The sequence below is a fragment of the Streptomyces sp. TBY4 genome, assembly GCF_024213195.1.
GTDB lineage: Bacteria > Actinomycetota > Actinomycetes > Streptomycetales > Streptomycetaceae > Streptomyces.
Genome location: NZ_JANAVF010000006.1, coordinates 455,331 through 500,037 on the forward strand (window position 1 = coordinate 455,331; position 44,707 = coordinate 500,037).

Below are 44,707 nucleotides of genomic sequence, written 5' to 3' on the forward strand. Positions count from 1 at the left end.
TTCATACCGCTGAATCCTCTGTCGTTCTCGGGACCGGGCCGGTCAGACCGCGGCGGCCGGAGCCGCGGGGGTCGTCGCCGCGGCCGGGATGGTGGCCTTCAGTTCCTCGTCCGTCACCGCGGCGGTGCTGCCGGCGGCGGCCGTGGTCGCGGGGACGGCGACGGCCGCGATGGCCGTGGTGACGACACCCGGCTCCTCGGAGCCGGCCGGGGCGACCTCGTTGACGTTGGTGTGGTCGACGACCTGGCGGCGGGAGATCAGCCAGATGGCGACGCAGGAGCCGACCAGGAAGACCGTGACGCCGGCGACGCCGATGTCCCCGGTGCGCATGACCAGCTCAGCACCGGCGGCGACCAGGGCCGCGGCCGGGAGGGTCAGGCCCCAGGCGATGAACATGCGGGTGGCGGTGGACCAGCGGACCACGCCGCCCTTGCGTCCCAGACCCGAACCCATGACGGCGCCGGAGCACGCGTGGGTGGTGGAGAGGGAGAAGCCGAGGGAGGAGGAGGCCAGGATGACGCTGGCGGCCGAGGTCTGGGCGGCGAAGCCCTGCTGCGGCTGCAGGTCGGTGAGGCCCTTGCCCATGGTGCGGATGATGCGCCAGCCGCCCAGGTAGGTGCCCATCGCGATGGCCAGACCGGCGGAGACGATGACCCAGACCGGCGGGTTGGAGCCGGGGGCGAGGGCGCCGCCGGCGACGAGCGCCAGGGTGATGATGCCCATCGTCTTCTGCGCGTCGTTGGTGCCGTGCGCCAGCGAGACGAGGCCCGCGGAGGCGATCTGGCCGGCGCGGTAGCCCTTGGCCGAGGTCTTCTCGCCCATGCCGTCGCCGACCTTGTACGTGACCTTCGTGGCCAGGTACGCGGCGAAACCGGCGACCAGCGGAGCGGCGATCGCGGGGATCAGGACCTTGGTGACGACGACGCTGCCGTTGACGGCGCCCATGCCGGCGGAGGCCACGGCCGCACCGATCAGGCCGCCCATCAGGGCGTGCGAGGAGCTGGAGGGCAGTCCGACCAGCCAGGTGACGAGGTTCCAGAGGATCGCGCCGACCAGGGCGGCGAAGATGACCTCCGGCTGGATGCCTTCCTCGTTGACCAGTCCCTTGGAGATCGTCTTGGCGACCTCCACGGACATGAAAGCGCCGACGAGGTTGAGCACGGCGGACATGGCCACCGCGGTCTTGGGCTTGAGGGCGCCGGTCGAGATGGTGGTGGCCATCGCGTTGGCCGTGTCGTGAAAACCGTTCGTGAAATCGAACACGAGAGCGGTGATGATCACGATCCCGAGGAGAAGCGTTATGTGCTCCATTTACCCAGGCTTCTGTTTGACGTCAGTGGTTCGTGGACCGTAGGCAACCTGGATGAACGGAAGGTGAACTGACAGGGTTCGGACGGTGTACCGGTCCGGCACCCGGTGGGGACCTTCGTCCCGGGAAGAGCGTTGATATATCGATTAATGCATGTCACGCCGGGGTGTCCGCACGTTTCGGGAAGGGACTTCCGGTAGCGGCCGCGGTGCGTCCGGGGTCCCCGAAGAGATCTAGATCACCTCGAGCGGAACCCTTTCGTCACCCCTCCGTCGCCCCTCCGGACCCCCGGTCGGAACGATCTCCTCCGGTGGCCCGCCGAACCGTCCGCCCCGACACTGGAGCGGTGCGTACCGCTACAGCGACGGCAGCGGCCGTCACCACGACCCTGCTCGGTGCCGGCGCGGCCGCCGTCACCGCCGCCGCGCTGGCCGGCCGGTACGCCGCCGACGCGGCCCTGCGGACCGAGCCCGGCCGTCCGCTCCCCGGCGGCCCCCGGCTCAGCGTCCACTCCACCGCGGCCGGCCGGGTCGAGCTGACCCGCTCGCTCGCCTCCCTGCGCCCCGGCACCTACGGGCTCACCGCGCCGGGGGTGCACGCCGTCGTCGGGCCCGTCCTCCCGGATGCCCTGCACGGCCCCGACACCGTGGTGCGCAGGCTCGTCGCCGTCACCCACGGCAGCCTCGACCACGGAACCCGCGTCACCCTCACCCCCCAGGTCCACCTGGGCGACCCGGGCACCGCCCTCGGCCTCGACCACGCCGACGTGGACGTCCCCGGGGAGCTCGGCGCACTGCCCGCCTGGTTCCTGCCCGGCGCCCGCGACACCTGGGTGATCACCGTCCACGGGCTCGGCGCCACCCGCGAGCACCCGATGGTGGTGATGCCCTTCCTCCACCGCAACAAGCTCCCCGTCCTGGACCTCGGCTACCGGGGCGACCTCGGCGCCCCCGAGTCGCCGGACGGCCTCGGCCACCTCGGCGAGTCCGAATGGCGCGATCTCGACGCCGCCATCCGCTACGCCCTGCGCTACGGCGCCCGCCGCGTGGTCCTGCACGGCTGGTCGACCGGCGCCACGATGGCCCTGCACGCCCTCGAACGCTCGGCGCTGGCCGACCGGATCTCCGGGCTGGTCCTCGACTCGCCCGTCCTGGACTGGCACGCCACCCTGCGCGCCCTCGCCGCCGCGCGCCGCACCCCGGCCCCCCTGCTCCCGTTCGCCGTCAAGGCCGCCGAGGGCCGGGCCGGCCTGCGCGCCGACCGGCGGGCCCCGGGGTCGGATCCGGCCGCGCTGAGGGTCCCCGTACTGATCTTCCACGGCCCCGACGACACCCTCGCCCCCTGGGAGCCCTCGCGCCGGCTCGCCGCTGCCCGACCCGACCTCGTCACCCTGCACTCCGTTCCCGACGCCTCCCACGGGGCGATGTGGAACGCCGACCCGGCCGCCTACGAAGAGGCGCTGCGCCGCTTCCTGACCCCTTTCATGTGACGGGCCGGTGACGGGCCGGTGGCCGGCCGGGTGACGGACCGTCGGGCGCGCTGTCCGAAGACAGTAGGGGCGGGCGGGGCAGGGAGGGGGAATTGTCCCCTTCTGTCCCTCCGGGGCCTTGTGGCAATGGCTGGTTCCGTTTGGGCTTTCGGCCAGTGACGGGCGAGACTGCTCACGTGACGTCCCGAAAGCCTGATGAGCAGTTGGCTCGCGACTCCAGACTCCGACTCGTCGCCCCGCGGTCCGTGGCCACGGCCCGCAAGGCGGTGACCGACCGGCGCACCCGGACCGCCCCGCGGCCTCCGGCGGGCACTCCCGCCACGGCCGACCTCGCGAACAGGGCCCGCGCCTCCCTCTCCGACGCCGTACGGCTCGCCCGCTGGGCCGAGCTGCACCTCGGCGCGGCGGACGGTGCCGGGCCCGCACCGGCGGGCGCCCTGCCCGCCGCCGACGCCGAACGCGCCGCCGCCCAGCTGAGCCTGACGCCGGGCCAGATCCGGGTCGGCTGGGACCGCGCCCGGCTCGCCGGCCTGATCGAGATGCACGGCGGGCACGCCCGGCCGGGCTGGCGCCTGCGCGCCTGGGACCGGGACGACACCGCCGTCCTGCGCGGCTGGGTCGCCCTCTTCGACGCCTGGTCACTGGTCCACCCGGCACCCGCCGACATCGCCCCCGCGGCCGTCGCCGAGGTGGTCGAGGCCATGCCCCAGCTGCTCTCCCTGCTCCAGCTCTCCGCCGGTCCCGTGACCGTCCCCGATCTGCTGGACCTGCTCGGACAGCGCGTCGACGAACTGCGCGACGAGCGGTGCGAGGTCCCCTACGAGTCCACGGCGCCGGCCGGCACCCCGTCCGAGGGCGCCCCGCCCGTGCCGCTCGCCCGGCTGCTGCGCTGGGCGCTCGGCGGGCTCGCCGCCGTGGACGCCGTCACCCTCGGCCCCGCCCGGGCCACCCTCACCCCGCTCGGGAGCTGGGCCGTCTGGGTCAAGCTGGAGCAGATCTGCGTCGCCGCGCAGAGCCCGGCCGGGAACATCGAGCAGTCCGCCGCGGCCATGCTGCACGGCTGCGCGCGGCTCACCCCCGGCCCGGCCCGCGCCGAGTACCAGGCCTGGCTGGCCGCCCGGCCCGTCGGCCACGCGGTCTCCGAGCTGCTGCACGCGGCCCGGGGCGAGGACGCCCTGCTGCGCGGGCTCGCCTTCGAAGCCCTGCGCGTGGTCGGAGCCCCCGCCGAGCCGGAGGTGCGGGCGGCCTCCCGCGAGGCCGCACTGCGCCCCTACGCCCTGCTGTGGCTCGCCGAGCACGACGGGATCGACCCCGACGAGGCGCAGGACGTGCTCACCGCCGAGGAGCAGACCTGGCTCTGGGTGGACACCGCGGCCGCCATCGCCGACCACGGCGAGGCCGAGCTGCTCGCCCGCCACCTCGACTCCGCGGTACGGACCACGGTCCCGAGGCTGCTGGACGAGGTCCGCGCGGTCGGGCACCCCCGCACCGTGCAGGTGCTGGTCGCGCTGGCCGCCGCCCACCCCGATCCCGCCCTCGCCAAGGCGGTGCGCCGGGCCGCCTTCCAGGTGCACACCGGCGGCGCGTAGCGCCCCGTACGAACGGCGCGTACGCGCCGCCGGTCCCTCAGACCTGCGGCGCGTACGTCCCGAAGCTCCACACGTTGCCCTCGGCGTCACGGGCCATGTAGTCCCGCGAGCCGTAGTCCTGGTCGGTCGGCTCCATCAGGATCTCCACACCGTGCTCGACGGCCCGGCGGTGGTGGGCGTCCACATCGCCGACGACCACGTAGATCCCGGCGGGGCCGGCCGTCGCCATCGACTTGTCGAAGACGCTGCCGGTGCCCTTGCTGCCGAGCATCACCATGCCGTTCCCGTAGGACAGCTCCGCGTGCACCACCGAGCCGTCCTCGCCCTCGTACGCCGCGACCTGGGTGAAGCCGAAGGCCTCGGTGAGCTGCTGGATGGCGGCCTTGGCGTCGGTGTACACCAGTGCCGGACAGATGGACGGAACGCCTGCCATGACGACCACTCCCTCTCATGCCATGGATGGACAGTGACCCACGTCACAGCATGGCAGGCGGCGGTGACAGTCAGCGGAAGGTGTTGCACTGGGCCATGTCGCCCGTGCGGTAGCCCTGGTAGAACCACTGCTGGCGCTGCTCGGCCGAACCGTGCGTCCAGGACTCGGGGGAGACCCGGCCCTGGAACTTCTCCTGGATCCGGTCGTCGCCGACCGCGGCCGCCGCGTCCAGGCCGTCCCGGATGTCCTGGTCGGTGAGGCTCGTGATCAGGGGCTTGCCGGTGGACTCGTCCGGGGTCTTCGTCGCGTTGTGGGCCCAGACCCCGGCGTAGCAGTCGGCCTGCAGCTCGACCCGTACCGCATTGCTGTTCGCGCCCTGCCGGCCGTCCTGGGCCTTCTGCAGGGTGCCGGTCAGGTTCTGGATGTGGTGGCCGTACTCGTGGGCCACCACGTACGCCTGGGCGAAGGGGCCGCCGCTCGCGCCGAACTTGGTGCGGAGCTCGTTGAAGAAGCCCAGGTCCAGATAGACCTGCCGGTCACCGGGGCAGTAGAACGGGCCGACCGCCGAGGTGGCCGCCCCGCAGGCGGTGCCCACCTTGCCGGTGAAGAACACCGTCTGAGCCGGGGTGTACTGGGCGCCGCGCTTGGCGAACTCCTGCTTCCAGAAGTCCTGGGTGCTGTTGATCACCGCCACCAGCCGGCAGTCCTCCTTGGAGTTCGCGTCCGCGCCCGTCTTGCAGCTCTGCTGCACCTGGGCGGCGGACGAGGAGGTGGCCGCGGGCTCGGGGCTTCCGTCGGACAGGCCCAGCTGCTCCGGACCCACCCCGAACAGCAGGCCCATGATCAGGGCGATGATGCCGATGATGCCGCCGCCGACCGTGGCCTTCCCGCCCGGGATGCGGCTGCCGCGTACGTCCTTGACCTCGGAAGTGTCCAGATTGGCGTTGTCGTCGAACTGCATCCCGCACCGCCCTCCATTCCTGACCGGGGGTGGGTGTCATCAGCCCCTGCGGTGAGTATCAACCCGTTCATCCTCATACGCCCCCCGGCCCGGAGGCGTGTTCCCTGGGCCGAACGGGGGACACGGGGGAAGGGCCCGGGGCGGTCCGGCAAGGGGCGGCCGGGCCCGAAAGTAGTTGCGGGCCCCCGGTAGAATGACTCCCATGGCAAATCTCCTCGCGGATTAGCGGCGTAGAAGCATCGCGTCCTGCCCCCCTTCCGCCGTCCCGACCCGCCCTGGAGTATTTCCGTGATCACCGCCACCGGCATCGAGCTGCGCGCCGGCGCCCGCATCCTCATCGAGAACGCTTCCTTCCGCGTCGCCAAGGGCGACCGCATCGGTCTCGTCGGCCGCAACGGAGCCGGCAAGACCACCCTCACCAAGTGCCTCGCGGGCGAGGGCCAGCCCGCCGCCGGCACCATCGCCCGCTCGGGCGAGGTCGGCTACCTCCCGCAGGACCCGCGCACCGGCGACCTCGACGTGCTGGCCAGCGACCGGATCCTGTCCGCGCGCGGACTCGACGTCCTGCTCAAGAAGATGCGGGCGAACGAGGAGCGCATCTCCTCCGGCTCCGGCGCCACCCGCGAGAAGGCCCTGCGCCAGTACGAGCGCCAGGAGACGGAGTTCCTCACCAAGGGCGGTTACGCCGCCGAGTCCGAGGCCGCGACCATCTCCGCGGCCCTCGGCCTGCCGGACCGCGTCCTCGGCCAGCCGCTGCACACCCTCTCCGGTGGTCAGCGCCGCCGCGTCGAGCTCGCCCGGATCCTCTTCTCGGACGCCGACACCCTCCTCCTCGACGAGCCGACCAACCACCTCGACGCCGACTCGATCGTGTGGCTGCGCGACTACCTGAAGACCTACCGCGGCGGCTTCATCGTCATCTCCCACGACGTGGACCTGGTCGAGACGGTCGTCAACAAGGTCTTCTACCTGGACGCCAACCGCTCCCAGATCGACGTCTACAACATGGGCTGGAAGCTCTACCAGCAGCAGCGCGAGGCCGACGAGAAGCGCCGCAAGCGCGAGCGCCAGAACGCCGAGAAGAAGGCCGCGGCGCTGAACTCGCAGGCCGACAAGATGCGCGCCAAGGCCACCAAGACGGTCGCCGCCCAGAACATGGCCAAGCGCGCCGACCGCCTGCTCGCGGGCCTGGAGGCCGTCCGCGCCTCCGACAAGGTCGCCAAGCTGCGCTTCCCGGACCCGGCGCCCTGCGGAAAGACCCCGCTGACCGCCGAGGGCCTGTCGAAGTCCTACGGCTCGCTGGAGATCTTCACCGACGTCGACCTGGCCATCGACAAGGGCTCCCGCGTGGTCATCCTCGGCCTCAACGGCGCCGGCAAGACCACCCTCCTGCGCCTGCTGTCCGGCACCGAGAAGCCCGACACCGGCACCGTCGTCCCCGGCCACGGCCTCAAGCTCGGCTACTACGCCCAGGAGCACGAGACCCTGGACCCGGAGCGCTCCGTCCTGGAGAACATGCGCTCCTCGGCGCCGGACCTGGACCTGGTCTCCGTACGCAAGACGCTGGGCTCCTTCCTCTTCTCCGGCGACGACGTGGACAAGCCCGCGGGCGTCCTGTCCGGTGGCGAGAAGACCCGGCTGGCCCTCGCGACGCTGGTCGTTTCCTCGGCCAACGTCCTGCTCCTCGACGAGCCCACCAACAACCTCGACCCGGCCAGCCGCGAAGAGATCCTGGGCGCCCTGCGCACCTACAAGGGCGCCGTCATCCTCGTCACGCACGACGAGGGCGCGGTCGAGGCGCTGGAGCCGGAGCGGATCATCCTGCTCCCGGACGGTGTCGAGGACCTGTGGGGCCCGGACTACCGGGACCTCGTGGCGCTCGCCTGAGTCGCTTCCGCTTCCGTGATCCTTTGGTTCTGGATCATTCGGCTCAGACGTGATCCATCATCTGAGTGAGACCGTCTCATACCGATCCGTGCTCGACGAAGGCCCCGGCGGCATCTCCCAGGAGATGCCGCCGGGGCCTTCCGTTTCTCCGCTCCCGCCCCTGACCTGGCCATTCACACCGGGGGAGCGGAAATGTGACGGAGGTCATGCGGCGGAAGAGGAGATTCCGTTCTGCTCGGGTGTCCACGGCTGAAGAAATGCCGCCGTACCGACCTTGCTGAATGGGTGGCCAGGAAGGCGGGGAGGGGTGATCATGAGAAGTCCAGAGCGCACTTCCCATGAGGAGGCACGGGTGGCCGAAACTCTGAAGAAGGGCAGCCGGGTGACCGGCGCCGCGCGCGACAAGCTCGCGGCAGACCTGAAGAAGCAGTACGACTCCGGTGCGAGTATCCGGGCGCTGGCCGAATCGACCGGCCGGTCCTACGGATTCGTCCATCGGATGCTCAGCGAGTCCGGAGTCACGCTGCGTGGTCGCGGTGGCGCGACGCGCGGCAAGAAGGCGGCTACGGCCTGACCATTTGGTTCCCCTTGGTTCCAACGGTTTTCCGTATTCAGCTTCACGGTTCCAGATCCAGTTCCAGTTCCACCGTCCTTCGGTGACCCCCGGTCGGCTCCATGGCCGGCTGGGTGGTTACTGTGCAGTCACTTAGGCCGAGATCGCGGCCGAACGACGGCACACCACCGGAGGCACACAGATGGCTCTGCTCGACAAGGACGGCGTACGGCTCACCGTCGACGACACGCTCGCCACGGTGACACTGACCAACCCGGCCAAACGAAACGCTCAATCCCCCGCGCTCTGGCGGGCGTTGACGGAGGCTGGTAGGTCGTTGCCGGGCACCGTCCGGGTCGTCGTGCTGCGCGGCGAAGGGCAGTCCTTCTCCGCAGGGCTCGACCGGCAGGCGTTCACCCCCGAAGGCTTCGAGAGCGAGCCGTCCTTCCTCGACCTGGCGCGCGGTTCGGAGGAGCTGCTCGACTCCACCATCGCCGAGTACCAGGAGGCGTTCACCTGGTGGCGGCGCAACGACATCATCTCCGTCGCCGCCGTTCAGGGGCACGCGATCGGTGCCGGATTCCAGCTTGCCCTCGCGTGCGATCTGCGCGTCGTCGCGGACGACGTGCAGTTCGCCATGCGCGAGACCGGGCTGGGGCTGGTGCCCGACCTCGGCGGCACCCAGCCGCTGACCTCGGCGGTCGGCTATGCCCGCGCGCTCGAAATCTGCGCGACCGGCCGCTTCGTCCACGCCGAGGAGGCGGAACGCATCGGCCTCGCCAACCTGGTCGTCCCCGCGGGCGAGCTCGACGCGGCCGTCCAGGACCTCGCCACCGCCCTGCTGGCCCCGCCGCGCGACGCGGTGACCGAAACGAAGGCGCTGCTCCGCGGCGCGGGTGCCCGGGCGTACGACGACCAGCGGGCGGCGGAGCGTGCCGCGCAAGCCCGCCGCCTCCGCGACCTGGCCGGCCTCTCCGACTAGCCGCGGCGCCGCGGCACGGGGGCCAGCCCCCGGACCCCCGCGCCTCAAACGCCGGCGGGGCTGGATTTTGGCGGGCGTCGGCCCGCACGTGAACGCCGGAGGGGCTGGAAAATCCAGCCCCTCCGGCGTTTGAGGAGCGGGGTCCGGGGCGGAGCCCCGAACGGGTCCGGGCGGAGCCCGGCACCCTTCCCAGCCCGTCCGGCGCTTGAGGACCGGGTCCGGGCGGAGCCCGGGGAACGGTGGAAGGGCGGGTAGGGGACTTCGCCCCGCAGGGCCGCCCTTCCGCGGCGGCGGACCGCCGGGCCGGGTCGGTCCGGGCCCCGCGCCGGGCGCGAAACCCGGCGCAGCCCGCGCGGCGCCCACGCGGGCCGCGGCTTAACGTGGTCGGGAGCCCGCCCGCACGTGCGAAGGGATACGAGATGTCGGAATCCGCCCCAGGGGGCCCCGCCAAGCCCCCCGCCGACCGCGGCCGCACGAGCATCGCCGACGGCGTGGTCGAGAAGATCGCCGGCCTGGCCGCCCGCGAGGTGGCCGGCGTCCACGCCATGGGCACCGGCACCGGCCTCTCCCGCACCTTCGGCGCCGTCCGCGACCGCGTCCCCGGCGGGTCCAAATCCACCGTCGGCCGCGGCGTGAAGGCGGAGGTCGGCGAGGTGCAGACGGCCCTCGACCTGGAGATCGTGGTGGATTACGGCGTGTCGATCCGGGACGTGGCCCGGGCCGTCCGTGAGAACGTCGTCTCGGCGGTGGAGCGCATGACCGGCCTCGAGGTCGTCGAGGTCAACATCGCGGTCAGCGACGTCAAACTGCCGGACGAGGACGACGAGGAGCCGGAGTCCCGACTGCAGTAGAGGAGCCCGCATGAGCTTGGCGGTCGTCGGTCTGCTGGCCGGCATGGCACTGGGGTTCGCCGGGTACTTCGGCGGCTTCGGGGCCTTCCTGCTGGTGGCCGCGCTCGGCGCCATCGGCTTCGTCGTGGGCCGGATCCTCGACGGGGACCTGGAGCCCGGGGACTTCTTCCGCCCCCGGGGCGACGGGGACCGGCTCCGCACGAGGGGCAGCGACCGGGACCGGGACCGGGACCGCGACCGGGACCGCGACCGATGAGCACCCCCCGGCCCACCCCGCCCCGGGTCCCCGCCGCCGAGCGCGGGGCCACCCGGATCGCCGACCGGGTCGTCGCGAAGATCGCGGCCCGGGCCGCCCGGGAGGCGCTGTCCAGGCCCGCTCCCGAAGGCGCGGCCCCGCCGTACGCCACCGTCACCGTGCACCACGACATCGCCCGCGTACGGGTGGTCCTGGAGCTCCCCTACCCCTCCGACCTCGCCGCCCAGTGCGCGGCCGTACGCCGCCAGGTGGCCCTGCGCGTGGAGGAGTACGCGGAGATGGCCGTACCCGAGGTGGACGTGGACGTCGAGCACCTGCGCCCCGCGCGGCCCGCCGCCGGGCGGGACCGGCGGGTCCGGTGAGCGCCCGCTTCCGGTCGCCCCGGCGGCTCCCGGCCGCCGTGGGGGCGTTCGCCGTCCTCGGGGTGGCGGGGCTGTTCCTGTACGACCTGGCGGCGGTACGGGCCCACCGCCCGGGCATGCGCTGGCGGGCGGAGCTCTCCCGCGCGCTGGAGCGGCACACCCCGGCCGATCCGGGCGTGCTGATCGGCGGCGGGGTCCTGGCCGCGGCCGGGGCCGTGCTGCTGCTGTACGCCCTGACCCCGGGCCTGCGCGGCGTCCTCCCGATGGCCTGCGGGAATCCGGAGGTCCGGGGCGGACTGGAACGCAGGGCCGCCGCGCAGGTGCTGCGGGACCGGGCCATGGAGGTGTCCGGGGTGCGGTCGGTGCGGGTCAGGGTGGGCCGGGCCCGCGTCGGGGTCCGGGCCGTGTCCCACTTCCGCGAACTGGACGACGTACGGGCCGATCTGGACGCGGTGCTGGCCGTCGGCCTGGACGAACTGGGCCTGGCCCGCGAGCCGCGGCCGAGGGTACGGGTGATCCGCCGGTGACGCTGGGGACGGTGAACCGGGTCCTGCTCGCGCTCCTCGGACTGCTCCTGCTGGCGGCGGGGGCCTCGCTGCTGACGGCGTCCGGACCCTTCGAGGGCCGCCACGACCCCCTGCTGGCGCCGCACGGACGGGGCTGGCCGGGGCCCTGGTGGGCGGCGCTCGGCGTACTCGGGGTCTGCGTCCTGCTCGCGTTGTGGTGGCTGCTCGCCCAGCTGCGGCGGGCCCGGCCCGCGGCGGTGCTCGTGGACACCGGCGACGGCGCGTTCGCCGTACTGCGCGGGCGGGCGCTGGAGGAGGCCGTCGCGGCCGATGTCCGGGAGGCCGTGGAGGGCGTGGCCCGGTGCCGGGTCACCCTGCGCGGGCGGCGCGGGGCCCCGGCCCTGCGGGTCGCCCTGGAACTGGAGCCGTACGCGGTGCCGGCCGACGTACTGGCGGCGCTGGCCGGCCCGGTGCTGGAGCGGGCCCGGACCTCGGCGGCGCTTCCGGCCCTCCCGGCGGAGGCCCGCCTGCACGTCACCCCCCGCCGGGCGCGGCGGGTGACGTGAGGGGGCGGGGCCGACGAGGACGGCGCGCCCCGGGGCTCAGAACCCGTGCCGGGAGCCGCCGTCCACCGGGAGCATGACGCCGGTCAGGTAGGAGGCCGCCGGGGACAGCAGGAACGCCGCCGAGCGGCCGAACTCCTCCGGGGTGCCGTACCGGCGCAGCGGAATCCCGGCCTCGTTGCGGGCGCGGGCGGAATCGGCGTCCCCGGACAGGGCGTCGAGCTCGCGGACCCGGTCGGTGTCGATGCGGGCGGGCAGCAGGCCGACCACCCGGATGCCGCGCGGGCCCAGTTCCACGGAGAGGGACTTCGCGAAGCCGGCCAGGCCCGGGCGCAGGCCGTTGGAGATGGTGAGGCCGGGGATCGGCTCGTGCACGGAGCCCGACAGGACGAAGCCGATGACCCCGCCGTCGGAGAGCTCGACGGCTGCCGCCCGCGCGAGGCGGACCGCGCCGAGGAAGACCGACTCGAAGGCCGCGGCCCACTGCTCGTCGGTGTTGTCCGCGGCCGAACCGGGCGCCGGGCCGCCGACGCTGATGAGGATGCCGTCGAGGCGGCCGAAGTGCTCCCGGGCCGCGGCGACGAGCCGGGAGGCGGCTGCGGGGTCGGAGTTGTCGGCGGCGACACCCACCGCGTTCGGGCCCAGCGCCTTGGCCGCGGCCTCGGCGCGGGCCGCGTCCCGGCCGGTCAGCACCACCTTGGCGCCGTCGGCGGTCAGTTCGCGGGCGGAAGCGTAGCCGAGGCCCCGGGTGGCGCCGGTGACGACGTAGACACGGTCCTTCAGTCCAAGATCCATGCCCGACACGCTACGCGGTCGCGACCGGCTCCCGCTCGGAAGAGGCGGTCCCGGCGGCGGCCGCCGCCTCGCGGTCGCGCTTCTCGCGCCGTACGAGCACGATCCAGCCCACCGGCACCGCGGAGGCGAACAGCCACCACTGCACGGCGTACGCCATGTGCGCCCCGATGGAGTCGTGGTCGGGGTCGGCGACCGGCTCGGGCTCGCCGCCGGCCGGGGCCGGGGCGGTGAGCTCCAGGTAGCCGCCGAGGACGGGCTTGCCCAGGTACTGGGCCTGCTGGGTGCTGTTGATCAGCATCACCTGGCGGTCGGGGAGGCCCTTGCGGTCCTTGATGCCGCTGCCGCCGCTGGTCTCGTCGGCCTTCAGCCGCCCGGTGACCGTGACCTCGCCGGCGGGCGCGGCCGGCACCGGCGGGTAGGCGCGCGGGTCGTCGCCGCCCTGCACCCAGCCCCGGTTGACCAAGACCACCCGGCCGTCGGCCAGGACCAGCGGGGTGAGGACGTGAAAGCCGACCTTGTCGTCGTTGTCGGTGCGCATGCGCACCACGACCTCGTGCGCGGAGTCGTACGTACCGGTGGCGGTCACGGCACGCCAGTAGTCGGCGCGCGGGACCACGTGGCCGGGGGAGGTGACCTCGGTCATGGGGACCGGCTTCGCCCGCAGGTTCGCGTCGATCAGCTCGTTCTGTGCAACCCGGTGCTCGTGGCGGTGGTACTGCCAGAACCCCAGCTTGATCATCGCGGGGATCAGGGCGAGGCCGATGAGGGTGAGGCACACCCACTGCCGGGTCAGTACAAAGCGGTACACGCCCACGACGTTACCCCCAGCGGCGAGGACCCCGGCGGCCGGGTGGCCGTCCGGGGTCGTGGGAGGGAGGAAGAGGTGGTCGGAAGGGGGGGAGAGCGGGACGGACGTCACACGCGGTCGGTGATGCCCACCTTCCCCTCCGCACGGGCGCAGTGCCCGCCGCAGAACCACTGTCCGTCGGCCTCGACGCCCTGCCCGATGATCTGGACCCGGCAGTGCTCGCAGATCGGCGCCATGCGGTGAATGGCGCAGGAGAAGCAGTCGAAGACGTGCACAGCACCCTGTGCGTGGACTTCGAAGGACATGCCGTAATCGTTCCCGCAGACTTCGCAACGTGCCATGCGCGGCATGCTGCGCAGGGCGGACCGCCGGAACAAGATCCACCGGGGTGAGTCGCGGAGCGTGCACCCGGCCGGCCCAATGGCCGGCCCCAGGACATCCGCCGGACGTCCCCGGAGATCCCCCGGTCAGTCCCCCGCCGGAGCCACGTCGCGCAGCAGCTGGGTGAAGGCCGCCTCGTCGACGACGGGGGTCCCGAAGGACTTCGCCTTCACCGTCTTGGAGGTCGAGGAGTCCGGGTCGTTCGTCACGAGCAGGCTCGTGAGCCGGGACAGGCTCGTCGCGACGTGCAGGCCCGCCTCCACCGCGCGGTCCTCCAGCAGCTCCCGGTCCACCGAGGTGTCCCCGGAGAACGCGATCCGCATGCCCTGCTTGAGCGGGGTGCCGTCCGCCCACCGCCCCGGGTTCGGGTACGGGCACGGCGGGCGCTTGCGCGAGGGACGCCAGCCGGCCGCCCCCGAGCCGCCGGACCCGTAGGAGGCCTGGTACCCGACGCGCGGGGCGGCGGGGGTGTCCGACCACTCCGTCAGCGGCCGGCATTCCAGCAGGGGCAGCCGTACGTTGTCCCGCGCGGCCGCGTGCAGGGACGGGCGGAACGCCTCCGCGAGGACCCGGGCGTCGTCGAGCGCGTGGTGGGCGCGCTGCTGGACCACGCCGAAGTGCGCGGCGAGCGACTCCAGCTTGTGGTTGGGCAGCGGGAGGTTCAGTTCCTTCGACAGGGCGATGGTGCACAGCCGCTGCCGCACCGGGGCGGTGACCTCGGCCCGCGCGTACTCGCGGGCGATCATCTGCCAGTCGAAGATCGCGTTGTGCGCGACCAGCACGCGGTCGGCGAGCCGGTCCGCGAACTCCCCGGCGATGTCCTTGAAGAGCGGTGCGTCCTGGAGCATGTCGCTGGTCAGACCGTGGATCCAGACGGGCCCGGGGTCCCGGAGCGGGTTGACCAGCGTGTACCAGTGGTCCTCGACGTTGCCCTGAGCGTCGAGCCGGTAGACGGCGGCGGAGATTATCCGGTCGTCGCGAGCGAGCCCGGTGGTCTCCACGTCGACGACCGCGTACCCCTGTGGGTACGCGGTCGGCCACATCGTCTCTGCGGTCGTACGGTCGGCGAGCATGGTCACAGAGGATATCGGCCCGCGCCGACACCCGAAGCCCTACGGCCTTTCAGCCCGGCCCCGCCCGGCCCCCGCTCAGCTCCGCCACGAGCTCCCCGGCCGTCACCGGGGCGAAGGGCCCGGGCACTTCGGCGGGTCTGGAGCAGAGCCGCAAGGCCGTGCCCGAACCGCCCTGGGGGACCGCGCCCGCGCAGGCCAGAGCGAGGAACGCGCGCTTCCCGGCGGCCAGTTCGGCGCCCTCCGCGTCGGCGTCCGCGAGGGGGCGGCGCTCCCGGGGCGGCTCCAGGGCGCGGATCCGGGCGGCGAAGGTGGCCGGTCCCTCGTCGTCCGCGGCCCGGTAGAGCCACACCTCGGCAGCCTCCGAACCCTCGGCGGCCCGCCGCAGGACCGCCACCTCCCGGGTGCGGGCCGCCGCCCGCCACACCGCGAGGTCCCACAGGGTGGCGCGGGTGCCGGAGGTGAAGTGGGCCCACGCGTCCGAGGCCGCGGCCGCGATCCGGTCGGCGCGCGGGGTGGTGCTCTCGAAGTCCCCGGACGGCGACAGGCGCAGGTCCGTCCACAGCGCCCGCCGTCGGGCCAGGTCCACGACCATCGGGATCCGGGCCCGCGTCGCGGGGCCGCTCAGGTCGAAGCGCAGGCCGGCCGTGCGCGGATCGTCCGGGGAAGGGGAGGAGGCGTCGGGGCCCTGCGCGAGGGCCGGCCGGGCGGTGAACCCGGTGAAGGCCCGGGCCAGCTCCTCGAAGGGCACCCCGCTGTAGCCGGACACCAGGGGCACCGCGTACGCGTCCCCGCGCGCGGCGAGCCCCGCCAGGTCCAGGTCCACGTACTCGGTCTCGCCCTCCCGCGCCGGTACCGGTGCAGGAGTCCAGCCGTGGCCGCCCGCGTGCACGGCGCCGGCTCCGGACCTCCCGTGCAGCGGGCGGTCGCGGTCGCACAGGCCGGTGAACTTCCAGTCGGCGTCGAAGAAGGCCACCGCCAGATCCAGGTGCGCCACCTGGTCCCGGGCCTCGGTCCAGTGCAGGAACAGCCGCAGCGCCCCGCCCGTCGGGAGCGCCAGGAGGCTGCCCCGGGGCACCTCGGCCGGCGACCCGGTGCGGGCCCGCTCCCCGGTGGGCACGGGCAGGTCCGCGAGCCCGGAGTCCAGGACGGCCAGCTCGTACGGGTCCCCCTCGGTGCGGGCGAACCGGCGCAGCACCTCCGCCTCCAGCAGGGCCGCGGCCGCCGTGACGAGCGGGCCCGGAAGCGGTGGGCGGTCCTCCGCCACGGTCCGGAGGTGGCCGGCCGGTCCCTTCGGGAAGAACACCCGCCGCACGCCGGTGCGGTCCCGGGTGCGCCCGTTCAGGGCCCCGAGCGCGGCGAGCAGCGGGCCCGCGCCGACGGAGGGGAGCCCGCGGGCCAGCTCCCGGGCCAGTTCGGGGGCCAGGTGGTCGCCGGTGTGCAGGCGCAGCAGGTGGTCGAGCCGCAGGACGAGTTCCTCCGGGCGCTCCCCGGCCACCGCGGCGGCGACCCCGGGGTCGCCGCCGGCCAGGGCCCGCTCCAGCCGCGCGGTCCGGCTCGCGGGCCGGAGCCGGTTCCCCTCGACGCGCACGGCGTCCGGATGCGCGGCGGCGCTCTCCCGCAGGGCCGTGCCCAGGGCGCCGGTCGGGGCGGTGCCCCGCAGCACGGCGAAGGCCAGGGCGGCCCGCGGGTGGCGGGTGTACCGCTCGAAGGGGTGCAGGGTCTCGGCGGCCCGCTTCCAAGCGGTCGGGTACCGCAGCAGCTCCTCGACGAGCCCGGGAACGGGCAGCGCGTCGAGTACGCCGAGCAGCGCGCGGCGCAGCGGCCGGGAGGGGGAGCGGAACCCGGACGGAGGCGGCGCGAGCAGCTCCGGATCCCCTCCGGACAGCGCGGCGAGCAGCCGCAGCACGTCGGTGGCGCAGGTCAACCGCCCGGCGAGCAGCGGCAGTACGGCGTCCCGCGGAGCGGGTCCGGTCAGCAGGCGGGCCAGGACCAGCGCGAGGGTCTGCGGTACGGGGATCCGCGCGGGCAGCCAGTCGGGCCGGGCGGGGGCCAGCCGGAGCAGCAGGGCCAGGTCGGTGCGGTCCTCGGGGGACAGCGGCACGGGCCGGGCGAGCAGCGGGGTCAGCACCCGGGCGGCGTCGGCCGCGGGGTCGGTGCCGAGCCGCAGCAGCCGGAGCGGGCCGGGCGGGATGCCGGTCCCCTCACCACCAGGGACCTCCGCGGAATCGGGGAGGAAGGGCCGGTCCGGGTCGACGGGGCGCCGGCAGACGGGGCAGCCGCTGTGGTCGGCTCCCTCCCAGCAGGAGCCGCAGACGAGATGGGCGCACGGGGCGAGGGGACGCACCGGACGGGTCGCGGCGCAGAGGGCGCAGGGCCGGGAGGGGTCCAGGCGCAGCAGGGAGCGGACCCGGCCGGTGTACCAGCCCTCGGTGTCGTGCGGGATGGAGAAGGGGAAGCGGCGGAAGGCGGGCCGCGGCCCCCGGCCGGTGTCCACGAGCCCGTCGGCCAGCGCCAGCAGGCGCGAGCGCTCCTCGGCGAGGTCGGTCGGCGCGAGGACGGCCAGGGCGGCGTACAGCTCCCGGCTCATGGTGTGGCCGCGTTCCAGGAGTTCGCCCTCCAGCGGGCGGACCCCCTCGGTGCCGGGCGAAGCCGCGGCCGACGGCCGGTCCACGTAGACGGTGTGGAGCCGGCGCAGCATGAGCTCTTCGGTGGATCGGGTGACGGGCACGGTCGGCACGGTTGTCAGTTTCCCTCCGCGAACGGAAAACGGGGGCGGAGAGAGGGCGCGCGGACTTTCCGTGAAAGGGAGAGGATGCACGCCGGGGAGCCGCCCCCGTGGAGCAGATCCCATCACGGCGGGCCGCGCGGCGGCAAGCCCGTTCTAGCGGGCCGGCGGCGCCAGCAGGGCTCGTACCAGGGCTCGCAGGGTCAGCTGGAAGAGCCGTTCGGGATCCACCGGCCGGGCCAGAGCGCGGGCCAGCGGCGGGTCGTGCGGGGCGTCGGCCGGGTCCCAGAGCTCGCTCTCGGCGGGGGACTGGGCGGGGGAGCGTTCGCGATTGCGCTCGACCAGGACGAAGCCGATGATCTGGAACTGGATCGCACGCACCGCGTCCGCGGCCCGGGTCCCGCGCAGGCCCGCCGCGTGCACCTCGTGTACCAGGGCCTGCTGGGCGGGCAGGAACATGCGGTCGGTGAGGCCCCGCTCGTGGACCATCGCGATCAGGTGCGGGCGCTCGCGCAGCTCGCGGCGCAGGATCCGGGCGACCGAGACGATCCGGTCGCCGGGGGTGCGGCCGGCCGGCCGGATGGCGCCCACCTCCTCCACGGTCCGCTCCACGAGGGCGTCGAGCAGGGATTCACGGTTGCCGACGTGCCAGTAGATGGAGGTCACCGCGGTGCCCAGCTCGGCGGCGAGCTTGCGCATGGTGAGGGCGGCCGGGCCGTGCTGTTTGACGAGGGAGGCGGCGGCGTCCAGCACCTCGTCGCGCGTCAGCGTGGTTCTGGCCATCGTGATCGTCCCCACTTATCTGTCGATCCGTCAGATCAGGTGCGTGCAAGGGTCTTTACCCTTCATCGGTCCCGGTGTAACTGTGTTACAGAACCGACTGCGTCCCAGACGAAGGATGGTGCGAGAGATGGCACGCGTACGGTACGGAGCGCGCACCGAGGCCGAGATCGCCGCTTCGCGCGAGAAGAGTTCCAAACTCCCCGACATCTGGTCCACCGGTGTGGTGGCCGTCTGGGAGACCGACCCGGACGTGGTGGCGGCGGTCCTCCCGCCGCCGCTGAAGCCCACGGAGCGGCCCCTGGTGCGGGCCAACATCAGCAAGGTGGACCTGCCCGGCTACCCGCTGGGCGCCGGCTCGGTGGCGGTCGCCGCCCAGCACGACGGGGTCGAGGGCTGGTACCCGCTGGTCATGCCGATGAGCATGGAGCGCGCCCTGATCGGCGGCCGCGAGGTCTTCGGCGAGCCGAAGAAGCTCGGCGAGATCACCGTCGAGCGCGAGGGCCTGGTCGTCCGGGCCTCGCTCGCCCGGCACGGGATCGCCTTCGTCGAGGTGCGCGGGGCGGTCGACCGCGAGCTGCCGCTGCCCGAGCCCACCGTGAAGACCGACTTCTACTTCAAGTTCCTCCCCGCGGTGGACGGTTCGGGCTTCGACGCCGATCCGGTGCTGGTGCACTGCACCCGCAACGAGAAGGTCCGCAAGCTGGAGCACATCACCGGGGACGTGGTGCTGCGGGAGTCGATGTTCGATCCCGTAGCCGATCTCCCCGTACGCCGGCTCGTCGAGCTCACCATCGGCGAGAAGACCACCGACCAGCGGGGCAAGGTCGTCGAGCGGGTCAGCGCGCAGGCCCTGCTCCCGTACATCCACCAGCGCTACGACGACCCGATGCAGATCCTCGACGGACCGCCCGAGGGGAGTGTGTGACATGCAGCTCGAACCAGGACAGGTGGCCGTCGTCACCGGAGCCGCCAGCGGCATCGGCCTCGCCATGGCCCGCCGCTTCGCCGCCGAGGGGCTGAAGGTGGTCCTCGCCGACGTGGAGGAGGGCGCCCTGCGCAAGGCGGCGGACGAACTCGCCGCCGACGGGGCCGAGGTGCTCGCCAAACTCGTCGACGTCAGCGACCGCGACTCCGTGATCTCCCTCGCGGACGCCGCGTACGAGACCTTCGGCGCCGTGCACGTCCTCTGCAACAACGCGGGCGTCGGCTCCGGGGCCGAGGGCCGCATGTGGGAGCACGAGCCCAACGACTGGAAATGGGCCTTCTCCGTCAACGTCTGGGGCGTCTTCCACGGCATCCAGGCCTTCGTCCCCCGCATGATCGCGGCCGGCGCCCCCGGCCACATCGTCAACACCTCCTCCGGCGACGGCGGGATCGCCCCGCTGCCCACCGCCTCCGTCTACGCGGTCACCAAGGCGGCCGTGGTCACCTTGACCGAGTCGCTCTACGCCCACCTCAAGGCGGAGGGCGCGGCCATCGGCGCCTCCGTGCTCTTCCCCGGACCGCACATGCTGCGCACCGGCCTGTGGGAGTCGCACCGCAACCGGCCCGACCGGTACGCCAAGGAGCGCCCGCGCAAGTCCCCGTACCGCAGCCTCGACCAGTACGAGGCCGCCATGAAGCAGGCCGGCCACGAGGTGAACTTCACCCCGGTCGAGGACGTCGCCGACCACGTCGTGGACGGCATTCGCGCCGACCGCTTCTGGATGCTGCCCGACAGCGAGCACAGCGACCGGCAGATCCGCGCCCGGTCGCAGTCCATGCTCGACCGCGCCAACCCCGCCTACCTGGAAAGTTTCATCCTCGACTGAGGAGCCTCAATCGTGAGTGCGTACGAAGACCCGTACCTGATCATTTCCTCCGACTGCCACGCGGGGCTGCCCACCGAGCAGTACCGCCCCTACCTGGACAGCGCCTTCCACCCGCAGTTCGACGAGTTCCTCGGCGAGCGCGACGCCCGCCGCGCCGAGGCCACCAAGCTGGGCGTGCGCAACGAGGCCTTCGCCGAGAAGTGGTTCCACGACCACGAGGAGGGCCTCAAGGGCGGCTGGGACGTCACGCAGCGGCTCAAGGAGCTCGACGGCGACGGCGTGGCCGCCGAAGTCGTCTTCCCCGACGCCGACGCCGTGGACAGCCAGACCGCCGCCCCCTTCGGGGTGGGCCTCGGCCTCTCCGGCGACCAGGACCCCGAGCTCGGCATGGCGGGTGCCCAGGCGCACAACCGCTGGCTCGCCGAGTTCGTCTCCGAGAACCCCGAGCGGCACTGCGGGGTGGCCCTGCTGCCCATCACCGGCGATCCCGACAAGGTCGTCGCCGAGATATACCGGGCCAAGGCGTCCGGGCTCGGCGCCCTGATGATCCCGGCCATGTGGGTGGACAAGGCCCCCTACCACGACCGCCGTTACGACCCGGTGTGGGCCGCGGCGGCCGAGACCCAGATGCCGATCGTCACCCACTCGGGATCCTCGCCGCGCCACGAGTACGGGGACCACCTGGGCATCTTCGTCTCCGAGGTCACCTGGTGGCCGGCCCGCCCGCTGTGGTTCCTGCTCTGGTCCGGGGTCTTCGAGCGGCACCCGGGGCTGAAGTTCGGCGTCGCCGAGTCGGGCTGCTGGTGGCTGCCGAACCAGCTCTGGTTCATGGACCGGCTCTACCTCGGCGCGCACGGCGGCAAGAAGCTCTCGCCGTTCGAGGAGCTGAAGCGGCCGCCGAGCGAGTACCTGGACCGGCAGGTGTTCGTCTGCGCCACCAACACCAAGCGGCGCGAGCTGGCCCAGCGCTACGAGATCGGAGTGGACAACATCCTGTGGGGCTCGGACTTCCCGCACCCCGAGGGCACCTGGCCGAACACCCGGAACTGGCTGAAGAACACCTTCCACGACATCCCCGTCGAGGAGACCCGCCGGATGCTGGGCCTGGCCGCGGCCGAGGTCTTCGGCTTCGACACCGAGAAGCTGGCGCCCATCGCCCGCCGCATCGGCCCCACCCCCGCCGAGCTCGGGCAGAGCGAGGACCAGGCGGCCGTCGCGGCCTCCTGGGCGCGCTCGCGCGAGGTAGGCCGGCACTGGCTCACCGACAACGACTTCCCGGTCCTGGGGGTGAACCCGTGAGTGCGAGTTCCGAGGACCGCTACACGGTCATCTCCGCCGACTGCCACGCCGGCGCCGACCTGCTGGACTACAAGCCGTACCTGGAGAAGCGGTACCACGAGGAGTTCGACGCCTGGGCCGCCACCTACGTCAACCCGTACGAGGACCTCCTCGCGGACACGGCCGACAAGAACTGGAACTCCCAGCGCCGCCTGGCCGAGCTCGAAGCCGACGGGATCGTCGCGGAGGTGCTCTTCCCGAACACCATCCCGCCGTTCTTCCCCAAGGCCTCCCTGATGGCCCAGCCGCCGACCGCGGCCGAGTACGAGATGCGCTGGGCCGGGCTCCAGGCCCACAACCGGTGGCTGGCGGACTTCTGCGCGGACGCGCCGGGCCGCCGGGCGGGCGTGGTCCAGATCCTGCTGAACGACGTGGACGCGGCGGTCAAGGAGATCCGCCGCACCCGCGAGGCGGGCCTGACCGGCGGCATCCTGCTGCCCGGGGTCCCGCCCGGCTCCACCGTTCCCGAGCTGTACTCGCAGGTCTACGACCCGATCTGGGCCGTCTGCGACGAGCTGGACGTCCCGGTCAACCACCACGGAGGCTCCGCCTCGCCGCCGCTCGGCGACGAACCGGCGGCGCGGGCCGTCTTCATGGTGGAGACCACCTGGTTCTCCCACCGGGCCCTGTGGCACCTCATCTTCGGCGGGGCCTTCCGCCGCAACCCCGGGCTGAAGCTGGTCCTCACGGAGCAGGGCTCCGGCTGGCTCCCCGGCGTGATCGAGATGCTGGACTACTACCACGGCCGCCTGGTCGCGGCCTCGGCCACCGCCGAGGCCAAGTTCGGGGCCGGCCTCGCGGAGTCCATGGGCAAGGGCCCCAGCGAGGTCTGGCGGGACAACTGCTTCGTGGGAGCGAGCTTCATGCGCCCCCACGAGGTCCCGCTGCGGGACCGGATCGGCCTCGACAAGATCATGTGGGGCAGCGACTACCCCCACGACGAGGGCACCACGCCCTACTCCCGCGAGGGCCTGCGCATCGCCTACGCGGGCCTGCCCCGCGAGGAGGTCGCCGCCATGGTCGGGGGCAACGCCGCCCGGGTCTACGGCTTCGACCTCGCCCTCCTCGACGCGGTCGCCGCCAAGCACGGCCCCCTCGTCTCGGAGATCGCGCAGCCGCTGACCGAGGTCCCGGCGGGCGCCACCAGTCCGGCCTTCGCCCGAGGGGGCTCGGTCCGGGTCTGGTGACGGGCGCTCCCGCCCGGAGCGGCTCAGTCCCTGCGGACGAGCCGCTCCGGCGGGATCAGCTCCGCCCCGGTGACGTGCGTGCCCCGGCGCAGCTCGACGACCAGCTCCTCCAGCGGGGCGAGCGGGGACAGGTCCACGGTCCCCAGGCATTCGCTCAGCACCAGCCGGCGCAGCGCCGGAAGCTCGCGCAGCGCCTCCAGGCCGCCCTCCAGCGCGCACCGGATCAGCACGAGCCGCGCGAGGCGCTCGTACGGCAGGAGCGCCCCGGGCGATACGGGCGCGGCGTGCCGGATCTGCAGCGCGGTCAGCCCCCTGAGCGGCAGCGAGCGCACCAGCTGCCGGTACTGGCCGCTCCCGGCGACCGTCAGCTTCTCCACCCGCGGCCACCGCTCGATCCCGTCGAGCGTCATCCGGCGGGCGCCCTGCCACAGGTGCAGCGCGGTCAGCGTGTCCGCGGCGGGCACGTCCCCGATCCGCCGCTGCTGCGGTTCGAAACCGATGACGAGCGAGCGCAGGCCGGCCGCCCCCGCCAGCGGGGCGAGCGAGAGGTCGTCGCGCAGGTAGCCGAAGGCGAGGCTGTCGGCGCGCAGTTCGGACACCACCTCGATCCCGGTGACCTTCGGGCAGTCCAGGACGCCCAGATGCCGCAGGGCCGTCCGCCCGGCCAGCGGGGACAGGTCGGCGAGCCGCGCGTTGCGGTGCAGGATCAGCGACTCCAGGTCCCGCCGTCCGGAGATCTCCCGCGGCACCGGGCCGTCCCAGGTGACGTGCAGCCGCTGGATGTGCGGCAGCCGGTCCAGGGCCCGCAGCTGTCCGGCGGTGCGCACGTGCAGGTGGGCCGTGCGCATGGGGGAGTCCGCGAGCACCGTGTCCGCGTAGGTGTCCACGGGGAACCGCCCCCAGGCATCGGACAGTTCGCGGCCCACCTCGTAGCGGTCGTCGGTCCGGAACCCGGCGATCACCTGGAGGGCCCGGTCGCCGCCGACCAGCGCCGCGGTACGGATCGTCGCGGCGGCCTCGTCCTCGGTGAGCCCGGCCGGCTCCGGCAGCAGCTCCAGGACCAGCTCGCCCGCCTTGGCCAGCTCCCCGGCCTGGCTCGGGGAACGCGGCGGCAGCAGCCGGGCCGTGCGGGCCTCCACCTCGCGCCAGACCTCCGGGTCCAGCTCCGGTGCGTGCTCCAGGCAGGCGGCCGCGAGCAGCACCAGCCGGCTCCGGTCCGCCTCGACCCGGTCGGCGCGGTGCAGCAACTGCCGCAGCAACGAGGCGCGTTCGTCGGGGCGGGCGTGCCCCACCGCCATCCGGACCACGTTGTCCCAGGTGTCCTCGTGGGCGCTGCGGACGAGCGCCCCGAAGTCCCGTGCCTCCACCGCCGCCTTGGCTCCGAGGTAGTCCTGGAAGGTGCGGTGGACGAACAGCACCGAGCCCGGTACCGGCTCCCGGAGCAGCCCGCTGCGGATCAGCAGGTGCCGGAACACCGTCTCCGCGCTGCCCTGTGCCTTGACCTGCGGCATGGCGTCGAGGGATTCGGCGATCATCGCGATCGCCTCCTCGGCGGAGGCCTCCACCTGCCCGTTGCGGATCAGCCAGTAGGCGAGCCGCTGGAGCAGCAGGGTCTGCTCGTCCCGGCTGAGGTAGACGCCCTCGACCCCGGAGATGTCCCGTTCGCTGTCGCGGCGGATCAGGAGCATGTCCAGCGCCGCGTCGTAGAGCTCCTTGCGGGCCCGGGGCAGGTGCATCCGGCGGTCCCGGTTCAGGGCGCACAGCAGGGCGCACATCAGCGGGTTCGTCGCGAGCCGGCCCAGGTCCCGGCGGGTGCCGACGGCCTGCAGCAGCGCCTTCTCGTACCGGTCGAGGAGCTCCCGCTCCCGCTGCGGTCCGGCGCCCTCGCCGTCCGCCTCCGCGCGGGCGGAGTCGTGCCAGTGCGTGATGAAGGCGCCGACGTCGTCGCGTTCCATCGGCAGCAGGGCGAGCGAGGAGAAGCCCTGGGCGGTGAGCCAGTCCTCCGGTACGGCCGAGGGGCGGGTGGTGACCACGAAGCGGGCCGCCGGGTACGCGGTGAGCAGCTCCCGCAGCCAGGACTCGGTCCGGCTGCGCAGCCGCGGCGGCACCTCGTCGACCCCGTCGACCAGGACCAGCGCCCGCCCGGCGGAGAGGATCCGGGTGACCCAGCCCTCCGGGGCGGTCAGCGGGACGCCCGTCGCGGTCAGCCAGTCCTCGGGGCGGGGGAGTCCGGCGGGGGAGTTGAAGGAGCGCAGCGGCAGGACGAAGGGGACCAGGTCGTTCCACTCGCGCAGCTGGGGTCCGAAGCTGCTCCGGGCGGCGTTCAGGGCCAGCCACTGCACGAGGGTGCTCTTGCCCGCCCCGGCCGGGCCGCGCAGCAGGACCCGCTCCGCGGCGCTCAAGGCCGCCTCGGCCTTGACCGGGGTCTGCAGCCCGGGTTCCTCGAGGAGCTGGGCGCCGCTGACGGCGAGGCTGATGTAGGCCAGGTCCAGTGGCCAGTCCTGGCGCCCCTGACTGAAGGTCAGCCCGAACAACTGCACCCGCGCCTGGGCCCGGGCCACGTGGCCCCCGTACTCCTCCTCGAACCACGCCTCTTGCCCGGCCACAGGGCCAATCCCGCCGCCCGCGCTGCCGCCGCCCGTGTTCCCGCCGGCTGGGTTGCCGCCGCCTGTGCTGTCGCCGGCTGGGTTGCCGGCGCCCGTGCTGCTGCCGGCTGTGCTGTCGCCGCCTGTGCTGTCGCCGGCTGGTTTGCCGCCGCCTGTGCTGTCGCCGGCCGTGCTGTCGCCGCCCGTGTTCCCGCCGGCTGGGTTCCCGCCGCCTGTGCTGTCGCCGGCTGGTTTGCCGCCGCCTGTGCTGCTGCCGGCTGTGCTGTCGCCGCCCGTGTTCCCGCCGGCTGGGTTCCCGCCGCCTGTGCTGTCGCCGGCTGGACTGCCGGCGCCCGTGCTGCCGCCGGCCGTGCTGTCGCCGCCCGTGTTCCCGCTGGCCGTGCTGTCGCCGCCCGTGTTCCCGCTGGCCTTGCTGTCGCCGGCCGGGTTCCCGCCGACTGGGTCCCCGGCGGTCGGGTTCCCGCCCGTCGGGCTCCCGGCGGCCGTGCTCCCGCCGTGCGCGCCGTGGCTCCCGTCCGTGCCGCCGCCCCCACCGGTCGGGTTCCCGCGCGCCGGGCTCCCGCTCCCGCCCGCCGGGTCCTGCGGGCCGCCCCTGGCCACCGCGCGGCACAGGGCGAACAGCTCCCGGTAGGCGGCCGCCGCCGCACGGCTCAGGGAGGCGTCCGCCGGGGGCCCGTCCGCGGAATCCGTGCCGGGATCCGCGGCGAAGAGGGCCCGGGCCTCCCTCGGGCCGAGCCCGGCGAACGCCTCCCCGACGGCCGTCACCGCGGCCAGCCGATCGGCCTCCGTGAGCCCCCCGGAGCCCCCGGTGCCCCCGGGCCTTTCGGAGCTGCCGAGCCCGCCGGGCCCTCCGGAGCCGCCGGGCCCTTCGGAGCCGCCGGGCCCGCCGAGCCCGCCGAGCCCGCCGAGCCCGCCCGGCCCGTCGGAGCCGCCCGACCCGCCGGAAGCGGCCAGCGCCACCGCCAGCTCGCGCGCGAGGCGTCGTACCGCCGGGTCGCCCGGTTTCGCCGGCCTCAGGCGGCGTGCCGGACCCGGCCGGGACCTCGCCAGGGCCAGCGCCACCGCCTCGGCCGTCCTTAACGCCGCTGCCCCGAAACCCGCCCCTGAGTCCGTCATCCCCACGCCCTCCCCCTGGCCCGGACACCCTCACCCGGAAGCATCTCGTGAACCGCCGGTAACACCGATGGATACCGATCGGTAACAACCTCTAGCCGAGCCCCCGAACCCGCCTCTATGGTGCGGACATGCCGAACCTGCCCGATGTCGTGCTGTGGTCCATACCCGCATTCGTCCTGCTCACCGTCATCGAGATGGTGAGCTACCGCATCCACCCCGACGAGGACGCCGCCGGGTACGAGACCAAGGACGCCGTCACCAGCCTCGGCATGGGGATCGGCAGCCTCGGCTTCGACTTCCTCTGGAAGATCCCGATCCTCGCGATCTACACCGCGGTCTACGAGCTCACCCCGCTGCGCGTGCCCGTCCTGTGGTGGACCATCCCGCTGATGCTGCTCGCCCAGGACTTCCTCTACTACTGGCAGCACCGCGGCCACCACGTCATCCGCATCCTGTGGGCCTGCCACGTCGTCCACCACAGCAGCCGCAAGTTCAACCTCACCACCGCCCTGCGCCAGCCCTGGACCAGCGCCACCTCCTGGCCGTTCTACCTCCCGATGATCGCGCTGGGCGTACATCCGGCCGCCATCGCGTTCTGCTACTCGGTCAACCTCGTCTACCAGTTCTGGATCCACACCGAGCGCATCGACAAGCTGCCCCGGCCGATCGAGTACGTCTTCAACTCCCCCTCCCACCACCGCGTCCACCACGCCTCCCAGGGCGGCTACCTGGACCGCAACTTCGGCGGCATCCTGATCGTCTGGGACCGGATGTTCGGTTCCTGGGTCGGGGAGACCGACAAGCCCGTCTTCGGCCTCACCAAGAACATCGAGACCTACAACCCGCTGCGCGTCGCCACCCACGAGTACGCCTCCATCGCCCGGGACGTCCGCGGGGCCGCCACCTGGCGCGAGCGCGCCGGACGCGTGTTCCGCGGCCCCGGCTGGCAGCCCGCGCAGGCCGCCCCCGCCGAGGCGTCCGCCCCCGCCCCCGCCCCCGCCCCGGAGCACGCCGCGTGAGCGCCGCCGGCGCCACCGAGCGCGCGCAGTCCCGTACGCCCGCCTGGGCCCGCGCCGCCGTCCCCGCGGGCTCCGGCCCCGCCGGCCGGGCGCTGCTCGCCGCCTTCGCGGCCGCCACCGCCCTGGACCTCGGCTCCCTGCTGGCGGACTGGCACACCGGGCACCTCCTCGCCAAGCCGCTGCTGATGCCGCTGCTCGTCGCCTACGTCATCACCCGCCGCGCCCCCCGCCTGCTGATCGCGGCCCTGCTGTTCGGCTGGGGCGGGGACCTGGCCCTGCTCTTCGACGCCGAGCCCGCCTTCCTGATCGGCATGGGCTCCTTCGCCGTCGGGCACGTCTGCTATCTCATGCTTTTCAAAGGACACAGCCTGTTCGGCCGCCGCCGGACCGGCCCCCTGCTCGGGGCCGCGTACGCCGCCGCGCTCCTGTCCACCGTCACCCTGCTCTGGAGCGACCTGCCCGCGGAGCTGCGGATCCCGGTCGCCGGGTACAGCCTGCTGCTCACCGCCATGGCCTACCGCTCCAGCGCCCTGGGGCGGCGGGCCGGCCTCGGCGGGGCGCTGTTCCTGCTCTCCGACACCCTCATCGCCACCGGGGTCGCCGAGTGGCCCCAGCTGCCCCGCCCCGACTTCTGGGTCATGGCCACCTACGTCGCGGCCCAGTACCTGCTGGCCACGGGAGCACTCGCGCCGCAGCGGGCGTACGGTAGGGAGGCCCTACCGGGCACCACCGTTCCCTAGCCGGAGGACTGCACCACCATGCGCGCCACCGTCATCCACGCCCCGCACGACATCCGCGTGGAGGAGGTGCCCGACGCTGCGATCCAGCGCCCCGAGGACGCCGTCGTCCGCGTCCTGCGCGCCTGCATCTGCGGCAGCGACCTGTGGGCCTACCGCGGCGAGGCCAAGCGCGAGCCGGGCCAGCGGATCGGCCACGAGTTCCTCGGCGTCGTCGAGGAGACCGGCTCCGCCGTCTCGGGCCTGCGCGCCGGAGACCTCGTCGTCGCCCCCTTCATGTGGTCCGACGGCACCTGCGCCTACTGCACCGAGGGCCTCTACACCTCCTGCGAGCACGGCGGCTTCTGGGGCTCGGTCGGCCACGACGGCGGCCAGGGCGAGGCAGTCCGCGTCCCGCACGCCGACGGCACGCTCGTGAAGCTGCCCGCCGACGCCGTCTCCGACGACCACCTGCTGACCGCGCTGCTCGCGCTGTCCGACGTCATGGGCACCGGCCACCACGCCGCGCTGGGCGCCGGGGTCCGCAAGGGCTCCACGGTCGCCGTCGTCGGCGACGGCGCGGTCGGCCTGTGCGGGGTCCTCGCGGCCAAGCGCCTCGGCGCCGACCGGATCATCGCCCTGGGCCGGCACGCCGTCCGTACGGACATCGCCAAGCTCTTCGGGGCCACCGACGTGGTCGCCGAGCGCGGCGAGGCCGCCGAGGCGGCCGTGCGCGAGCTGACCGGCGGCCAGGGCGCCCACTCGGTCATCGAGGCGGTCGGCACCGAGCAGTCCATGCGCACCGCCGTGAACATCGCCCGCGACGGCGGGGCCATCGGCTACGTCGGCGTCCCGCACGGCAGCGGCACCGGCCTCGACCTCGGCGTCATGTTCGACCGCAACCTCACCCTGCGCGGCGGGGTCGCGCCGGTCCGCGCGTACATCCCCGAGCTGCTCGCGGACGTGCTCAGCGGTGCGATCGACCCCTCGCCCGTCTTCGACCGGGCCGTCACCCTCGACGAGGTCCCGGACGGCTACCGGGCGATGGACGACCGCAGCGCGCTGAAGGTGCTCATCCAGCCGTAGTGCGCCGGAACGACGCAGGAGGGGCCGGCCCGGGGCATCACCCCGGGCCGGCCCCTCCGTCCGTTCCGTCTGTTCCGAGCGGTTACTTCACGGCCTTCAGCGCGTCGACCACGCCGTAGCCGTAGTAGCCCGTCTGGCCCCAGCCGCTCTCGCAGGTGGTGGCGTCGATCAGGGCGCCCGCGGAGTTGTAGATCTGCGCCGGGCAGTCCGCCTTGGTGGCCTGGAACTTGAGCATCGCCTGGATCATCGCGGGCGAGGCGTACGGGTGGGCGCTCTTGAGGAGCGCCGCGACACCGGCGACGTGCGGGGCGGCCATCGAGGTGCCCTGCTTGTAGCCGTAGCCGCCGCCCAGGACGGTCGACAGCACGCGGCCGTTGGCGTCCGGGGTGGCCGGGACCTGCCACTTGTCGCCGCCGGGGGCGGCGACGTCCACGACTCCGAGGCCGTAGCTGGAGTAGTACGAGCGCAGGCCCTTGTCACCGGTCGCCGACACCGTGACCACGCCCGGGAGCTGGGTGGGCAGGTCGAAGCAGACGCTCGGGTCGATGGTGCGCGGCACCGGGGTGGTGTCGTTCGGGCTGGTGTCGTCGAGGATCGAGTCCCCGGCCAGGTCGTGGTTGGAGTTTCCGGCGGAGGCCACGTGCAGCGTGCCCTTGCGCTCGGAGTACTTGGTGGCCCGACCGATGGCCTCCACCAGCGCCTTCTGGTCCTCGTCCGCCTTGCAGTTGTAGAGCCAGGGGTCGACGTAGTAGCTGTTGTTGGTCACCTCGATCCCCTTCTCGGCGGCGAACATGAAGCCGCAGACGACCGCCTCGGTGTAGAAGAGGCTGGTGCCGGGCTCGCTCACCTTGATGCCGGCGATCTTGACGCCCGGTGCGACACCGCTGATGCCGATGCCGTTGCGGGGGGCCCCGATGGTGCCGGCCACGTGGGTGCCGTGGTCGCTGCCGTCCGCGTACGGGCGCCAGGCGCCCTCGGTGGTGTCCGCGACACCGCCGACGCAGTTGGCCGACTGCTCCTTGGAGAAGTTCCCGGCGAGATCCGGGTGAGTGTCGTCGACACCCGTGTCGATGATGCCCACCGTGACGTCGGGGCTGCCATCGTTGATCTTGTGAGCCTGATCGGCCTTGATCGTCCGCAGGTCCCACTGGTTCGACTCCAGCGGCTCCTGACCCTCCTGGGCGGCCGCGGCGGCCTTGGCGGCGTCGGCCGCGCTCAGGTGCTGGGTCGCGCCCTCGTCGGTGGTCTGCACCGTCTGGAGGGGGGCGGTGCGGGTGGCGCCGACCGAGTCGAACAGGCCGCGGTTGGCGCGCAGCTGCTTGGCGAAGTCGGGGTTCTGGGAGTGTGCGACGACGACCCCGATCTGCTCATAGGCCGTCACCACCGTTCCACCGGCCCGCTCGATGGCCTTCTTCGCCGCCTTGACCGTGGCATAGGTCTTCAGGTTCGCCACGTACGACAGCTTCGGGCCGTTCGTCTCGGCCGCGGAGGTCGTGGCCGCGTCCGCCGTCGTGCTCACCGGTGCGGCTGAGGCCGCGACCGAGGGCAGGAAGGCGAGCGAGGCGGTGAGCGCCAGGCCGACCGGTATGGCGAGGGCACGCCGGCGGCCGGATCCCAGATGAGCCATGGGTTCTCCAGATCATCTTTGAAAAATCCGTCCGGGCGCGGTCGCGCCGGACGGGTCCATGACAGGCGAACTTAGCGTTTCTGTTCCCCTCTGCGCCATTAGTTCGAGGAATCAGTTCCCAAAGAAACAAACAGGTGTTGAACCACCCCGACGCGCCGGACGTGCCGTTGACAGGGGGGATCGGCACCACCGTCCCCCCACGGAGGTTGTTTTGTCCGTCACCCCCACCGCACCCGCGTCACAAGGAGAGTCCCCCGTGACCACCGAAGCAGCGCCGCCCCCGGGCAGCGCGGGAACGCCGCCGGCGAGCCCCGCGGCCCCCACGGCCGAAGAGTTCGTACGCGTCCAGCAGAGCGCGGAGTTCGCCGAACTGCGCCGCGCCACCCGCTCCTTCGCCTTCCCGCTCACCGTGGCGTTCATCGCCTGGTACCTGCTCTACGTCCTGCTCTCCAGCTACGCGGGCGGCTTCATGGGGACGAAGCTCTTCGGCAACATCAACGTCGCCCTCGTCCTGGGCCTCGGCCAGTTCGCGACGACCTTCCTCATCGCCTGGCTGTACTCGCGCCACGCGGCGGCGAAGCTCGACCCCAAGGCCTCGGCCATCAAGGCAAGGATGGAGGCGGGCGAATGAGCGCCCCGCTGTACGTGGCGGTCGCCGGGGCGGCCACGGCGGGTACGACCACCGCCGCCGGCGCCTCCGAGCACCGCCCGCTGATCATCACCCTGTTCGGGCTGTTCGTCGTCGCCACCCTGGCCATCACCGTCTGGGCCGGACGCCAGACCAAGGACGCCGCCGACTTCTACGCGGGCGGCCGCCAGTTCACCGGATTCCAGAACGGCCTGGCCATCTCCGGCGACTACATGTCCGCCGCGTCCTTCCTCGGCATCGCCGGAGCCATCGCGCTCTTCGGCTACGACGGCTTCCTCTACTCGATCGGCTTCCTCGTCGCCTGGCTGGTGGCCCTGCTCCTGGTCGCCGAGCCGCTGCGCAACTCCGGCCGCTACACGATGGGCGACGTGCTCGCGTACCGGATGCGCCAGCGCCCCGTACGCACCGCCGCCGGCACCTCCACCATCGTGGTCTCGATCTTCTACCTGCTCGCCCAGATGGCCGGCGCCGGCGTGCTCGTCTCGCTGCTCCTCGGCATCACCAGCGACTTCGGCAAGGTCGTGATCGTCTCGCTGGTCGGCATCCTGATGATCCTCTACGTCACCATCGGCGGGATGAAGGGCACCACCTGGGTCCAGATGATCAAGGCCGTGCTGCTGATCGCGGGCACGCTGCTGATCACCTTCCTGGTGCTGCTCAAGTTCAACTTCAACGTCTCGGACCTGCTGGGTCAGGCCGCCGACAACAGCGGCCAGGGGGTGAAGTTCCTGGAGCCGGGCCTGAAGTACGGCAAGGACTCGCTCTCGAAGCTGGACTTCATCTCGCTCGGCCTCGCCCTGGTCCTGGGCACCGCCGGCCTGCCGCACATCCTGATCCGCTTCTACACGGTCCCCACGGCCAAGGCCGCCCGCAAGTCCGTGAACTGGGCCATCGGCATCATCGGCTCCTTCTACCTGATGACGATCGTCCTCGGCTTCGGCGCCGCGGCCCTGCTCAAGCGGACCGACATCATCGCCTCCAACAAGGCCGGCACCACCGCCGCCCCGCTGCTCGCCCAGGAGATCGGCGGCGGTCCGGGCTCCACCGGGGGCGCGGTCCTGCTCGCCGTGATCTCGGCGGTGGCCTTCGCCACCATCCTCGCGGTCGTCGCCGGCCTGACGCTGGCCTCCTCCTCGTCCTTCGCGCACGACATCTACGTGAACGTGATCCGCAAGGGCAAGGCCACCGAGAAGGAAGAGGTACGGGCGGCCCGCTGGTCCACCGTGATCATCGGAGCCGTCGCCATCGGCCTCGGCGCCCTGGCCCGCGACCTCAACGTGGCCGGCCTCGTCGCCCTGGCCTTCGCGGTCGCCGCCTCCGCCAACCTGCCGACGATCCTCTACAGCCTCTTCTGGAAGCGCTTCACCACCCAGGGCGCCCTGTGGTCCATCTACGGAGGCCTGGTCTCCTCGGTCGTCCTGGTGCTGTTCTCGCCGGTGGTCTCCGGCAAGCCCACCTCGATGTTCAAGGGCGCCGACTTCTACTGGTTCCCCCTGGAGAACCCCGGCATCATCTCCATCCCCCTCGGCTTCCTGCTCGGGTGGCTGGGAACCGTCCTCTCGAAGGAGAAGGCCGACCCGCAGAAGTTCGCCGAGCTCGAAGTCCGGTCGCTCACCGGAACCGGCGCACACTGACGGCCTGCGCCTCGGCGGGATCGTCCGAACACCCAGCGTGGCCGTGTCGTACTTCCCTACGACACGGCCACGCCTCGTCTCGTTCATTCGGGCATCCCTATATGACACAGGCGTCGCGTAGGCTCGTTGATAGCGCTCGTACTCTCATCCATCGCGGCGCAAACCTCTACAAACCGGACAGGGGAGGGGGCTTACAGTGCTTCTCGACACCTACGGCCGCGTAGCCACTGACCTGCGCGTCTCGCTCACCGACCGGTGCAATCTGCGCTGCACTTACTGCATGCCCGAGGAGGGCCTGCAGTGGCTCGGCAAATCGGATCTGCTCAGTGACGACGAGATCGTCCGGCTGATCCGCATCGCGGTGACCCAGCTCGGCATCGAGGAAGTCCGCTTCACCGGCGGCGAGCCGCTCCTGCGCCCCGGCCTCGTCGGGATCGTCGAGCAGTGCGCGGCCCTGGAGCCGCGCCCCAAGATGTCGCTGACCACCAACGGCATCGGCCTCAAGCGCACCGCGCAGGCGCTCAAGGTCGCCGGCCTGGACCGGGTGAACGTTTCCCTGGACACCCTGCGGCCCGAGGTCTTCAAGACCCTGACCCGGCGCGACCGCCACAAGGACGTCATCGAGGGCATGGCCGCCGCCCGCGACGCCGGCCTCACCCCCGTCAAGGTCAACGCGGTGCTGATGCCCGGACTCAACGACGACGAGGCCCCCGACCTGCTGGCCTGGGCCGTGGAGAACGAGTACGAGCTCCGCTTCATCGAGCAGATGCCGCTCGACGCCCAGCACGGCTGGAAGCGCGACGGCATGATCACCGCCGGTGACATCCTGGAATCCCTGCGCACCCGCTTCACCCTCACCGAAGAGGGGTCCGAGGAGCGCGGCTCCGCCCCGGCCGAGCGCTGGGTCGTCGACGGCGGCCCGGCCACCGTCGGCGTCATCGCCTCGGTCACCCGCCCCTTCTGCGGAGCCTGCGACCGTACGCGCCTCACGGCCGACGGCCAGATCCGTACGTGCCTCTTCGCCACCGAGGAGTCCGACCTGCGCGCCGCCCTGCGCTCGGGCGCCCCGGACGAGGAGATCGCCCGCCTGTGGAAGGTGGCGATGTGGGGCAAGAAGGCCGGCTCCGGCCTCGACGACCCGAGCTTCCTGCAGCCCGACCGCCCGATGTCGGCGATCGGCGGCTGACCACCGCCCGAGCCGTCGCCGATGGCGACGGCTCCGGCTCCGTCTCAGAGCGAACCCGAGGGCTCGCAGCGGCTACGGCCGCTGCGAGCCCTCGGGCGCTTCCCACTCGTCGAGCTTCACCACGTCCTTGAGGAAACCGCGGACCCCCAGGAACTGGGACAGGTGCTCGCGGTGCTCCTCGCACGCCAGCCAGGTCTTGCGGCGCTCGGGGGTGTGCAGCTTCGGGTTGTTCCACGCCAGGACCCAGACGGCCGCCTCGCGGCAGGCCTTGGCGGAGCAGGTGGGCGCGTCGGCGGGGGTTTCGCCGCCGGAAGCGTCGTTCAGGGGTGCGTCTAGGGGAGTCACGGCTCAACCCTAAGACGGAATGGCGACGCCGAGCAGCCACGGGGGGAGCTGCCCGGCGTCGGTCCGTCGCTCCGACGGGGGATGCGGAGCGCGTAGGCAGTATGTCACGCAGGACCCGGTGCGGTGCACTGGAACTTCATGATTGATCTGAGCTTTTCTTGAGGTTTCCGTCACCCAGCGCGGGGCGCACGGGCGACGGAAGGAAGTGCGAGGGCAGGGAGGGCGTCGATTCGCGCCCCGCGTTGGCGATCACCACCGCGATGTACGGCAGCAGCGCCCCCGCGACGAGCGTCACGATCGCCACGGGCCGCTGCACGTTCCACAGGACGATCGTCGCGACCACCGACAGGGTTCTGATCAGCATCGAGATCACGTACCGGCGCTGGCGCCCCCGTACGTCCTCGGCGAGGCCCATCCGCGCTCCCGTGATCCGGAAGACCTCGGAATCCTTCCGCTTCGTCCGCTCCACAACCCACCACCCGATCGATCGCCGGACACTCCCCGGCCCGGACGCCTCCACGGTACGCCGCCCGCCCGGAGCCGGGCAGAGGGGGTGTCCCCCGAATGGCGCTGTCCGAAATGCGAGGTAGGCCGGACGGGTCAAGACTGGGCCCACATGCGCACCACGCGCCAGGAGGAGGCTCGACATGGGTTGGTTGTGGGCGATCATCGTCGGCTTTGTACTGGGACTGATAGCCCGGGCGATCCTGCCGGGCAAGCAGCACCAGCCCCTTTGGCTGACCACGATCTTCGGCATCGTCGGGGCCGTCCTCGGCAACGCCGTGGCCACGTGGATCGGCGTCAACGAAACGCGCGGCATCGACTGGATCCGCCACCTGCTGCAGCTGGCCGGAGCCGTCGTGGTGGTCGGTCTCGGCGACCTGATCTACAGCTCGCTGCGCGGCGGCAAGAAGCAGATGACGTGACCTGAGGTCCCGGCCCGCCGCACGGCGTGCCACGACGGAGGGGCCGGCCCGGACAATGTCGTCCGGACCGGCCCCTCCGTCGTGCTGTTCCCGGTGCTGCCTAGCCGGTGACCTCGACCGCCGCCAGGTTCTTCTTGCCGCGGCGCAGCACCAGCCAGCGCCCGTGCAGCAGGTCCTCCTTGGCGGGGACCGCGTCCTCGGAGGCGACCTTCACGTTGTTCACGTAGGCGCCGCCCTCCTTGACGGTCCGGCGCGCGGCCGACTTGCTCGCGACCAGCCCGGTCTCGGCCAGCAGGTCGACGACCAGGCCCGGCTCGGCCACCTTCGCCTGCGGCAGCTCGGACAGGGCCGCGGCCAGGGTGGCCTCGTCCAGCTCCGCCAGCTCGCCCTGGCCGAACAGCGCCTTGGACGCCGCGATGACGGCGGCGCACTGGTCGGCGCCGTGCACCAGCGTGGTCAGCTCCTCCGCCAGCGCCCGCTGGGCGGCACGCGCCTGTGGCCGCTCGGCGGTCTGCGCCTCCAGCGCCTCCAGCTCCTCACGGGTCTGGAAGGACAGGATGCGCATGTAGGTGGAGACATCCCGGTCGTCCACGTTCAGCCAGAACTGGTAGAACGCGTACGGGGTGGTCATCTCCGGGTCGAGCCAGACGGCGCCGCTCTCGGACTTGCCGAACTTGGTGCCGTCCGCCTTGACCATCAGCGGGGTCGCGATGGCGTGGACGTGCGCGTCCGGCTCCACCCGGTGGATCAGGTCGAGACCGGCCGTCAGGTTGCCCCACTGGTCGGAACCGCCCTGCTGGAGCACGCAGCCGTGCCGGCGGTACAGCTCCAGGAAGTCCATGCCCTGGAGCAGCTGGTAGCTGAACTCCGTGTAGCTGATGCCCTGGTCGGACTCCAGCCGCTTGGCGACCGAGTCCTTCGTCAGCATCTTGTTGACACGGAAGTGCTTGCCGATGTCCCGGAGGAACTCGATGGCGGACATGCCCGCCGTCCAGTCCAGGTTGTTCACCATGAGCGCCGCGTTCTCGCCCTCGAAGGACAGGAACGGCTCGATCTGGGTGCGCAGCCGCGACACCCAGTTCGCGACGGTCTCCGGGTCGTTCAGGGTGCGCTCGGCGGTCGGCCGCGGGTCGCCGATCTGACCCGTGGCCCCGCCGACCAGCGCCAGCGGACGGTGGCCCGCCTGCTGGAGCCGGCGCACGGTGAGGACCTGCACCAGGTGCCCCACGTGCAGCGAGGCGGCCGTCGGGTCGAAGCCGCAATAGAACGTGACGGGACCGTCCGCGAACGCCTTGCGCAGCGCTTCTTCATCGGTGGACTGGGCGAAGAGCCCGCGCCACTTCAGTTCGTCGACGATGTCCGTCACGGTTCTGGGTCTCCTTGAACGAGGTGAAACAGAAAGCTGAGGGGTTTCCCCGCCAGTCTAGGCGGGGAAGACCTGCACCTCTCACCCTTTGTTGATCAGGCGCCGCGTTGATCAGACGCCGCGTTGATCAGGCGCCGCGCTGATCAGACGCCCTTGCTGACCGAGCTCATGTTGAAGTCCGGGATCCGCAGAGCCGGCATCGCCGTCCTGGTGAACCAGTCGTTCCATTCGCGCGGCAGGGTCTTCTCGGTCCGGCCGGCCTCCGAGGCCCGCGACAGCAGGTCCACGGGGGACTCGTTGAACCGGAAGTTGTTGACCTCGCCCACGACCTGGCCGTTCTCCACCAGGTAGACGCCGTCCCGGGTCAGCCCGGTGAGCAGCAGCGTCGCCGGGTCCACCTCGCGGATGTACCAGAGGCAGGTCAGCAGCAGCCCCCGCTCGGTGGCGGCCACCATCTCCTCCAGCGACTTCTCGCCGCCGGCGTCCAGGATCAGGTTCCCGAACGACGGGGAGACCGGCAGCCCGGTCAGTTCCGCGGTGTGCCGGGTCGTGGTCAGCCGGGCCAGCTCACCGTCCTTGATCCAGTCGGTCGCCGGGACCGGCAGGCCGTTGTCGAAGACGGAGGCGTCGTCCCCGGAGCTGTGCGCGATCACGAACGGCGCGGACTCCAGGCCCGGCGCGTTCGGATCGCTGCGCAGGTTCAGCGGCAGCGGGGAGAGCCGCTCGCCGATCCGGGTGCCGCCGCCGGGCTTGGAGAAGACCGTCCGGCCCTCCACCGCGTCCCGGGCCGCCGCCGACCACATCTGGTAGATCACCAGGTCGGCCACCGCCGTGGGCGGCAGCAGCGTCTCGTACCGCCCGGCCGGCAGGTCGATCTTCCGCTCCGCCCAGCCCAGCCGTACGGCCAGCTCCGCGTCCAGCGCGGTCGGGTCCACGTCCTTGAAGTCCCGGGTCGCGCGGCCCGCCCAGGCCGAGCGCAGCCTGTCCGGGGACTTCGCGTTGAGCTCCAGGGTGCCGTTGGGCTGGTCGTGGCGCAGGCGCAGCCCCGTAGAGGTGCCCACGTACGTGGAGACCAGCTCGTGGTTGGCGAAGCCGTACAGCTCGCGGCCACCCGCCCGGGCCCGGGCGAAGGCCTCGCCGAGGGCCGGGGCGAAGTCCGCGAACACCGCCGAGGAGGTCTCGGCCGGGGAGTCGGCGAAGTCCGGCGAGGACGGGGTGCCGGTGACCAGCGGCCGGGCGTCCTCCGCCGGCCCGGCGCCGCGCGCGGCCGCCTCGGCGGCCCGGACCAGCGGCTCCAGCTCCGCGGCCGTGACGGCGGAGCGCGAGACGACCCCCGAGGCCGTGCCCTCCTTGCCGTCGACGGTGGCGATGACCGTGAGGGTCCGGCCGCGCGTGACCCCGTTGGTGGTCAGGGCGTTGCCCGCCCAGCGCAGGTTGGCGCTCGACTCCTCGTCGGCGATGACGACGCAGCCGTCGGCGGTGGACAGCTCCAGCGCCCGCTCGACGATCTCGTGGGGCTTGGTGGTGCGACTCGACGAGGTCATCGTCCGGCCTCCTGCGTGGTGTTCAAGATGTTCACGTCGCGGAACAGCGCGGACGGGCAGCCGTGCGAGACCGCCGCGACCTGGCCCGGCTGGGCCTTGCCGCAGTTGAAGGCCCCGCCCAGGACGTAGGTCTGCGGACCGCCGACCTTCTCCATCGAGCCCCAGAACTCCGTGGTCGTGGCCTGGTACGCGACGTCGCGGAGCTGCCCGGCCAGCCTGCCGTTCTCGATGCGGAAGAAGCGCTGCCCGGTGAACTGGAAGTTGTAGCGCTGCATGTCGATGGACCAGGAGCGGTCGCCGACCACGTAGATCCCGCGCTCCACCCCGCCGATCAGGTCCTCGGTGGAGAGCCCGCCCGGATCCGGCTGGAGCGAGACGTTCGCCATGCGCTGGACGGGCACGTGCCCGGGGGAGTCGGCGTAGGCACAGCCGTTGGAGCGGCCCAGCCCCGTCAGCTTCGCGATCCGCCGGTCCGTCTGGTAGCCGGCCAGGGTGCCGTCCTTGACCAGGTCCCAGCTCTGCGCCTCGACGCCCTCGTCGTCGTACCCGATGGTGGCCAGCCCGTGCTCGGCCGTCCGGTCGCCCGTGACGTTCATGATCGGGGAGCCGTAGGCGAGCTTGCCGAGCTGGTCGAAGGTGGCGAAGGAGGTCCCGGCGTACGCGGCCTCGTAGCCCAGCGCCCGGTCCAGCTCGGTGGCGTGGCCGATGGACTCGTGGATGGTGAGCCACAGGTTCGAGGGGTCCACCACCAGGTCGTAGCGCCCGGCCTCGACGCTCGGCGCCCGCATCTTCTCGGCGAGCAGCCCGGGGATCTCCTCCAGCTCGGCGTTCCAGTCCCAGCCGGTGCCGGTCAGGTACTCCCAGCCGCGCCCGGCCGGCGGGGCGATGGTGCGCATCGAGTCGAACTCGCCCGTGGTGGCGTTCACGGAGACGGCGGTGAGCTGCGGGTGGACGCGCACCCGCTGCTGGGTGGTGGAGGTGCCCGCGGTGTCGGCGTAGAACTTGTTCTCCTGGACCGCGAGGAGCGAGGCGTCCACGTGGGCCACCCCGTCGGCCGCCAGGAGGCGCGCGCTGAAGTCGGCGAGCAGCGCGGCCTTCTCCGTGTCCGGCACCTCGAAGGGGTTCACGTCGTAGGCGGAGATCCAGGTCTTGTCGGCGTGCACCGGCTCGTCGGCGAGCTCGACCCGCTCGTCCGAACCGGCCGCCTTGATCACCTGGGCGGAGAGCTTCGCCATGGCCACGGCCTGCGAGGCCACCCTGGCGGCGGCGTCCATGGTCAGGTCCACACCGGAGGCGAACCCCCAGCTGCCCCCGTGCACCACGCGGACCGCGTAGCCGAGGTCCGTGGTGTCGGACCCGCCGGAGGGCTTGGCGTCGCGCAGCCGCCAGGAGGCGCTGCGGATGCGTTCCAGGCGGAAGTCCGCGTGATCGGCGCCCAGCGCACGGGCCCGCGCGAGCGCCGCGTCGGCGAGCGCCCGCAGGGGCAGCGCGGCGAAGGCCGCGTCGATGGAATGGGGCACGGAGGTCCTCCCGGGGGTTGGGGCAGCTGGCACGATCATGTCGCGCCACGGGTTTCCGTGCCTACATCTTTCTGTAGGGACTCGACAGACCGCGTACCCAGGCCCTGTCGGAGCCGGATTCTCCTTAAGGGGTACTTGACCTATAGGTTTTTGGTATTCAGACCGCTAGTCGAAAGGGTGATCCGTTGAGCCGCTCGGTTCTCGTCACCGGAGGTAACCGGGGCATCGGCCTCGCCATCGCCCGAGCCTTCGCGGAAGCGGGGGACAAGGTCGCGATCACGTACCGGTCGGGCGAGCCCCCCGCGGAGCTCACGGCCCTGGGCGTGCTGGCGGTCCGCTGCGACATCACGGACTCCGACCAGGTCGACCAGGCGTACAAGGAGATCGAGGACGCCCACGGCAACGTGGAGGTCCTCGTGGCCAACGCCGGCATCACCAAGGACACGCTGCTGATGCGCATGTCCGAGGACGACTTCGCCTCGGTCGTCGACACCAACCTCACCGGCACCTTCCGGGTGGTCAAGCGCGCGAACCGCGGCATGCTCCGCGCCAAGAAGGGCCGCGTCGTCCTGATCTCCTCGGTCGTCGGCCTGCTCGGCTCGGCCGGCCAGGCCAACTACGCCGCCTCCAAGGCGGCGCTGGTCGGCTTCGCCCGCTCCCTCGCCCGTGAGCTGGGCTCCCGCAACATCACCTTCAACGTCGTCGCCCCCGGCTTCGTGGACACCGACATGACGAAGGTGCTCACGGACGAGCAGCGGGCCGGCATCGTCGGCCAGGTGCCCCTGGGCCGCTACGCGCAGCCCGAGGAGATCGCGGCCGCGGTCAGCTTCCTGGCGTCCGACAACGCCGCGTACATCACTGGTGCCGTCATTCCCGTTGACGGCGGATTGGGCATGGGTCACTGATCACCATGAGCGGAATTCTCGACGGCAAGCGCATCCTCGTCACCGGGGTGCTGATGGAGTCCTCCATCGCGTTCCACGTCGCCAAGCTGGCGCAGGAGCAGGGCGCCGAGGTCATCCTCACCGCGTTCCCGCGGCCCACGCTGACCGAGCGCATCGCCCGCAAGCTGCCCAAGCCCGCCAAGGTCATCGAGCTCGACGTCACCAACGGTGAGCACCTGGCGCGGGTCGAGGAGCTCGTCCGCGCGGAGCTCGGCGGCCTCGACGGCGTCGTGCACTCCATCGGCTTCGCGCCGCAGGACGCCCTCGGCGGCAACTTCCTGAACACCCCGTTCGAGTCGGTCGCCACCGCCATGCACGTCTCGGCGTTCTCGCTGAAGTCGCTGACCATGGCCTGCAAGCCGCTCTTCCCGGAGAACGAGGGCGCCTCGGTCGTCGGCCTCACCTTCGACGCGCAGTACGCGTGGCCGCAGTACGACTGGATGGGCCCGGCCAAGGCCGCCCTGGAGGCCACCAGCCGCTACCTCGCCCGTGACCTGGGCAAGGAGAAGATCCGCTGCAACATGATCTCGGCCGGCCCGATCGGCTCGATGGCCGCGAAGTCCATCCCCGGCTTCAGCGGCCTGGCGGACATCTGGGACCAGCGTTCCCCGATGGACTGGGACATGTCGGACCCGGAGCCGGCCGCGAAGGGCGTCGTCGCCCTGCTGTCGGACTGGTTCCCCAAGACCACCGGAGAGATCATCCACGTCGACGGCGGTCTGCACGCGATGGGTGCCTGACCGCCCGTTCCCTCCGTACGGCGGCGGCCGCGCTCTCCCTTCCGGGAGGCGCGGCCGGCTCCTTCGCCGAGTGGTGAGCCCCCCCCCCCCCCCCGCCGTTCTGGTGTCCGGGGTGGGGGCCGTACGGGGCGACTCGATCAGATGTCCGCCCCCGGGCCGGATCCTCCCGAGTCGAAAATCAGGACATTTGCCTGCAAACTGGGCCCGTCGGGATCTTCCCGGCTCCTGCGGGGAGGAGGTACGGGAGTGCGCGCGAGGCGGAGCCGAGCGGTATCCCTGCTGGTCACCTCGGTGGTCCTGACCGGATTCCTGCTTCCCGGAGCCGTCGCGCAGGACGAGGTGCCCGCCCCGATGCCCGGTACGGCATCCGGTACGGACGTCCAGGCGCCGGCCGTGGTCGACCTGGCCCAGATCCCCGCCGAACCCCCCGTGCAGCCCGCGAAGCCCGCCGCCCGGGAGCTCTTCGGGGCCGACTGCGACACCGAGATCAACGGCTCGCAGGTGGTCGCCTTCTGCCACAACCCCTACCCGCAGACCGACCTGGTCCGCCTGCACGTGGAGTGCGACCGCTGGTGGGACGTGGACGGGGACGGCGCCGCCGTGGCCGTCGGTCCCGCCGGCCGGGTGGAGCTCTCCGGCCGCTGCTGGAAGGAAGTCCGCTCCGCCTGGGTCAGCCACCAGCGGCAGTGAGCCCCGTGACGGCGCGCCCCGTGACGGCGGCGTCCCCCGAGGGGCGCCCCTCCTTGGCGAGGCACACGAACGGATAGCCGGCCGCCTCCGAGGCCGCCGCGTCCCCGTCCCCGCGCCGGATCGCCTCGATCAGCCGCTTGTGGTCCAGGTGCGAGGCGGGATCGAGCTCCGTCCCCACGTCGGTGCGCAGCCAGTCGGCCACCAGATCGCCGAGGTCCGCGTACAGCTCGATGAGCACCTCGTTGTGCGAAGCCGCCACCACCGCCATGTGCAGGGCCACGTCCGCCGCGATGAACGGCTCCGCGTCCCCGCCCGACCACGCCTCCTCGCGCCGCGCCAGCAGCGCGTCCAGCTGTACGAGGTCCCGCGCGGTCCGCCGCTCCGCCGCGAGGCGGGCCGCCGAGGACTCCAGCGTCGAGCGCAGCTCCGCGATGTGCCGCGGGTCGGCGCCGGCGAAGCGGCGGTGCATGACCCCGGCCAGCTCGCTGGTGGCGATGACGTACGTCCCCGAGCCCTGCCGGATGTCGAGGAGGCCGTTGTGCGCGAGGGCTCGGACGGCCTCCCGGACCGTGTTGCGGGCGACGCCCATCAGCTCCACGAGCTCCGGCTCGGTGGGGATGCGGGAGCCCACGGGCCATTCGCCGGTGGTGATCTGGTTCCTGAGCTGGGCGATCACCTGGTCGACGAGCGCGGATCGCCGGGGCGAGGTCAGCGGCATGCGGTCGGGGTTCCTCTCGGGGCGGGCGCGGTGCGGGTGAGGGGCACGATACGGCTGCGGGGTGGACAACCAATCATCCCATGATTCTATGATGGTCGAATGTCCGACGAAGAAATCCAGACCCTGAACCGGCCCCCGGCCGTGCGCACGGCATCCCCGCAGCCCCTTCCCGCCCCCGCCGCCACCCCCCAGCCGGCGTGGCTCGGACCCGTGCTCCTCGTCGGCATCGTGCTGGCCGCCCTCAACCTGCGGCCCGCCATCACCAGCCTCGGCGCCCTCTTCGAGGAGACCCGCGAGGGCCTCGGCATGAGCGGCACCGTCGCCGGACTCATCACCTCCGTCCCCGCCTTCTGCTTCGCCGTCTTCGGCGTCACCGCGCCCCGGCTCTCCCGCCGCTTCGGCCCGGCCGCCGTCGTCTGCGCCGGCATGGCCGCCGTCGCCGCGGGCCTGCTGATCCGGCCCTTCGCGAACAACGCCGCCGGATTCCTGGCGGCCAGCGCCCTGACCCTGGCCGGCATAGCCCTGACCAACGTGCTCCTGCCGGTGATCGTCAAGCGCTGGTTCCCCGACCGGGTCGGCACCATGACGGGGCTCTACTCCATGGCCCTGGCCGCCGGCACCTCGCTCGCCGCGGCGGCCACCGTCCCGATGACCCAGGCCCTCGGCGGCAGCTGGCGCACCGGCCTGCTGGTGTGGGGCTTCCTCGCCCTGGCGGCCGTCCTGCCCTGGCTGGCCATCGGCGCGGCGGCCCGCAAGGAGAAGGCCGCGGCCGCCGGCGTACCGGCCGCTCGCCCCGACGCCGGACCCGGCGTGATGCGCAGCCGCACCGCGTGGGCCCTCGCCTGCTACTTCGGACTCCAGGCCACGGGCGCGTACATCACCATGGGCTGGCTCCCGCAGATCTTCCGCGACGCAGGGGTCTCCGCCTCCACGGCGGGCGTCCTGCTCGCCGTCACCATGGTCATGGGCGTCCCCCTCGCCTTCGTCATCCCGGGCCTTGCGGGCCGGATGAAGAACCAGGGCCCCATCGCCGTCGGCCTCGGCCTCTTCGGCCTCGTCGGCTACCTGGGGCTCTACTTCGCCCCCGCCGGCGGCGCGTGGGCCTGGGCCCTCCTGCTCGGCGTCTCCAACTGCGCCTTCCCGCTCGTCATCACCATGATCGGACTGCGGGCCAAGTCGCCCGCCGGCGTCGTCAAGCTGTCCGCCTTCGCCCAGAGCACCGGCTACCTCATCTCCATCCCCGGGCCGCTCCTCATCGGCACCCTCTACCAGCACACCGGCGGCTGGGACCTGCCCCTCGCCCTGATGGCCGGGCTGCTCGTCCCGCAGATCGCGCTCGGCGTGCTCGCGGGCCGGGACCGAACGATCGAGGACGAATGCGGCGTGCGAGACTGATCGGCATGTCGCCCGTACTCGAACCGAACCCCCCGAACGGCCACCGCAAGCTCGGCCTCGTGCTGGGTGCGATGCTGCTGGTCACCGTGGTCATCTCCGTCGTCGCCACCCTCGCCTCGCCGTAGCCGGCGGGGGTGGGGGTGGGGTTAACCCCCCGTCCCCTAGACGAGTCATTCCGAATGCTGACGATGTGTTCGGGAACGCAGACAGGGCGTCCAAGATCGTTGTGTGACGAACA

General features: G+C 72.6%; 43 protein-coding genes and 1 pseudogene (1 of these 44 running past the window's edge). 26 read left to right on the forward strand and 18 right to left on the reverse strand.

What is annotated here, in order from left to right:
- A protein-coding gene (locus NLX94_RS17915) for a hypothetical protein (protein ID WP_254383871.1) crosses the window boundary here: on the reverse strand, positions 1-5 show its start. 217 nt of this gene lie to the left of the window's left edge; the window shows 5 of its 222 coding nt (coding positions 1-5); it begins with the start codon at positions 3-5; its stop codon lies off the left edge, out of view.
- 37 nt (positions 6-42) lie between these two features.
- Positions 43-1,311 carry an inorganic phosphate transporter gene (locus tag NLX94_RS17920; RefSeq protein ID WP_254383872.1) on the reverse strand — a complete coding sequence of 423 codons (1,269 nt, stop codon included), beginning with the start codon at positions 1,309-1,311 and terminating at the stop codon, positions 43-45.
- Positions 1,312-1,655: 344 nt separating this feature from the next.
- Between NLX94_RS17920 and NLX94_RS17925 the strand changes: the two genes are divergently transcribed.
- A complete protein-coding gene (locus tag NLX94_RS17925; protein WP_254383874.1) occupies positions 1,656-2,798 on the forward strand; it encodes a prolyl oligopeptidase family serine peptidase in 1,143 nt (380 codons plus the stop codon).
- A 176-nt stretch (positions 2,799-2,974) separates the two neighbouring features.
- Positions 2,975-4,387: a hypothetical protein gene (locus tag NLX94_RS17930; protein WP_374683972.1), complete on the forward strand. Its 1,413-nt coding sequence runs from the start codon at positions 2,975-2,977 to the stop codon at positions 4,385-4,387.
- Positions 4,388-4,424: 37 nt separating this feature from the next.
- On the opposite strand, the gene NLX94_RS17935 is transcribed toward NLX94_RS17930, so the two are convergent.
- Positions 4,425-4,820: a VOC family protein gene (locus NLX94_RS17935; RefSeq protein ID WP_254383875.1), complete on the reverse strand. Its 396-nt coding sequence runs from the start codon at positions 4,818-4,820 to the stop codon at positions 4,425-4,427.
- A gap of 70 nt (positions 4,821-4,890) precedes the next feature.
- Positions 4,891-5,781 carry a neutral zinc metallopeptidase gene (locus NLX94_RS17940; protein ID WP_254383876.1) on the reverse strand — a complete coding sequence of 297 codons (891 nt, stop codon included), beginning with the start codon at positions 5,779-5,781 and terminating at the stop codon, positions 4,891-4,893.
- A 288-nt stretch (positions 5,782-6,069) separates the two neighbouring features.
- On the opposite strand from NLX94_RS17940, the gene NLX94_RS17945 reads away from it, so the two are divergent.
- The 8 genes and pseudogenes from NLX94_RS17945 to NLX94_RS17980 all read left to right on the forward strand — a co-directional run bounded on the left by NLX94_RS17945 (position 6,070) and on the right by NLX94_RS17980 (position 11,744).
- Positions 6,070-7,668 carry an ABC-F family ATP-binding cassette domain-containing protein gene (locus NLX94_RS17945; protein ID WP_254383877.1) on the forward strand — a complete coding sequence of 533 codons (1,599 nt, stop codon included), beginning with the start codon at positions 6,070-6,072 and terminating at the stop codon, positions 7,666-7,668.
- A 352-nt stretch (positions 7,669-8,020) separates the two neighbouring features.
- Positions 8,021-8,242 carry a helix-turn-helix domain-containing protein gene (locus tag NLX94_RS17950; protein ID WP_204357858.1) on the forward strand — a complete coding sequence of 74 codons (222 nt, stop codon included), beginning with the start codon at positions 8,021-8,023 and terminating at the stop codon, positions 8,240-8,242.
- A 181-nt stretch (positions 8,243-8,423) separates the two neighbouring features.
- Positions 8,424-9,203, forward strand: a complete 780-nt coding sequence (locus tag NLX94_RS17955) for an enoyl-CoA hydratase/isomerase family protein (RefSeq protein ID WP_254383878.1) — start codon at positions 8,424-8,426, stop codon at positions 9,201-9,203.
- Between the two features lie 419 nt (positions 9,204-9,622).
- Complete coding sequence (locus NLX94_RS17960; protein WP_254383879.1) at positions 9,623-10,054, forward strand: Asp23/Gls24 family envelope stress response protein; 432 nt, start codon at positions 9,623-9,625, stop codon at positions 10,052-10,054.
- Between the two features lie 10 nt (positions 10,055-10,064).
- Positions 10,065-10,253, forward strand: a pseudogene (locus NLX94_RS17965) (hypothetical protein); the annotation flags it as partial.
- 53 nt (positions 10,254-10,306) lie between these two features.
- Positions 10,307-10,672 (forward strand): Asp23/Gls24 family envelope stress response protein, encoded by a 366-nt coding sequence (locus NLX94_RS17970; RefSeq protein WP_254383882.1) that lies wholly within the window; start codon positions 10,307-10,309, stop codon positions 10,670-10,672.
- On the forward strand, positions 10,669-11,199 hold the full coding sequence (locus NLX94_RS17975) for a DUF6286 domain-containing protein (protein ID WP_254383883.1): 531 nt from the start codon (positions 10,669-10,671) through the stop codon (positions 11,197-11,199). The genes NLX94_RS17970 and NLX94_RS17975 overlap by 4 nt, the downstream gene beginning before the upstream one ends.
- Positions 11,196-11,744, forward strand: coding sequence for an alkaline shock response membrane anchor protein AmaP (locus tag NLX94_RS17980; protein WP_254383885.1), 549 nt, complete (start codon positions 11,196-11,198; stop codon positions 11,742-11,744). Before NLX94_RS17975 ends, NLX94_RS17980 begins: the two co-directional genes overlap by 4 nt.
- A 36-nt stretch (positions 11,745-11,780) precedes the next feature.
- Here NLX94_RS17980 and NLX94_RS17985 read toward each other — a convergent pair whose 3' ends face one another.
- The 6 genes from NLX94_RS17985 to NLX94_RS18010 form a co-directional block, all read right to left on the reverse strand.
- Positions 11,781-12,536 carry an SDR family oxidoreductase gene (locus tag NLX94_RS17985; RefSeq protein WP_254383887.1) on the reverse strand — a complete coding sequence of 252 codons (756 nt, stop codon included), beginning with the start codon at positions 12,534-12,536 and terminating at the stop codon, positions 11,781-11,783.
- 10 nt (positions 12,537-12,546) lie between these two features.
- On the reverse strand, positions 12,547-13,344 hold the full coding sequence (locus NLX94_RS17990; protein WP_254383888.1) for an SURF1 family protein: 798 nt from the start codon (positions 13,342-13,344) through the stop codon (positions 12,547-12,549).
- 107 nt (positions 13,345-13,451) lie between these two features.
- Positions 13,452-13,685, reverse strand: coding sequence for a hypothetical protein (locus NLX94_RS17995; RefSeq protein ID WP_254383890.1), 234 nt, complete (start codon positions 13,683-13,685; stop codon positions 13,452-13,454).
- A gap of 126 nt (positions 13,686-13,811) precedes the next feature.
- A complete protein-coding gene (locus tag NLX94_RS18000) occupies positions 13,812-14,804 on the reverse strand; it encodes a DEDDh family exonuclease (RefSeq protein ID WP_254383892.1) in 993 nt (330 codons plus the stop codon).
- Positions 14,805-14,847: 43 nt separating this feature from the next.
- Positions 14,848-17,526 (reverse strand): MXAN_6230/SCO0854 family RING domain-containing protein, encoded by a 2,679-nt coding sequence (locus NLX94_RS18005; RefSeq protein WP_254383894.1) that lies wholly within the window; start codon positions 17,524-17,526, stop codon positions 14,848-14,850.
- Positions 17,527-17,679: 153 nt separating this feature from the next.
- Positions 17,680-18,306 carry a TetR/AcrR family transcriptional regulator gene (locus tag NLX94_RS18010; protein WP_254383895.1) on the reverse strand — a complete coding sequence of 209 codons (627 nt, stop codon included), beginning with the start codon at positions 18,304-18,306 and terminating at the stop codon, positions 17,680-17,682.
- Between the two features lie 127 nt (positions 18,307-18,433).
- Here NLX94_RS18010 and NLX94_RS18015 point away from each other — a divergent pair, with 127 nt between their 5' ends.
- Genes NLX94_RS18015 through NLX94_RS18030 form a run of 4 tightly spaced genes read left to right on the forward strand, consistent with a single transcriptional unit; the run spans position 18,434 to position 22,642 of the window.
- A complete protein-coding gene (locus NLX94_RS18015; protein WP_254383897.1) occupies positions 18,434-19,231 on the forward strand; it encodes an acetoacetate decarboxylase family protein in 798 nt (265 codons plus the stop codon).
- 1 nt (position 19,232) lies between these two features.
- Positions 19,233-20,117, forward strand: coding sequence for an SDR family NAD(P)-dependent oxidoreductase (locus NLX94_RS18020; protein WP_254383898.1), 885 nt, complete (start codon positions 19,233-19,235; stop codon positions 20,115-20,117).
- 12 nt (positions 20,118-20,129) lie between these two features.
- Positions 20,130-21,416: an amidohydrolase family protein gene (locus tag NLX94_RS18025; RefSeq protein WP_254383899.1), complete on the forward strand. Its 1,287-nt coding sequence runs from the start codon at positions 20,130-20,132 to the stop codon at positions 21,414-21,416.
- Complete coding sequence (locus NLX94_RS18030; RefSeq protein WP_254383900.1) at positions 21,413-22,642, forward strand: amidohydrolase family protein; 1,230 nt, start codon at positions 21,413-21,415, stop codon at positions 22,640-22,642. Before NLX94_RS18025 ends, NLX94_RS18030 begins: the two co-directional genes overlap by 4 nt.
- Positions 22,643-22,665: 23 nt before the next feature.
- On the opposite strand, the gene NLX94_RS18035 is transcribed toward NLX94_RS18030, so the two are convergent.
- On the reverse strand, positions 22,666-26,310 hold the full coding sequence (locus tag NLX94_RS18035; RefSeq protein WP_308402450.1) for an NACHT domain-containing protein: 3,645 nt from the start codon (positions 26,308-26,310) through the stop codon (positions 22,666-22,668).
- A gap of 182 nt (positions 26,311-26,492) precedes the next feature.
- Here NLX94_RS18035 and NLX94_RS18040 point away from each other — a divergent pair, with 182 nt between their 5' ends.
- From NLX94_RS18040 to NLX94_RS18050, 3 genes are read left to right on the forward strand one after another with little or no spacing between them, the layout of a single operon-like run.
- Complete coding sequence (locus NLX94_RS18040) at positions 26,493-27,383, forward strand: sterol desaturase family protein (RefSeq protein WP_254383902.1); 891 nt, start codon at positions 26,493-26,495, stop codon at positions 27,381-27,383.
- Positions 27,380-28,123, forward strand: a complete 744-nt coding sequence (locus NLX94_RS18045) for a lysoplasmalogenase (protein ID WP_374683973.1) — start codon at positions 27,380-27,382, stop codon at positions 28,121-28,123. The genes NLX94_RS18040 and NLX94_RS18045 overlap by 4 nt, the downstream gene beginning before the upstream one ends.
- A gap of 18 nt (positions 28,124-28,141) precedes the next feature.
- Entirely contained in the window at positions 28,142-29,185 is a 1,044-nt protein-coding gene (locus tag NLX94_RS18050; protein WP_254383903.1) for a zinc-dependent alcohol dehydrogenase family protein, read from the forward strand.
- An 82-nt stretch (positions 29,186-29,267) separates the two neighbouring features.
- Here the strand turns inward: NLX94_RS18050 and NLX94_RS18055 are convergent, their stop codons facing one another.
- A complete protein-coding gene (locus NLX94_RS18055) occupies positions 29,268-30,812 on the reverse strand; it encodes a S8 family serine peptidase (RefSeq protein ID WP_254383905.1) in 1,545 nt (514 codons plus the stop codon).
- Between the two features lie 256 nt (positions 30,813-31,068).
- Here NLX94_RS18055 and NLX94_RS18060 point away from each other — a divergent pair, with 256 nt between their 5' ends.
- The 3 genes from NLX94_RS18060 (at position 31,069) to moaA (ending at position 34,281) form a co-directional block, all read left to right on the forward strand.
- Positions 31,069-31,443 (forward strand): DUF485 domain-containing protein, encoded by a 375-nt coding sequence (locus tag NLX94_RS18060; protein ID WP_254383907.1) that lies wholly within the window; start codon positions 31,069-31,071, stop codon positions 31,441-31,443.
- Positions 31,440-33,095, forward strand: coding sequence for a cation acetate symporter (locus tag NLX94_RS18065; RefSeq protein WP_254383909.1), 1,656 nt, complete (start codon positions 31,440-31,442; stop codon positions 33,093-33,095). The genes NLX94_RS18060 and NLX94_RS18065 overlap by 4 nt, the downstream gene beginning before the upstream one ends.
- 196 nt (positions 33,096-33,291) lie before the next feature.
- The gene (moaA, locus tag NLX94_RS18070; RefSeq protein WP_254383910.1) at positions 33,292-34,281 is read left to right on the forward strand and encodes a GTP 3',8-cyclase MoaA; all 990 of its coding nucleotides are present in this window, start codon (positions 33,292-33,294) and stop codon (positions 34,279-34,281) included.
- Positions 34,282-34,353: 72 nt separating this feature from the next.
- Here moaA and NLX94_RS18075 read toward each other — a convergent pair whose 3' ends face one another.
- Together NLX94_RS18075 and NLX94_RS18080 are read right to left on the reverse strand one after the other, a co-directional pair.
- Entirely contained in the window at positions 34,354-34,626 is a 273-nt protein-coding gene (locus NLX94_RS18075) for a hypothetical protein (RefSeq protein ID WP_374683974.1), read from the reverse strand.
- A gap of 136 nt (positions 34,627-34,762) precedes the next feature.
- A complete protein-coding gene (locus tag NLX94_RS18080; RefSeq protein ID WP_374683975.1) occupies positions 34,763-35,095 on the reverse strand; it encodes a DUF3099 domain-containing protein in 333 nt (110 codons plus the stop codon).
- A 178-nt stretch (positions 35,096-35,273) separates the two neighbouring features.
- On the opposite strand from NLX94_RS18080, the gene NLX94_RS18085 reads away from it, so the two are divergent.
- Entirely contained in the window at positions 35,274-35,552 is a 279-nt protein-coding gene (locus tag NLX94_RS18085; protein ID WP_250742233.1) for a GlsB/YeaQ/YmgE family stress response membrane protein, read from the forward strand.
- Between the two features lie 100 nt (positions 35,553-35,652).
- Here NLX94_RS18085 and tyrS read toward each other — a convergent pair whose 3' ends face one another.
- The 3 genes from tyrS to NLX94_RS18100 all read right to left on the reverse strand — a co-directional run bounded on the left by tyrS (position 35,653) and on the right by NLX94_RS18100 (position 39,982).
- On the reverse strand, positions 35,653-36,918 hold the full coding sequence (gene tyrS / locus NLX94_RS18090) for a tyrosine--tRNA ligase (RefSeq protein ID WP_254383912.1): 1,266 nt from the start codon (positions 36,916-36,918) through the stop codon (positions 35,653-35,655).
- Between the two features lie 143 nt (positions 36,919-37,061).
- On the reverse strand, positions 37,062-38,462 hold the full coding sequence (locus NLX94_RS18095; protein WP_254383914.1) for a metallopeptidase TldD-related protein: 1,401 nt from the start codon (positions 38,460-38,462) through the stop codon (positions 37,062-37,064).
- Positions 38,459-39,982 (reverse strand): TldD/PmbA family protein, encoded by a 1,524-nt coding sequence (locus NLX94_RS18100; protein ID WP_254383916.1) that lies wholly within the window; start codon positions 39,980-39,982, stop codon positions 38,459-38,461. Before NLX94_RS18100 ends, NLX94_RS18095 begins: the two co-directional genes overlap by 4 nt.
- Before the next feature lie 185 nt (positions 39,983-40,167).
- Here NLX94_RS18100 and fabG point away from each other — a divergent pair, with 185 nt between their 5' ends.
- The 3 genes from fabG to NLX94_RS18115 all read left to right on the forward strand — a co-directional run bounded on the left by fabG (position 40,168) and on the right by NLX94_RS18115 (position 42,356).
- Positions 40,168-40,887 carry a 3-oxoacyl-[acyl-carrier-protein] reductase gene (gene fabG / locus NLX94_RS18105; RefSeq protein ID WP_254383918.1) on the forward strand — a complete coding sequence of 240 codons (720 nt, stop codon included), beginning with the start codon at positions 40,168-40,170 and terminating at the stop codon, positions 40,885-40,887.
- Between the two features lie 5 nt (positions 40,888-40,892).
- A complete protein-coding gene (fabI, locus tag NLX94_RS18110; protein ID WP_254383920.1) occupies positions 40,893-41,666 on the forward strand; it encodes an enoyl-ACP reductase FabI in 774 nt (257 codons plus the stop codon).
- Between the two features lie 246 nt (positions 41,667-41,912).
- Positions 41,913-42,356 (forward strand): hypothetical protein, encoded by a 444-nt coding sequence (locus NLX94_RS18115; RefSeq protein ID WP_254383922.1) that lies wholly within the window; start codon positions 41,913-41,915, stop codon positions 42,354-42,356.
- Here the strand turns inward: NLX94_RS18115 and NLX94_RS18120 are convergent.
- The gene (locus NLX94_RS18120) at positions 42,337-43,074 is read right to left on the reverse strand and encodes a FadR/GntR family transcriptional regulator (RefSeq protein ID WP_254383924.1); all 738 of its coding nucleotides are present in this window, start codon (positions 43,072-43,074) and stop codon (positions 42,337-42,339) included. The genes NLX94_RS18115 and NLX94_RS18120 overlap by 20 nt on opposite strands.
- 99 nt (positions 43,075-43,173) lie before the next feature.
- Between NLX94_RS18120 and NLX94_RS18125 the strand changes: the two genes are divergently transcribed.
- Positions 43,174-44,469, forward strand: a complete 1,296-nt coding sequence (locus tag NLX94_RS18125; protein WP_254383926.1) for an MFS transporter — start codon at positions 43,174-43,176, stop codon at positions 44,467-44,469.
- 5 nt (positions 44,470-44,474) lie between these two features.
- Positions 44,475-44,594 carry an SGM_5486 family transporter-associated protein gene (locus tag NLX94_RS18130; protein ID WP_254383928.1) on the forward strand — a complete coding sequence of 40 codons (120 nt, stop codon included), beginning with the start codon at positions 44,475-44,477 and terminating at the stop codon, positions 44,592-44,594.
- The last annotated feature ends 113 nt before the right edge of the window (positions 44,595-44,707 follow it).

What these genes read in the sequence shown, in the direction of transcription:
- NLX94_RS17920 (WP_254383872.1), bottom strand. Translation starts at nt 1,311, where the DNA reads ATGGAGCACATAACGCTTCTCCTCGGGATCGTGATCATCACCGCTCTC.
- NLX94_RS17935 (WP_254383875.1), bottom strand. Translation starts at nt 4,820, where the DNA reads ATGGCAGGCGTTCCGTCCATCTGTCCGGCACTGGTGTACACCGACGCC.
- NLX94_RS17940 (WP_254383876.1), bottom strand. Translation starts at nt 5,781, where the DNA reads ATGCAGTTCGACGACAACGCCAATCTGGACACTTCCGAGGTCAAGGAC.
- NLX94_RS17955 (WP_254383878.1), top strand. Translation starts at nt 8,424, where the DNA reads ATGGCTCTGCTCGACAAGGACGGCGTACGGCTCACCGTCGACGACACG.
- NLX94_RS17960 (WP_254383879.1), top strand. Translation starts at nt 9,623, where the DNA reads ATGTCGGAATCCGCCCCAGGGGGCCCCGCCAAGCCCCCCGCCGACCGC.
- NLX94_RS17970 (WP_254383882.1), top strand. Translation starts at nt 10,307, where the DNA reads ATGAGCACCCCCCGGCCCACCCCGCCCCGGGTCCCCGCCGCCGAGCGC.
- NLX94_RS17985 (WP_254383887.1), bottom strand. Translation starts at nt 12,536, where the DNA reads ATGGATCTTGGACTGAAGGACCGTGTCTACGTCGTCACCGGCGCCACC.
- NLX94_RS17995 (WP_254383890.1), bottom strand. Translation starts at nt 13,685, where the DNA reads ATGGCACGTTGCGAAGTCTGCGGGAACGATTACGGCATGTCCTTCGAA.
- NLX94_RS18010 (WP_254383895.1), bottom strand. Translation starts at nt 18,306, where the DNA reads ATGGCCAGAACCACGCTGACGCGCGACGAGGTGCTGGACGCCGCCGCC.
- NLX94_RS18015 (WP_254383897.1), top strand. Translation starts at nt 18,434, where the DNA reads ATGGCACGCGTACGGTACGGAGCGCGCACCGAGGCCGAGATCGCCGCT.
- NLX94_RS18020 (WP_254383898.1), top strand. Translation starts at nt 19,233, where the DNA reads ATGCAGCTCGAACCAGGACAGGTGGCCGTCGTCACCGGAGCCGCCAGC.
- NLX94_RS18040 (WP_254383902.1), top strand. Translation starts at nt 26,493, where the DNA reads ATGCCGAACCTGCCCGATGTCGTGCTGTGGTCCATACCCGCATTCGTC.
- NLX94_RS18050 (WP_254383903.1), top strand. Translation starts at nt 28,142, where the DNA reads ATGCGCGCCACCGTCATCCACGCCCCGCACGACATCCGCGTGGAGGAG.
- NLX94_RS18055 (WP_254383905.1), bottom strand. Translation starts at nt 30,812, where the DNA reads ATGGCTCATCTGGGATCCGGCCGCCGGCGTGCCCTCGCCATACCGGTC.
- NLX94_RS18065 (WP_254383909.1), top strand. Translation starts at nt 31,440, where the DNA reads ATGAGCGCCCCGCTGTACGTGGCGGTCGCCGGGGCGGCCACGGCGGGT.
- NLX94_RS18085 (WP_250742233.1), top strand. Translation starts at nt 35,274, where the DNA reads ATGGGTTGGTTGTGGGCGATCATCGTCGGCTTTGTACTGGGACTGATA.
- NLX94_RS18095 (WP_254383914.1), bottom strand. Translation starts at nt 38,462, where the DNA reads ATGACCTCGTCGAGTCGCACCACCAAGCCCCACGAGATCGTCGAGCGG.
- fabI (WP_254383920.1), top strand. Translation starts at nt 40,893, where the DNA reads ATGAGCGGAATTCTCGACGGCAAGCGCATCCTCGTCACCGGGGTGCTG.
- NLX94_RS18120 (WP_254383924.1), bottom strand. Translation starts at nt 43,074, where the DNA reads ATGCCGCTGACCTCGCCCCGGCGATCCGCGCTCGTCGACCAGGTGATC.
- NLX94_RS18125 (WP_254383926.1), top strand. Translation starts at nt 43,174, where the DNA reads ATGTCCGACGAAGAAATCCAGACCCTGAACCGGCCCCCGGCCGTGCGC.
- NLX94_RS18130 (WP_254383928.1), top strand. Translation starts at nt 44,475, where the DNA reads ATGTCGCCCGTACTCGAACCGAACCCCCCGAACGGCCACCGCAAGCTC.